At 62.5% G+C, this 57671-nt stretch carries 50 protein-coding genes (1 of these 50 running past the window's edge); 21 read left to right on the top strand and 29 right to left on the bottom strand.

Features of this window, described 5'->3' with window-relative positions; genetic code table 11:
* The 20 genes from ACVOLV_RS06920 to ACVOLV_RS06825 all read right to left on the bottom strand — a co-directional run.
* On the bottom strand, positions 1-16 hold the start of the coding sequence (locus tag ACVOLV_RS06920) for a hypothetical protein (RefSeq protein ID WP_481553748.1). The gene continues 332 nt to the left of window position 1, outside the view; 16 of the gene's 348 nt are visible here — the first part of the coding sequence; it begins with the start codon at positions 14-16; its stop codon lies off the left edge, out of view.
* A gap of 304 nt (positions 17-320) precedes the next feature.
* Complete coding sequence (locus ACVOLV_RS06915; protein WP_481553747.1) at positions 321-713, bottom strand: DUF6334 family protein; 393 nt, start codon at positions 711-713, stop codon at positions 321-323.
* A gap of 55 nt (positions 714-768) precedes the next feature.
* Entirely contained in the window at positions 769-1050 is a 282-nt protein-coding gene (locus tag ACVOLV_RS06910; protein ID WP_481553746.1) for a hypothetical protein, read from the bottom strand.
* A gap of 115 nt (positions 1051-1165) precedes the next feature.
* Positions 1166-1336, bottom strand: coding sequence for a hypothetical protein (locus ACVOLV_RS06905; RefSeq protein WP_481553745.1), 171 nt, complete (start codon positions 1334-1336; stop codon positions 1166-1168).
* A 219-nt stretch (positions 1337-1555) separates the two neighbouring features.
* Entirely contained in the window at positions 1556-2734 is a 1179-nt protein-coding gene (locus ACVOLV_RS06900; RefSeq protein WP_481553744.1) for a serine hydrolase domain-containing protein, read from the bottom strand.
* Positions 2735-3375: 641 nt separating this feature from the next.
* Positions 3376-3858 (bottom strand): hypothetical protein, encoded by a 483-nt coding sequence (locus tag ACVOLV_RS06895; protein WP_481553743.1) that lies wholly within the window; start codon positions 3856-3858, stop codon positions 3376-3378.
* A 77-nt stretch (positions 3859-3935) separates the two neighbouring features.
* Positions 3936-4493 (bottom strand): hypothetical protein, encoded by a 558-nt coding sequence (locus ACVOLV_RS06890; protein WP_481553742.1) that lies wholly within the window; start codon positions 4491-4493, stop codon positions 3936-3938.
* A gap of 350 nt (positions 4494-4843) precedes the next feature.
* Positions 4844-5278: a hypothetical protein gene (locus tag ACVOLV_RS06885; protein ID WP_481553741.1), complete on the bottom strand. Its 435-nt coding sequence runs from the start codon at positions 5276-5278 to the stop codon at positions 4844-4846.
* A 451-nt stretch (positions 5279-5729) separates the two neighbouring features.
* Positions 5730-6095: a hypothetical protein gene (locus tag ACVOLV_RS06880; RefSeq protein WP_481553740.1), complete on the bottom strand. Its 366-nt coding sequence runs from the start codon at positions 6093-6095 to the stop codon at positions 5730-5732.
* 1030 nt (positions 6096-7125) lie between these two features.
* Positions 7126-7377 carry a hypothetical protein gene (locus ACVOLV_RS06875; protein WP_481553739.1) on the bottom strand — a complete coding sequence of 84 codons (252 nt, stop codon included), beginning with the start codon at positions 7375-7377 and terminating at the stop codon, positions 7126-7128.
* A gap of 276 nt (positions 7378-7653) precedes the next feature.
* Entirely contained in the window at positions 7654-8109 is a 456-nt protein-coding gene (locus ACVOLV_RS06870) for a hypothetical protein (protein WP_481553738.1), read from the bottom strand.
* A gap of 462 nt (positions 8110-8571) precedes the next feature.
* Positions 8572-8994, bottom strand: a complete 423-nt coding sequence (locus tag ACVOLV_RS06865; protein ID WP_481553737.1) for a hypothetical protein — start codon at positions 8992-8994, stop codon at positions 8572-8574.
* Between the two features lie 483 nt (positions 8995-9477).
* Positions 9478-9876 (bottom strand): hypothetical protein, encoded by a 399-nt coding sequence (locus tag ACVOLV_RS06860; RefSeq protein ID WP_481553736.1) that lies wholly within the window; start codon positions 9874-9876, stop codon positions 9478-9480.
* 69 nt (positions 9877-9945) lie between these two features.
* Positions 9946-10290: a hypothetical protein gene (locus tag ACVOLV_RS06855; protein WP_481553735.1), complete on the bottom strand. Its 345-nt coding sequence runs from the start codon at positions 10288-10290 to the stop codon at positions 9946-9948.
* A gap of 61 nt (positions 10291-10351) precedes the next feature.
* Positions 10352-10660 (bottom strand): hypothetical protein, encoded by a 309-nt coding sequence (locus tag ACVOLV_RS06850; RefSeq protein ID WP_481553734.1) that lies wholly within the window; start codon positions 10658-10660, stop codon positions 10352-10354.
* Between the two features lie 333 nt (positions 10661-10993).
* On the bottom strand, positions 10994-11440 hold the full coding sequence (locus ACVOLV_RS06845; protein ID WP_481553733.1) for a hypothetical protein: 447 nt from the start codon (positions 11438-11440) through the stop codon (positions 10994-10996).
* Positions 11441-12258: 818 nt separating this feature from the next.
* Positions 12259-12672 carry a hypothetical protein gene (locus ACVOLV_RS06840; protein WP_481553732.1) on the bottom strand — a complete coding sequence of 138 codons (414 nt, stop codon included), beginning with the start codon at positions 12670-12672 and terminating at the stop codon, positions 12259-12261.
* A gap of 57 nt (positions 12673-12729) precedes the next feature.
* The gene (locus ACVOLV_RS06835; protein WP_481553731.1) at positions 12730-13008 is read right to left on the bottom strand and encodes a hypothetical protein; all 279 of its coding nucleotides are present in this window, start codon (positions 13006-13008) and stop codon (positions 12730-12732) included.
* Between the two features lie 65 nt (positions 13009-13073).
* Positions 13074-13412, bottom strand: a complete 339-nt coding sequence (locus tag ACVOLV_RS06830; RefSeq protein ID WP_481553730.1) for a hypothetical protein — start codon at positions 13410-13412, stop codon at positions 13074-13076.
* Positions 13413-14331: 919 nt separating this feature from the next.
* The gene (locus ACVOLV_RS06825) at positions 14332-15255 is read right to left on the bottom strand and encodes a LysR family transcriptional regulator (RefSeq protein ID WP_481553729.1); all 924 of its coding nucleotides are present in this window, start codon (positions 15253-15255) and stop codon (positions 14332-14334) included.
* 108 nt (positions 15256-15363) lie between these two features.
* On the opposite strand from ACVOLV_RS06825, the gene ACVOLV_RS06820 reads away from it, so the two are divergent.
* The gene (locus ACVOLV_RS06820) at positions 15364-16875 is read left to right on the top strand and encodes an FAD-dependent oxidoreductase (RefSeq protein ID WP_481553728.1); all 1512 of its coding nucleotides are present in this window, start codon (positions 15364-15366) and stop codon (positions 16873-16875) included.
* Positions 16876-16877: 2 nt separating this feature from the next.
* Positions 16878-17069, top strand: coding sequence for a hypothetical protein (locus tag ACVOLV_RS06815; protein WP_481553727.1), 192 nt, complete (start codon positions 16878-16880; stop codon positions 17067-17069).
* Between the two features lie 375 nt (positions 17070-17444).
* Here the strand turns inward: ACVOLV_RS06815 and ACVOLV_RS06810 are convergent, their stop codons facing one another.
* The 5 genes from ACVOLV_RS06810 to ACVOLV_RS06790 are packed head-to-tail and all read right to left on the bottom strand — an operon-like array spanning position 17445 to position 21780.
* A complete protein-coding gene (locus ACVOLV_RS06810) occupies positions 17445-18368 on the bottom strand; it encodes a 2-dehydro-3-deoxygalactonokinase (RefSeq protein ID WP_481553726.1) in 924 nt (307 codons plus the stop codon).
* Complete coding sequence (locus ACVOLV_RS06805) at positions 18365-19255, bottom strand: SMP-30/gluconolactonase/LRE family protein (RefSeq protein WP_481553725.1); 891 nt, start codon at positions 19253-19255, stop codon at positions 18365-18367. The genes ACVOLV_RS06810 and ACVOLV_RS06805 overlap by 4 nt, the downstream gene beginning before the upstream one ends.
* Before the next feature lie 23 nt (positions 19256-19278).
* Positions 19279-20430, bottom strand: a complete 1152-nt coding sequence (dgoD, locus tag ACVOLV_RS06800) for a galactonate dehydratase (protein ID WP_481553724.1) — start codon at positions 20428-20430, stop codon at positions 19279-19281.
* On the bottom strand, positions 20427-21044 hold the full coding sequence (locus ACVOLV_RS06795) for a 2-dehydro-3-deoxy-6-phosphogalactonate aldolase (RefSeq protein WP_481553723.1): 618 nt from the start codon (positions 21042-21044) through the stop codon (positions 20427-20429). The genes dgoD and ACVOLV_RS06795 overlap by 4 nt, the downstream gene beginning before the upstream one ends.
* Before the next feature lies 1 nt (position 21045).
* Positions 21046-21780 carry an SDR family oxidoreductase gene (locus tag ACVOLV_RS06790; protein WP_481553722.1) on the bottom strand — a complete coding sequence of 245 codons (735 nt, stop codon included), beginning with the start codon at positions 21778-21780 and terminating at the stop codon, positions 21046-21048.
* Positions 21781-22025: 245 nt separating this feature from the next.
* Between ACVOLV_RS06790 and ACVOLV_RS06785 the strand changes: the two genes are divergently transcribed.
* The 12 genes from ACVOLV_RS06785 to ACVOLV_RS06730 all read left to right on the top strand — a co-directional run bounded on the left by ACVOLV_RS06785 (position 22026) and on the right by ACVOLV_RS06730 (position 46209).
* On the top strand, positions 22026-22979 hold the full coding sequence (locus tag ACVOLV_RS06785) for a LysR substrate-binding domain-containing protein (protein ID WP_481553721.1): 954 nt from the start codon (positions 22026-22028) through the stop codon (positions 22977-22979).
* A gap of 307 nt (positions 22980-23286) precedes the next feature.
* Entirely contained in the window at positions 23287-26223 is a 2937-nt protein-coding gene (locus ACVOLV_RS06780; RefSeq protein WP_481553720.1) for a TonB-dependent receptor, read from the top strand.
* Positions 26224-26251: 28 nt separating this feature from the next.
* On the top strand, positions 26252-28525 hold the full coding sequence (locus tag ACVOLV_RS06775) for a cellulase (protein WP_481553719.1): 2274 nt from the start codon (positions 26252-26254) through the stop codon (positions 28523-28525).
* 17 nt (positions 28526-28542) lie between these two features.
* Positions 28543-30444: a sialate O-acetylesterase gene (locus ACVOLV_RS06770; RefSeq protein WP_481553772.1), complete on the top strand. Its 1902-nt coding sequence runs from the start codon at positions 28543-28545 to the stop codon at positions 30442-30444.
* Positions 30445-30511: 67 nt separating this feature from the next.
* The gene (locus ACVOLV_RS06765; protein ID WP_481553718.1) at positions 30512-32203 is read left to right on the top strand and encodes a DUF5597 domain-containing protein; all 1692 of its coding nucleotides are present in this window, start codon (positions 30512-30514) and stop codon (positions 32201-32203) included.
* A 49-nt stretch (positions 32204-32252) separates the two neighbouring features.
* On the top strand, positions 32253-35123 hold the full coding sequence (locus tag ACVOLV_RS06760) for a TIM-barrel domain-containing protein (protein WP_481553717.1): 2871 nt from the start codon (positions 32253-32255) through the stop codon (positions 35121-35123).
* 97 nt (positions 35124-35220) lie between these two features.
* On the top strand, positions 35221-37602 hold the full coding sequence (locus ACVOLV_RS06755; protein ID WP_481553771.1) for a glycoside hydrolase family 95 protein: 2382 nt from the start codon (positions 35221-35223) through the stop codon (positions 37600-37602).
* A gap of 28 nt (positions 37603-37630) precedes the next feature.
* Positions 37631-39124: a xylulokinase gene (gene xylB / locus ACVOLV_RS06750; protein ID WP_481553716.1), complete on the top strand. Its 1494-nt coding sequence runs from the start codon at positions 37631-37633 to the stop codon at positions 39122-39124.
* Positions 39125-39162: 38 nt separating this feature from the next.
* On the top strand, positions 39163-40497 hold the full coding sequence (xylA, locus tag ACVOLV_RS06745; protein WP_282267440.1) for a xylose isomerase: 1335 nt from the start codon (positions 39163-39165) through the stop codon (positions 40495-40497).
* Between the two features lie 41 nt (positions 40498-40538).
* Positions 40539-41948 carry a sugar porter family MFS transporter gene (locus tag ACVOLV_RS06740; protein ID WP_481553715.1) on the top strand — a complete coding sequence of 470 codons (1410 nt, stop codon included), beginning with the start codon at positions 40539-40541 and terminating at the stop codon, positions 41946-41948.
* A 2-nt stretch (positions 41949-41950) separates the two neighbouring features.
* Entirely contained in the window at positions 41951-44527 is a 2577-nt protein-coding gene (locus ACVOLV_RS06735; RefSeq protein WP_481553714.1) for a glycoside hydrolase family 3 protein, read from the top strand.
* Positions 44528-44646: 119 nt separating this feature from the next.
* Positions 44647-46209 (top strand): sodium/sugar symporter, encoded by a 1563-nt coding sequence (locus ACVOLV_RS06730; RefSeq protein WP_481553713.1) that lies wholly within the window; start codon positions 44647-44649, stop codon positions 46207-46209.
* A 410-nt stretch (positions 46210-46619) separates the two neighbouring features.
* Here ACVOLV_RS06730 and ACVOLV_RS06725 read toward each other — a convergent pair whose 3' ends face one another.
* The 3 genes from ACVOLV_RS06725 to cutA are packed head-to-tail and all read right to left on the bottom strand — an operon-like array spanning position 46620 to position 49894.
* On the bottom strand, positions 46620-47210 hold the full coding sequence (locus ACVOLV_RS06725) for a TlpA family protein disulfide reductase (RefSeq protein WP_481553712.1): 591 nt from the start codon (positions 47208-47210) through the stop codon (positions 46620-46622).
* Positions 47210-49567 carry a protein-disulfide reductase DsbD family protein gene (locus ACVOLV_RS06720; RefSeq protein WP_481553711.1) on the bottom strand — a complete coding sequence of 786 codons (2358 nt, stop codon included), beginning with the start codon at positions 49565-49567 and terminating at the stop codon, positions 47210-47212. The genes ACVOLV_RS06725 and ACVOLV_RS06720 overlap by 1 nt, the downstream gene beginning before the upstream one ends.
* A gap of 3 nt (positions 49568-49570) precedes the next feature.
* Positions 49571-49894 carry a divalent-cation tolerance protein CutA gene (gene cutA, locus ACVOLV_RS06715; protein ID WP_481553710.1) on the bottom strand — a complete coding sequence of 108 codons (324 nt, stop codon included), beginning with the start codon at positions 49892-49894 and terminating at the stop codon, positions 49571-49573.
* A gap of 187 nt (positions 49895-50081) precedes the next feature.
* Here cutA and ACVOLV_RS06710 point away from each other — a divergent pair, with 187 nt between their 5' ends.
* From ACVOLV_RS06710 to ACVOLV_RS06690, 5 genes are read left to right on the top strand one after another with little or no spacing between them, the layout of a single operon-like run.
* Positions 50082-50501: a type IV pilin protein gene (locus ACVOLV_RS06710; protein WP_481553709.1), complete on the top strand. Its 420-nt coding sequence runs from the start codon at positions 50082-50084 to the stop codon at positions 50499-50501.
* On the top strand, positions 50498-50998 hold the full coding sequence (locus tag ACVOLV_RS06705) for a pilus assembly FimT family protein (RefSeq protein ID WP_481553708.1): 501 nt from the start codon (positions 50498-50500) through the stop codon (positions 50996-50998). The genes ACVOLV_RS06710 and ACVOLV_RS06705 overlap by 4 nt, the downstream gene beginning before the upstream one ends.
* Positions 50982-51401: a hypothetical protein gene (locus ACVOLV_RS06700; protein ID WP_481553707.1), complete on the top strand. Its 420-nt coding sequence runs from the start codon at positions 50982-50984 to the stop codon at positions 51399-51401. The genes ACVOLV_RS06705 and ACVOLV_RS06700 overlap by 17 nt, the downstream gene beginning before the upstream one ends.
* Positions 51398-52105, top strand: coding sequence for a hypothetical protein (locus ACVOLV_RS06695; RefSeq protein WP_481553706.1), 708 nt, complete (start codon positions 51398-51400; stop codon positions 52103-52105). Before ACVOLV_RS06700 ends, ACVOLV_RS06695 begins: the two co-directional genes overlap by 4 nt.
* A gap of 20 nt (positions 52106-52125) precedes the next feature.
* The gene (locus ACVOLV_RS06690; protein ID WP_481553705.1) at positions 52126-54384 is read left to right on the top strand and encodes an autotransporter outer membrane beta-barrel domain-containing protein; all 2259 of its coding nucleotides are present in this window, start codon (positions 52126-52128) and stop codon (positions 54382-54384) included.
* Positions 54385-54552: 168 nt separating this feature from the next.
* Here ACVOLV_RS06690 and ACVOLV_RS06685 read toward each other — a convergent pair whose 3' ends face one another.
* Positions 54553-55092 (bottom strand): hypothetical protein, encoded by a 540-nt coding sequence (locus tag ACVOLV_RS06685; protein ID WP_481553704.1) that lies wholly within the window; start codon positions 55090-55092, stop codon positions 54553-54555.
* Between the two features lie 302 nt (positions 55093-55394).
* Here ACVOLV_RS06685 and ACVOLV_RS06680 point away from each other — a divergent pair, with 302 nt between their 5' ends.
* Both ACVOLV_RS06680 and groL read left to right on the top strand, forming a co-directional pair.
* On the top strand, positions 55395-55682 hold the full coding sequence (locus ACVOLV_RS06680) for a co-chaperone GroES (RefSeq protein ID WP_057626824.1): 288 nt from the start codon (positions 55395-55397) through the stop codon (positions 55680-55682).
* 84 nt (positions 55683-55766) lie between these two features.
* The gene (gene groL, locus ACVOLV_RS06675) at positions 55767-57413 is read left to right on the top strand and encodes a chaperonin GroEL (RefSeq protein ID WP_303747597.1); all 1647 of its coding nucleotides are present in this window, start codon (positions 55767-55769) and stop codon (positions 57411-57413) included.
* Positions 57414-57671 lie beyond the last annotated feature (258 nt).

Genomic DNA, 57671 nt, shown 5'->3' with positions numbered 1-57671 from the left:
CATCATCCTGATTCATCTGTGACCAATATCCTTGATTAAGAAGTCATGCGCAGCGTGACGAACTGTAGATTATCGTCAAACGGCGTGACCTAGCCTGGCAACACTCAGTGCGTGTGTGAGATGCATCCTGGAAGTACGGGTGGTCCCAGGCGTTTAGTAGCTGAGGTGGGCGGTAACGGCGCAGTGCAGTGGGGTTGGTTGGGCGATGGTAAATGTCTATAGGATGATCTTAGTCGTTGGCAAGAAGGCCGGTAGATCCATGATGGTGTTGACTCGGGGAATGAGCCGGCCCTACATGCGACTGGAGTGCGCAGGAATGCTCAGAGCTCGATTGCCTCGACCTTGTAAAAATTGAGCATTGATGCAGCAACGATGATATCCAAGATAACCGCCGCCGCTCCACTCTGAACTTGGAACTCCAAGCGAATCCCATCGGTATATCCCTGTTGATTGGTTGTAAGCCATGCCCATTGCAAGGGCTTGCCGAGACACTGGCACAGGAATTGATTGGAAGTTCTGAGTGACGGCCGATCCAATCCGCCAAGTGATAGGGCGATCGTGTCGTCGTCAGCTACCGCGGAGATGCTGAGGGTCAACGTCTCAAACCTCAGCTCCAATCCATCTATCAACCTCGAGCTTGGATGGAACGACGACTCAAGGATTTGCTCAAGTTTTCCACCGTCGTTGCATGCCTGGCGAAGTAACTGGATCACGGAGGTTGATTCCTGTTTTCTTGAGGCCGGCTATTGGGGCAGCTTCTGCTTGAGTTCAACGGTCAGGATTTGGAGATTGAGAAAATTCCTGATCGAATTCCAGTATGGCGGCTTCAACTGTCGGCGAAGGTCCGAACCTTTCGTCTGGGGCCTGCTCTATTAGTAGTTCCAGGAACTGAGCTTCCGTGGAGAACGTGCAGTCTTTCAGTGCATCGCCATGAAAGAAATCCTTGCTCTGAACGCTATATCCAACGCCGATAACCTCGAATACGCGATAGAGGACTGCACCATTCTCGATTCGACGCCAGATCGGGATGTAGCGATAAAGGTGCGTCATGACTGGTTGGTATCAGCGTGTCACTATCTTGCGCGAGCGACTGTACGGTGTTTGATGTCCGGGTCAAGCCGGGTGATCAAGCGCCGGCGTCGATTGGATAGTTGCTTTCCGGTTATCACGCAGACTGGCTGCGCGCCTTGAGGAAGTACACCAGCCCGAGTACGAAAATGATCAGCGGCATTCCGATTGCGACAAATCCATCCTCGTTGAAATGACGGACATTCACTGCGAACCACGCGGCACCAATCACCATGCCGATCAAACCCGAGATCTTCTTGCCCGACATATGACCTACTCCCCTAGGTGGACTTGCCAAGAATCTGGAAAATACGCAGATGTTTCTCCATAAGCAACTGAATCCGTTCGCCGTGATCTGAAGCCGGAATTACATAGAGCCGCGAAGTGCGTTGGCAGGGGGGGGCTGTCAGGCGCCACCATCAGGAACGCCCGCTGCCGGATAACGCCTTTGGTGCGCTTGAGTCCGGGGCAGGTTCACGCGGCAGGACTAAACCTTGCTATCTGCATTCTCCCGCGCTGCGATTCTCTCGACCAAGGTATCGATCGCCGCCTCCATGGCGCGTGCGGTCTGGTCGCCACTCTGGTTGGTGATGACGAAGATGCCAAGCTGGTACTTCGGGATGATGTAGATGTAGCACTGCGAGCGGGGCACGCCACCATGATGGGCGTAGTAAGTGCCTTTCAAACGGTCGCCGCTGACGATGTTCCAGAAATAGCCAATACCGAACTCGGGGTCGAAGTTCACCAGCGTACGATGTGATTCATCAACGACGGGCCCGTTGGCAAGCTGGAACCGTAGGTACTTCGCCATTTCCGGAACCGTTGTTTTCACATTTCCGGATGCGCCCCACGGCAGCTGCGGCATTGCCGTGGTCGGCACCGGGTTGTCACTGTGATAGCCAACCGCAAGCCGGGGCGCGTCAGCATCGCCAAGCCGGATTCGGGCGTCCGTCATCGCCACGGACTCTTGCAGGAACCCACGCAGAAGTGACTCGTAGTCGCTCTTGTAGACCACTTCCAATACGTGTGCCATCAGTTCGGTTCCGGTACTGGAATACGCGTATTCCTTCCCGGGCGCTCGGCCAATCTCGACAGCATGCAGGTCCCTGAAGAACTCAGCCTTTCCGTAACTGGCATAGATGGCATTGAGCTCGGTGGGCGTACGCTGATCGGTGAAGTCGGCGAGTACGGTGTTGGTGCGCTCCGGCAGCATGTTCGGCAGCCCGCTGGTGTGCGACAGCAGGTGGCGTAAACGGATTGGTTCGTTCTTGTACTGCAGGTTCGGATAGTCGCCCTGCAGATACATCCGGATATCGTCATCCAGGCTGATCTTGTGCTCCAGGACGGCATTCGCAGCCAAGGTTCCCGCCAGCGTCTTGCTCAAGGAGCCGATTTCGTAGAGCGTCGCATCATTCGGAGGTCCCGGGGTCCCCGTAAGCATATCGCCGCGATGGCGAATGAAGTCCTTGCCCCGGTACACAACTGCAATTGAGGTCGAGTGGAGTAACGGCTGCTTGGTGAGCGTTGCGGCCACTTCATCGATGTCCGTCCCCAGGTCCTTTGCAGGAGCTGGAGCGCCCTTGCAACCCGCGCCAAGCAGTGCCGCTGACAATAGGCAGAAGTAGAGCCAACGCCTGTTTCGAAAAGCCATCGAAGTCGCTTGCATGCGTCGGCGCTTGTAGTGGGATAGGGACGGGCTCCTAAGGTAGCCGAATACCTACGGCGGCGCCGTAGTGGTTCCAGCACTTGAATTGAGATGGCGTTTATGAGCGTGCGGAGTAGAGGTCGAAGCCATGGATGCGCTAAGCGTGAGTCCCCTCAATCCCAGCTCCGAATCCATCAGATTTTCGGGAGGGAATGTTCTCCAGGTGCGGGGAATGCCTTCAGATACCTATGGACGAAGCCTGGCTGGGGCGTTGGATCTCTGCGGCGGAAGTAGAGCGGCGCATGGATCGCTGGTGAACGGGGCGTGCTGGTTTGAATGGACTATCGTGGCGACGGCCAGCCTCAGGGCAAGCGGGCATTGACCAGCTTTCTGGCCGCTACCAGAGCAGCTGGCACCTTGGGCCTGTTGTGCGCATTATTGATGCGCGCGGGCAACCGATGCACATCGTTGGTAGGGCAACAACAAGCTCAATGCAGCGATGGGGCCAAGGGCAGGCGAACCACCGAAGCCATCGCTTGGCGAGGCAGACGGCCGAGCCAGTCACGACCAGTGGTCCACCTCCATGCCGTGCGATAGTTTTCATGGCGGTTCGAGTGCGGAGTCAAGCCGAGCCGTGTAGCGGCGCCAGCTTGAATGAACTGTCAGGAGTCTTCATCGTAGATTCTTGTGTAGTCGCTAAAACGGGTCGGCGCGAGATCGTCGGTAAGGACGCGCTTGGCGATCTCGAAATCCACAACGTAGCAACAGGCCTCCATGGTGCCTGAGCCGATGCTGTTGCCATCGCAGTGGCCAAGGCCGGTCCAACCCAGGCTCTCGTTGAGCACGTTCTCCAGATCCTGCAGCTTTTGGAGGTCAAATTTTGTTCCCATGCCCTCAATGGCGTATTCCACGAGCAGCACGTTCATTTCGTCTTCGTCAAACGGCAGAAATCCATTCTCCGTGGCGCTGGAAAGTACTGATGAGATAGCCCGATCCGTATCCTCATTGACGGAGTAAGGGTGATTCTTTGTTTCTCCCTTTTCCCCAATGACGCCCCAGTGCTCAACTATCTGCCCATTCTCTGGCTCCGCCCAAGCCTCCCTGTAGCTGAGTTTTCCATCCGTCTTCTTGTACAGCTTTAGCATTGGGTTCTCCGCCGATACCTGACAAAGGAGGCAAGCCCGCTCGCGAAGCGAGTCGGACTCGAATTGATTTCCAGCACTCATCCAAAGCATATCTCAGGCTCTGGAGTAGGGCACTTGTACTGGACGAGGTGTTGGTCTGACAACAGCGCATGACAGGTGTACTGCTGCGGGGTTACCGTTCCGCTGACAGCGTTCCTATGCCAAGACGAGATGCGCATGGTGATCCGATCATCGGTCCGGATGACATCGCAAGGAGCGCCGGGGAGCTGCATCAACTGCCTGGCCGTGACGCGCTTACCGGGCAGCCTGGTGAGCAAATGGATGGCTCCACGATTCGAGCCCAGGTGCGCCAAGCCTGTGAGGGCAACCACCCCGTAAGGCATCTCGAAGATGCCGTGGCTATTGTCAGCCACGACCGTGTATGAGGTTCCATCCTGCTCTTGGAACTTGACCTCTCCGCCCCATTCGCCTTCATCCTTGCCAGTAAGTGTGCCCCCAAAGGCATGAAGGCGCTGAGGGGTTTCGGTTTGGCGCAGAGTCCCCGCTTGGGATCTCTCGGTTTCGGCAAGAGCCGTGTCGTGGGAAGGTTGGCAGCCGGAAAGCGCCACCAGGATAATCGCGAAGATGCGTCTCATGGGTGTTGGCTCTGCAATCGAGCCGATCCGCGTAGCGGCTTCGGCTTGATTGTGCTGTCAGGTGTCATAGTCGATGTTCTCCAAGATGTCTGCTGCTTAATCAAGGCCCCAAAGGGCGTCCCTGAGGGCACTCCAAAGCTTCTTCAGTGTTTCCCTGCTTCCACGCAAGAATGCAACCCGAAAGAGTTGCAGCAGTAACGCAAGGGCAAGCCCGAAAAACACCAGGAGGCCAAGGCTGTCGCGAAATACGAACGCAGCGAGAGCGGAAATGGCCAATAGCCCAAGAACAGTCAAGTCTGTCTTCAGATTGCTCGGCGATGATGGGTGTTCCACGGCACCGGGCTCCCGAATCAAGTCGCGCTGCGGAGCGGCATCGGCTTGAACGAAACGTTCGGCCTGCGGGCGCAGACCTCGACAAGCCGCCTGACAGCAGTAGCCGCGCATCCTGAGCCATCCCCGTTGCAGCTCATGACATCAGCGGATATGAACTTTTGGTCCTGCCGCGTCAGGACATAGAAGACCCGAAATCTATCGTCAGTGGGATAGGCGGTGATGTTGTTGGCCGGGGCGCCCACAAGATAGAACTCCATGTCGAAGGTGCCATTGGCCTTGACGAGGCGGAGAGAGCTTTCACGGCGCAGGTTTTCTTCCAGCGTCACTGCAAAGTGCTGTGCAATGCCGCTATGTTCGCTGCCATTGGCGAATTGAATCACGCAAGCACTGGCTGGCGGACTAGTAGCGCTCCCGAGTACCGCTGTAAGAACGGTCGCAATAAATATGCTCATGAGCAGGCCTGACTCCGGAACTCAAGTCGCAGCGCCTGGCGGCGTTGGCTCGAATGAATTGTTAGCGCGCATCCAGCGGCTCTACTCGGCAAGAAGTGTAGGCGGCTACGCCGGTCTTTGGCTCCATGTACTCAATACATGCTCTGCCATTGACCTCTCGTCGTTTGAGCCAGCCTTGGCATGTGGCGCGTGCCTCCTGTCTACTGATCTGTCGGTCGTTATCCAGGTCTGTCTCTGACAGCGTGACTGGCCACTCGCCGCAGTAGTATGAGAACCAGAAGCCCTCTTGGGCTGTTGCATGGATGGTAGTCCGCCAACCAACATAGCCGAGTGCCAGTAGGCCGATGATTGCTAGGAACACAGTGGCGATAGTTTTAGGCATACGATTTGGTACCTGGATCAAGCCGTGCAGCGAAGCAGCCTCGGCTTGAGTGAATTGTTGGACGCGTACCTAGCGCGAATAGTGGCAGGTGACATTCACTACCCGCTTGGTTGTCCCGAATGCAAAGCTTAACTCCGGGTGGCCCCCGCCAAACTGATGGCGCGGGACCGGACTGCGGAAAAAGTAGGTCCAGCTTTGGTCCGACTCGCTGATGAAGTCGGGCTTGCCTAGTGCGACTTGCAGTTGGTTTTGGCTCAAGCCGATCAGCGGCGCCGTGTCACTTGGACACCTCGCATTGGTTGGTGTGGACATGGGAAGTGCACGCATTGCGCGAAGCTCTGTCGCCAGAGATCTTAGAAGAGGCGAACTCATTGCAGAGTTTGAGTAAGAAGTCAGCGTCGCCAGAAAGAAGATCTGCAAGAAGCGGATATGCATGTTTAGCGCCTGATGTCTGAGTCAGGCCAACCCGCGAGGCGGGTTTGGCTTGAATGAACGATTAGGCGCCACAAGCATCCTGTGGGCCCGGGGACTTTCCTACCCAGCCAGCCTCAATAACCTCGATTGCCGATAGTACTTGCTGGGCAAACGAACGAGCCTGAGTTACGTCGAACTCCACTGCGCCCGCATGAGGCATTGCCACGACCTTGATGAAAATGAGTCCCTCCTCTTGGCGTGGCTCGCACGTCACCGTCTCTTGGTATCTCTGCTCTTGAACATTTGTCATCGCAAGCCTGCGGCTGGTGCCCGATTTATGCCGAGCCGCGAAGCGGGTTCGGCAAGAATGAAATCCTGGCTGCTGACTCGGCCACGTCCATCACCTGCCCCACGCCAGGTGACCGGCGACGAACGTGGATAGAAGCAGCATCAGGCATAGCGTGCAGAGCCAAAAGCCAACGCATTGTGCAGCAGTCCGTAACGCCTTGTTGGTGATCAGGGCGTAGCCTGCGGCTGGAACAACGACAAGCATGGCAACGGAAGACAGGCCCATGACAATAAGTAGGGGGCCAGTGAAGGGGGGGCGGAAGCCGAGCGTGATCAAGCTCGCCAGCGAGACAAGCCAGACTCCAGATAGAGTGAAGAGCAAAGGTGTCGGCATCCCGACCTTGGCGCGTCTTCCCATATCAGCACCTGACCCCTGAATTGACCCGACTCGCGAAGCGAGTTTGGCTCGAATGGACGGTTAGGCCGCGGGTCGGCGAGCGACAAGACCAGACCCACCGCCAATGAACTCTTGCAGCTCGCACTTTACCAGTTCACCTGGTTGGAACTCCCACTCCTCACCCTCGGGAACAGTGCCCTCCAGTTGGTACGTTGAGTCTTGCACATGACGTGCTTGAACAGGGCGCCAAACTGGGACGCCCTCGCTCAGCAATGTGACATGGACTTGGGGCATCAACGGTCTCCCTTCAGTGGCCAACTCTGGAATTGAGCCGACCCGAGCAGTGGGATAGGCTTGAATGAACTGTCAGGTCCGCCGGGACTCATAGCTGGCCACCATATTGTCTAAAGCAATCCGCTCGCTGGATGGTACTTGAGAAGCCGTGTCCGACAGAATGGATGACGCCAGATAGAACTCAGTGTCATTGCGCAGGTGGCCGCGGCGCAAGATGGCCCTGTATTGCCGAGAACGGCCCTGCCAAAGCTGTGTGATCGTGTGCGCGCCACCTTTGGCTAGAGAAGCGTCTGCTGCGGCAATTTGCTGCGGAGAAAAATCCATGCAGGTCTCTAGAACATCATTAGCCGCTTGTTTGAGGCATATCAGGGCCCGTGAGACACCAAACTTGTGCTCAAAGCCAGCCAGTACATTGATTGGGCTGTACGGATGATCGAGCTCGAAGACCCGATTGGGGGTGAGATGCGTCTCCCAAAGGATTAGAAAGCACTTCAGCTGATCGTACTCACGCTGCTTTTCTGGAGATGCTGACCTAGCCATATGCGGGCCAAGCTCTGGAGTTAAAGCGAGCCGCGAAGCGGCGTCGGCTTGGGTGAATTGTCAGGTGCCATGCGAGAAGTCCTCCAGCGTAATGGGGACAACATTACGTTCTCCCTCATCGTAGCGAACAAAGCTTGCCCGAATGGGATGGTTTTCCATCAAATGCATGACTATGCATCGCGCGGCTTGAGCCAGCGGCTCTTGCGGGCAATGGGCGTTGTAGCGACGTAGTACTGACTTGGTGGCGGTAGAGTCTGTATCTGTTTGAAACTGTTTTAGATAGATGTAGGACGAAGCCCCGAGCATATATGCGTATGCAAAGTCCTGGAGCACTTCTGAGCCAGCAGGGTCGTCGATGGTGAACGAGTTGCACGTATTGTCTGGGCAGTACTCAACGGTGATCGAATCCGTCTGTACTATGACTTGCGTGTCACGGGGAAACGAATCGGTAAGCTCATGTGCGGATACGCATGAGGTGCAGGGCAGAAGAGCTACGGTTGCGAAAATGCTTCTCATGGCACCTGACACCTGAATTAAGCCGAGCCGCGTAGCGGGTTCGGCTTGAATGAACGGTTAGGCCGCCGGTCGCGGCCTGCGAAAAGTCAGTGCTTTGGCCAGCGCAGTGTCCGCCAGGAACGCTTCAACTTGTTCACAGGCGGAGGGAAAAAGGGTTGGATGCTCATCAGACAAGTACTCAATGACCTCGCCCCGCTCCCATGGGCCAAGTGAGGTCTTGTAGCTCTCGAACGCATCTTGGATCTCACGCCAAGATGTGTATGGACGTTTCGAGAGCAGCATGTCTGTCTCGGTGTAGATAATGTGAAGCGGCATTGGAATTGACTCCGGCGGGCTAACACCTGCATTTAGCCGCACCATGAAGCGGCGGCGGCTTGAATGAATTGTCAGGCCCTATCGGTGTGAATCTGATTGCAGGCCCATCTTGGGTTGTATCGGCCGATAGAGAAAGGGGCTTGTGAGCTATGAGAACATAAAGTGATCATCCCAATCAAAGTCCTCAGGGCCGTCGAACGAGGGATCGTCGCTCCGTCTCATCGGGAAGCAAAATTCCGGCAGATTGTTGAACACGAACTCGTAGAAGGCCTGGCTTTCCAATTCCTGATGCGGCCAGAATTCTTCAAAATATTCCCGGGCCTCATTGGGTGTGGCAATCCAATATTCTAGACGGTCATCCGTTTGTACATTCCCAATTCTTTTGCTGCCGATGGTTGCAGCAGCCTTGTTTGGGGGCGGCAATAGATAGATCTCATGATCTGCGACCAGCTCAACCAGCGCCTCGATGAATCTGGCACGCATCTCTGTATAGGGAGTGTTGGGGTGGTCGCTTCTGAACCACATCCAGGCAAGGGCTGGGAAGTAATTATTCAGCAGCGAATCTTTCACGGTTGACGACATATCTGGTTGATCTGGGCAGACTTGACTCGGGAACCAAGCCGGCCCGCGTAGCGGGTTCGACTTGAACGGACTGTTAGGGTTCACCACTGGAGCCCGGTGGTTGGCGGGAGCGGCGCGCTAGAAGTGCAACCTTGAGCGATACATCAGGTTGTTTGCGCCAATTGTGTGGTTTGGCCGACGCCACGGCACACTCGACTACTTCTGGGTCAGCTGGCGTGGCTCCTGATAGCGCTGAGAGCTCCTGGTGCACCGCTTTGCGATGTGACTGATTTACCCATTGCTTGCGCTTGGCGATGGCATCACGACCACCCCACTGACTCTCCGCAACAATGTTGCGTCGATCACGCTCAAGACTAAGAGCCTTCTTGTCCTGAGGGGGGAGAGGGTGCTTCATGTGAGTCCTAACTCCGGAATTAAGCCGGCCCGGGAAGCGGTGTCGGCTTGAATGAATTGTTAGGCGGCATGCGCCCGCTAGTCATCGATCATTTGTCCGAACTCTAACGCAAGCTTGTCGCGTCGAAACAGACCGAAAAACGAGTATCCGCCTCGTGCGCCATGAACTCGGTGGCCATTTTGGCAATCAACCAAGCGGAACTGATCATCCGGCTTGATCACCGCAGCAACATTGGCCCACTCGGTGGAGTGCTCCATGTTCTCGATTCCCATGCGTCTGGCGCTAGCGAAAATTTCCTCCTTGCTGAGATGGGCATATACGTCACAAAGAGGATATCCAAGTCGCGCCGCGAGATCCCTTGACTCCATCTCCAGCCCAAGAGGATTGTGTGCGCACCCGGCGAGCGCAGCGACAGCTAGCAGAAGCCCTGCAAGAAAATTACGAGGATTTGTGAAGCTGCTTAGATGCATGATCATGCTGCCAAAGGCCTGAATTTAGCCGCGCCGCGCAGCGGGTTCGGTTTGAATGAACCGTTAGGGCGCTGCCTAGCCATCGCGCCCACGCATGTTTGAGACTTCAACTATCCCCGTCACGTCCAGCATATGCTTGCACCGACCCAGGCCACCGTAGCTGCCCCGGGGGCCAAGCTTGCCCCGAACCACAACGTGGGATGTGCCCCACTGGCCGTTCGCATCTTTGGCAGGGAGCATGGCCTTTGTCATGGAGCCGGCATCAATGCACCACGCCTCATCCTTGCCATCGAGAGTCAGGAAGGAGCTCTCAAAGTTGTAGAAGTACTCGCCGCTGTAGACGGGATACTTGGCTGGTCCAGAAGCACAGGCGGCCAGTGATGCCGCGAGAGCTGTTGCAAGAACTGCGAAGGTCTTCATCTCTGCGCCCTAACTCTGGAATTAAGCCGCGCCGCGAAGCGGCGTCGGCTTGAATGAACTGTTAGGCACCAAGCCCGCCATCTAGATGCGCAGGTATTGGGCCACGATAGAATGTGCCAGGAACAGGCACAGCACGCCACCCAGTAAAAGCGCCGAGCGTAATGTGCTGAAGCAATGCAACACAGCCAAGGATGGTGCCGGACTCGTCGCCACACCAGATAAAGACCGTCGTGCGATCTCTGGCCGGTATTGCAGCAAGCGCATCCTTGTCTAAGGCGTAGATGCTCTCGTCGCCGCCACCGGCCCAGCCGCAGGCATTGAAGTCTGCCCAGACATAGGGCATTGGCTGAGCGGGTAGATGGCCTTCCATTGGTGCCTAACTCCTGAATTAAGCCAACCCGCGAAGCGGGCTCGGCTTGAATGAACTGTTAGGCACCAGCATCGGAGGCCGAAGCCTGCGTGGCAAGTACCCGGTCGCCGCGGCAGAGGCTGCACAGCTCAAAACCGGCCGTGTGTTTTCCGTCCACGACGCGCTCAAGGCAGATCTCTCCGCGGCCACGGCAGGTAGCGCACCATCGGAACCCGAAGCGTGCGCCGGACTCTCCACGTGCTTCAACGGAGAGAAACATGCGTTTGCGGATTGCTGTTTTAGTTGTTTTATCCGAGGTCATGGGTATGTCGGCTCAGGTGCCTAACCCGGGAATTAAGCCGACCCGCGAAGCGGGTTCGGCTTGAATGAATTGCTAGAGGGCAGTCGCGAGTGCCAGCGGTGAACCTCCTGCAGCTCGCTCGTATAGCTGCACTCGTCTGTAGAAATTGCAGAGTGAACTGAAAAATCAAAGGAGACGATGCGCGCACGATTCGTATCCAGGCGATCTGTGCGGATCTCCGCCGTGACCGTTGCGGATGAAATGGAATGAGCCGGTATTCGGTTGATGCTCAGTCGATGGGAGAGCCAAGACTGTAGCTCGCCAGCGATGCGGAGTTGGATGTTGCCCGCGATGACATGAGATGCGGTGCCTGCAAGAGCATCTACAAGAAGGGTGCCGTCAGGTAGCCCTGCAAGTGCCTCAAGATCGTCGCCCATACGCCAGCCGACGAGCATTTGGCAAAGAGTGTTGGCGAAGTCCTGGATGATCTTGCGACGCACTATCTCTGCCCTCTAACTCTGGAATTAAGCCGCGCCGCGTAGCGGCGTCGGCTTGAATGAATTGTTAGGGGCCACGCTAGTCAACGCACAGCCCCCCGGCGACAACTCCATCCTCCACGTGATCGTGGCACCCGAACATTGCAGCCGTGTCCGCTTGGCAGGTGCCGGTAGCTGCCTGACCGATGGGGATACCCTCCGGTGCGAAGCAGACCCCGGAGCACTCTGAGTTGGAGCTGCATGCTTTGCCACCATCCGGTAGCGGCGTGACGCAGGAGAGTGTGCCAAACATGCCGACTTGCTGGATAGCACCGCCTTTAGCCCGACATTCTTCAGGATCGATCTTGGCCAATACTGCCTCGCGCGAGCGAACCAACGACCGTTCCATTTGGTGATCACGCAGGGTCTCGCAACCGACGAGTCCGGCTAGAAGAACGGCAGCTGCGAAAATCTTCCACATGGCCCCTAACTCTGGAATTAAGCCGACTCGCGAAGCGAGTTCGGCTTGAATGAACTGTTAGGCGCTTGCAGCACGCCGTACGAAGTAAGCGGTTGTTGATGCTGCTGCCAGGGCGCAAAACCCGATTGCGCACGCTGCGTCAGCTGAAATTGTCTTGGGTGGGGATAGCTTTGGGTGACTAGTGGATACTTTTCGGCTCTTGAAATCCCAAGGTGCAACAGCGTAGTGGCCAAACGAGAAGATTGGGACTAGGAGCCAACCAATGATGTATCCGAGGCCATACAGAACAACCTCGAAAGCACCGCGGAAGATGATCTCTGTCAGTAGACTTGCAGGCATGTGTTAGCGCCTAACTCCGGAATTAAGCCGACCCGCGAAGCGGGTTCGGCTTGAATGAATTGTTAGGCGCGAACTGCTTGCGGAACTCAAACACGATGACCGCATACACCAGCAAGAACGCAAGCCTGCCCTCAATGTAGCTTGCGTCTCGGATGACCTCCATGACGGTGGCGAACGGCAGGGAGGTAACGAACGGAAGCAGCCAGAGAACCAAGAAGCTGATTGGGCCAGACAACCGGAGTCGCCAAAGTTGAACGGCGGAAGCCACGCAGGCGAGACCCACGAGAAAGCCGAAGGGGACGACCCAAGCCGGGAAATCGTCGATGCCGGTGAAGCCGGATGTGGCTAGGAAGTAGCCCATGATCGCGGCCACGACGAGGCCGAACAGAGCCTGGGAAAGTGAGAGCAGAGCTATGGGAAGTGGGGGAGCTTTCATCGCGCCTAACTCCGGAATTAAGCCGACCCGCGCAGCGGGTTCGGCTTGAATGAACTGTTAGACCTCATTGAGAACGGTCTGTCGAAACTGCTGCACGTAGGTCGTGCCGAGCCTTGGTTCGAGTCGCTCTACTGCTTGTAGTGCTTGGGCTACATCGAATGCTTGCCCGTCAAGCACCGAGAGCGCTTGATTGTGAAGAGAGTAGGCAAGCCATGCGGCATCACTCGCTGGGCTTTGCTCCTCGGGGTCGATGTGACTTGCAAGAAGAACCCGCAGGTTGAACAAGGCAACAGCTAGAAGGCGTTTCTCTAGATCGACTTGCTGGTCATCTGACATGAGGCCTAACCCCGGAATTAAGCCGCGCCGCGTAGCAGCGTCGGCTTGAATGAATTGTTAGGCGCTTACCAAAAACGCCACCAAGGTTTGCGGACTGCGCTGACCTCTAGCCACGAACCGTCCGATTGCCGTACCGACTTGTATGGAGATCCTTTGATGGTGATCTCCGTTCCGGCGCTGTGGTCCACGAACTCCACGAGCGATGGGTCTAACCAAAAGTCTTGCTTCAGCTCTTCAACGAAGACATTGACTGCATAGTCTTCGGCGAGCTCTCCGAGCGCAGATACGCCAGACACGGAAGGTACGGTTTCGCCGTAGATGGTACCGGCCCGGCCGGCAATTCCGGCCGCATCCGTTGCGGGACTGGAGAGAATTTGAACGTTGTCACCAAAAGAAATGGCCATGTGCCTATAGACGCCTAACTCTGGAATTAAGCCGACCCGCGAAGCGGGTTCGGCTTGAATGAATTGTTAGGCATCAGCCGACTCCCACAGGCGACCGGCCCGGGTGACCTTGCAGTGATAGCACCCGCTGCTCTTGTCGTCCATGTTGTACCAAGCATGCGCCCCACCGGCCGCCTCGCAATCCATACCTTTGTCTGCGATGCCAAGGTCGATAAGAAACCAGGGCAAGTGCCGACGTACGGCAGTCCTCCAGCGGTACGGTGATGGTTTTGAGGCGGTGTCCATCTGATGCCTAACTCTGGAATTAAGCCGACCCGCGAAGCGGGTTCGGCTTGAATGAACTGTTAGGCGCCACCCTACGATCCGAAGCCGGTAGGAAGCAACCGGACGTCTGCGGACATGCAGACGCCATTACCGCCGGATAGTGGCCGTACACCCAAGATGGTCCCCTGCTGCGTGAGCTCCGCCTGGACTATGACGATAGGCTGCTCAGAGCCATCCTCCAGTAGCTGAACTGCGCAGCATGGAAGGCTAATTGGAGCTGGAGTGGAACCACCCTGCACATAGAAGACGGCAGAGCCGGCCGCAACATCAGCCTCGGTTGCTGGGCGACCGACTATGCACGGTGTGGCATGCCAATCGGTTGCCGAAACGGGACCCCAAAGATCAGTCATAGCTGTAGTGGCGCCTAACTCTTAGTAGACCGCCTAATAGCGGTATAAAACCGAGTATGCCAACTTTAAAGTCGCTTTTAAACGCAAATAGTTTCCTGTGTAAACAGGGGCTTGCGATCTCTGGCGCGGCTCGCGATCACCTTCTCCCTTCGGGTTCAGTGCTGTTTCTCCACAATTATATCGAATACACCCTTTCCCGATAGGCGTATTGGAGCTTGGACTGCGCTGGTTTCGCTTCGAGGACCTCACTCCATCTCTCGCATCCGCGCCAGTTCCGCAGCATTCCGTAGCGCCTGCAGAAACCTCGCCAGCGGCGCGCTCTGTGGCTCGCCATCGCGGGTGTAGACCATCACTGGCCGTTGCCACGCAAACCCGGGTGCATCCAGCTTCACCCAATGCCCGGCAAGCAGCTCGGCCTGTGCCAGGCGGCTGGGTAGCAAGGTGAGATAGCCACCGTCACGAATCATCGCGCGCATGAATTCTGGTGAGCCGCTTTCCATGGTGTTGAGCGGAGGTTCCAGGCCGGCTTCATGGAAGCGCTGCCGGAATGCGTTTTCCACCGCGCCGAGGCGACGGCCGAATATCCATGCCTGCTCCAGCAGTTGTGCCGCGGTGATGTCGCGTTGCCTTGCCAGTGGGTGACGCACGCTGGCGAGCACGCGGTACTCGTCGTGCATCAGCACTTCGCTATTGATGCGTGGGTCGGGGTCGCCATCGCCAAAGGTGTGCAGGGTGACTACCGCATCCAGCTCGCGTGCGAGCAGGTTGGGCAGCAGTTCGGGCAGGATGCCGCCGCTGACGTGGATGCCGATCTTCGGCCAGTGGCGGCGCAGGGCAAGTACTGCAGGGGCGACCAGCGAGCCGGCGGTGCTGGGGCCGGTGCCGATGCGAACCTGCCCTTCGGCGCCGGTCTGCAGCTCCTGCAGGCGGTCCTCGAAGCGGCGCACGGCGTCGTGGGCGGGCTGGGCGTGTTCCATCAGCAGGCGGCCGACGTCGGTGAGTCGGGCCTCGCGGCTGCCGCGTTCGAACAAGCGGGCGCCCAGTTGTTGCTCCAGCGCCTGGATGCCCTTGCTCAGGGCCTGCTGGGTGCGCCCGGTAGCCGTGGCGGCGCGGGTGAAGCTGCCGTGTTCGACCACGGACAGGAAGTAGCGGAGCTGGCGGAGATCCATGGCGATGCTTTGTTACAACCGATGGTTGTGGATCGTACGCGAATTGGTTGGCGGTTGGCTGGGCAGTCCATCGATAGTCGGGTCATCGTAATTTCCCGGAGGGGAACCATGGCCAGTCGCAACGCCGTCAATCAGTGGGACCAGCAGTACGATCTCGTCATCGCCGGCTTCGGCCTGGCGGCCATGTGTGCCGCCATCGAGGCGCACGATCTGGACCCCAATCTGTCCATCCTCATTCTGGAAAAGGCCAATGAGGCGGAGACCGGCGGCAACAGCCGCGTGGCCGGGCAGTCGCTGCTGATCAGCAGGAACGCCAAGGTGCTGGCCGAATACCAGCGCAAGATGAGCGTGGCCAACCCGATCCCGGAAGACATGCTGGTGCCATGGTCCGAGGCGATGGAAGCGCTGGAACCATGGATCCAGGAGCGTGCGGCCCAGGCCGGTGCGCAGTTCATCCACGGCACCGGTTTCTCCGAGCGCGATGCGGTGCTGGAATTCCCTGAGTTCGGCGCGCGTGAAGCTGTGCATTGCACCGCCACCATCCTGCCGATCCCGTCCGGCGTGTACCTCGCTTTCCGCGAGAACATCCGCCTGCGCCCGCGTATCCAGATCGCATACGAATCGCCGCTCAAGGATCTGGTGCAGGACCCGGATACGCTGGAAGTATTCGGCATCATCGCCGAGCAGAACGGTCAGCGGGTGGCCATCCGTGCCAACAAGGGTGTGGTGATGGCGACCGGTGGTTTTGAAGCCAACCTGGACATGCAGCGCAACTACTTCGGCCTTGCCAACCCAGCACCGCTGGGCACGCCGCACAACACCGGCGACGGCATCAAGATCCTGCAGAAAGCTGGCGCCGATCTATGGCATATGCGCAACCAGGGACAGTCCGGCGGTATCTGGCCGGGCTTCAAGCCGGAAGGATTCGTCAATGGCTTCCTGCGCAACTTCTTCTGGCAGAGCTTCAGCTGGATCGAGGTGGATGCGAACACCGAACGCTTCTACAACGAAACCGCCGAACTGCAGCTCACCCATTACAAGGAAAAGAAGCACGGCCACTGGGTGGACACCCCGCATTACCGCGCGCAGCCCGTGCACATGATCTTTGACGCCATCACCTGCCAGTACAACAAGCTGGTGGTTGAAGTGATGAGCTGGAACCCGGTGGTTCGTGGCTACAAGTGGTCCGAAGACAATTCGGTGGAAGTGGAGAAGGGGTGGATCCAGAAGGCCGATACGCTGGAAGAATTGGCGGTGAAGATCAACCGCGATCCGGCCAAGCTGCGCGCGGAAGTCGAGCGCTACAACGCGGTCTGTGCTGCGAAGAATGATGCCGATTTCGGGCGTAACCCGGAGACCTTGTTCCCGATCGCGCAGGCGCCGTTCTATGGCATGCGGATTGATCCGGTGATCGTGTGCACGGGTGGTGGCGCGCGACGCAACATCAAGTCCGAGGTGCTGGATCACGATGGCAAGCGCATTCCGCGTTTGTATGAAGCCGGTGAGATGGGGTCGATGTTCTCCGATCTGTACCAGAACGGTTCGTACCTGACCGAAGCGATGATCTCGGGGCGTGCTGCGGGTCGTGAGATCGTCAGTCTTGGCAACTGGGAGGGTTGAGCGTGAAGGTTGCAACCCCTGCGATGAAGCTGGATGTGCGCATCAATGACGTGAAGGCCGAGGATGGTCTGCTGGTGATGAATGGTGTGGCCGGCATGTTGCCGTGCAAGACAAGTCTGACGCCGGCAGAGTTTCGGCAGATGATGAAGTTGGCGCTGCGGCCGAGTGTGTTGGCGCTGTTGTTCAAGAAGTAAGCCAAAGCAAGGTTGCTTGGGGCTCTTGCTTGCTTTTTGCTTGAAGCCCCTCTCCCGCAGGCGGGAGAGGGGTTGGGGTGAGGGGGCGGTGCGAAGCACCGTGCAGTTATGCTTTGCTTTTCGCTGCTTCGGATATTGCACAAGCAAAGAGCCAAGAGCCAAGAGCCCCCCTCATCCGCCCCTTCGGGGCACCTTCTCCCGCAGGCGGGAGAAGGAACTGCCAAACACAGCCAAGCAAAGCAGGAGCAAAGCAGAGCAGAGCAAAGCAAAGCAGAGCAGAGCAGGAGCACAGCAGAGCAGAGCAGGAGCACAGCAGAGCAAAGCACAGCACAGCACAGCAAAGCACAGCCAACGTCGAACGTCGTGCTTGCTGATTCAGCCCTGCACGTTGCCGCTGGTGCCCAAAGCCAATCGCCGCTGCCACAGCGCATGCATGCCGCGCGCAGCCAGGTCTTCCGGATGGCGTTGCACGCCGATGCCCCAGGAAATCAATGCCTGCGCATACAGAGCCAGCAAGCGGTCACTGCCAATCAGGTGTACCTGCGACAAGCGCGGGCTGTGTTCGAGTACGCCTGAAGACAGTATCTCGTGACCTATCAGCAGACCGGACAGGTACGAAGGCAAGGCGCTGGCTTCCAGCTGGTTGAACAGGCCCAGCGTGCGCACACCGAACAGGTGATGCAGAAGTCCGCCCTTGTGGCGGCTGCGCTTGAGGCCGCTTTCAAACGCCCAGGCATCAAAGCGGCTGTCGTCTTCGGGCATCAGCTTGCCCAGCAGGCTGTGGTTGCGCAGCACCGCGTACAACTCGCCCGTCATCGCCGTGGTCAGGCGACGTATCTGGCCATCGGCAATCGAAACCCATTTGCTATGCGTGCCGGGCAGGCAGACAACATGATTGCCACGCGGCAGCACTGCCAACAACGCGGCCAACTGGGTTTCTTCGCCGCGCATGACATCGGGTACGGCGTCGCTGTTGGTGTCACTTATACCTGGCACGATCCATAGCGCGCGCCCAGCCAAGACGGGTGCCTGCAGTGGCACCAGGGCTGTGGCGAGGTCGTCGATGCCGGCAGGGCAGGGCAGATAGGGTACCTCCTGCCAACCGCTGCGGCTGCCGACCATGCCGGACAGGATCAACAACGGCTCATTCCAGCCGGCAATCTCTTCTGCCAGCACCGTTTCAAACTGTCCGGCACTGGCTTGCAGGCCGCGTTCGCTGCGGCGGCGCTCGCAGACATGGCCGTTCTCATCCAGGCGGTACAGGCGCAGGCTGCTGGTGCCCCAGTCGACGGCGATCATGACAACTCCACGCGGTCCACGCATGCCTTCAATTGCGGTTGCTCCCAGACAAAAATACCGCCCGCGCTGGGCTGCGCGCTCAATGCAGCGGCATCCAGGCCGATGCGGGCACTGCTGATGTACAGCGCGCCCGGCGCAAGCACGCAGCAGGAAGCGTGCTGGGTGGGAATCCGGATCTCCTGCTCGATGCGGCCATCAGCGGAATAGCAGCTGACCCGGCCCGCGCCCCACTGTGCGTTCCAGACACGGCCGTGGGGGTCGACCACTGCGCCGTCAGGCTCGATGCCAGGTTCACTCACGCTGGCAAATGCCCTCAGTTCTTCAACCTGCGCGCTGTGCGGGTCATAGCGCCCAGTGATGATGTTGGCTTGTGGCGAGTCGCAGAAATAGATGCGCGCACCGTCCGGACTGAAGCAGATCGCGTTTGGAATCGTCGCAGGTGGCAGCGGCAGAAGACGCAAGCCCTTACCGGCGCTCCATTGGTAGAAGCTGCCGCCGCGGCGTCCGTCGGCGTAGTCGCTCTTGGTGCCGAACACGAAGTTGCCGTGGCGGTCGGCGCGACCATCATTGATGCGGGTATTGGGATTGTCTGCTTCCACCGGGCTCAGTAGCTGCAGCTTGAGCTCGCTGTCCTGCAACTGTGCTTCCGGGTCGGCAACATACAAGCCGTTGGCCAGGCCCAACAGCAGGCGGCCGTCACTTGCCAATGCGAGGCAGCCCAGCGGTTCATGCAGCTGCCACTGGTGGCTGCGCTTGCTGGCCGGATCGTAGCGCCACAGCCGCCCGGCGAGAATATCGGTCCAATACAGCACATTACGGCGGTCACACCAGAGGATGCCTTCGCCCAGTTCGCAACGGCTGTCCACCAGCAGCCGTGCGTCTGCCACGGCCGGCTCCAAGGTCTGTGCACTCACCACTCGGCCACGCTGCCGTCGCTGTGGCGCCACAGCGGATTACGCCAGCGCGGCGGATGCTTGCTGGCTTCGATCAGGCGCGCTTCGTCGATCTCCACGCCCAGGCCCGGCTTCGGCAGGGCTGCGATGCAACCGTCCGCATCACAGGCGAAGTCGTCCTTGTTGATGACGTAGTCCAGCAGGTCTGCACCTTCGTTGTAGTGGATGCCGATGCTCTGTTCCTGCAGCACCGCGTTGTGGGCAACGAAGTCCAGCTGCAGGCAGGCAGCCAGCGCCACTGGGCCGAGCGGGCAATGCGGTGCCAAGGCGACGTCGTGCGCTTCGGCCATGGCGGCGATCTTGTGGCATTCGCTGATGCCGCCAGCATGCGACAGGTCAGGCTGCAGGATGGCCAGGCCGCCGGCTGCCAGCACCGGCTTGAATTCGGTGCGCGAGTACATACGCTCGCCAGCGGCCAGCGGAATGCTGCTGATCTCCGACAATGGGCGGTAGTACTCCCATTGCTCCGGCAGCACCGGTTCTTCGACGAACAACGGACGGTATGGTGCCAGTTCCTTCAGCAGCACCCGCGCCATCGGTGCACTCACCCGGCCATGGAAGTCGATGCCGAAATCCACGCTGTTGCCGAGGGCGTCGCGGATGGTGGCGACTTTCTCGATGGCGGTGTCGACGGCGCGCGGGCTGTCGATCAGCTTCAGTTCTTCGGTGCCGTTGAATTTGAAGGTGTCATAGCCCAGTGACTTGTAGTGCCGCATCTGGTGGACGATATCGGCCGGGCGGTCACCGCCAACCCAGCGATAGGTTTTCATGCGGTCACGTACCAGGCCGCCGAGCAGCTGGTAGACCGGCACGCCAAGTGCCTTGCCCTTGATGTCCCACAGCGCCTGGTCGATGCCGGCGATGGCACTCATCAGGATCGCGCCGCCGCGGTAGAAGCCACCGCGGTACAGCACCTGCCACAGGTCGTTGATGCGGGCCGGGTCCTTGCCGATCAGGTAGTCGCCGAGTTCATGTACGGCGGCCTCCACGGTGGCGGCGCGGCCTTCGATCACCGGTTCGCCCCAGCCGCTGATGCCTTCGTCAGTCTCGATCTTGAGGAACAACCAGCGCGGCGCAGCCTGGTAGGTGGTCAGACGCACGATCTTCATGCCGAGTAGTCCAGGTAGGCCTGGCGGAACGCACGCGCGTTGTCGCGGGTGGTCTGCACCGATTGGCCGGGTTGATAAAGGTCACCGCCGGTGCCCGCACCCTGACAACCAGCGGAAAGATAGCTGGCCAGGGTTGCGGGGGAGACGCCACCGACGGCGAAAAGAGGTACCGGCGGCAGCACGCTGCGCAGGGCGCGTATCAGTGCTGGGCCGTGAATGGATGCGGGGAACAGCTTGAGCATCTGCGCACCCGCGCGCAGTGCCTGGAACGCCTCGCTGGCGGTGGCGAATCCTGCCGCCACCAGCAGCCCTTCGGCAACCGCGCGCTGGATCAGCTGCGGGTCGGTATTGGGGGTGACCATCAAGCGGCCGCCGGCACGCAACAGCGCGTCGATATGCTCAGGCAGGACCACCGTGCCGGCGCCGATGCAGGCGTGCTGGCCGTGGCGCTGCACGCTGCGCTGCACACTCTGCTCCCAGCCCGGCGAGTTGCTGGGAATCTCGATCGCGTCGAAACCTTCCTCGACCAGTGCATCGACATGCGCATCCACCTCGCTGGGGGTGATGCCGCGCAGGATGGCGATCAGGGGCAACTGGAAGGGCAGGCTGGTCATGTCAGTCGTGGTAGACCTGTGAGCGGCCGCCATCGATCAGGATGTCGGTGGCGTTGATGAAGCGGGCTTCGTCGCTGGCCAGGAACAGCGCGGTATACGCCACTTCTTCCGGGCTGCCGATGCGGCGCGGTGGCAGCAGCGCGGTCTGGCGTTCGCGCGCACCGGGCTCGCGCTCGAACCAGGCTTCGATGCGCGGCACCAGGATCAAACCCGGCGATATCGAGTTCACGCGGATGCCTTGCGCGGCGTACTCGATGCCGAGCGAGCGGGTCATGCCGATCAAGGCGTGCTTGGCCACGGGATACGGGAACGCGCCAGGAATGATCTTGTGCCCATGCACCGAGGCGATGTTGACGATGGCACCGGCCTGTTGCGTGACCATGCCGGGCAGCACGGCCTTGCAAAGCTGCCAGGCGCCTTCCAGGTTCAGTGCAAAGCAGCGTTGCCACTGCGCGTCATCCAATGCCAGTGGATCGGAGAACACATCGGCGCCGGCATTGTTGACCAGCACATCGATGCGGCCGTGGCGGGCGAGGGTGGCTTCGACCAGGGCGCGCATCGCGGCGGCATCGGTGATGTCGCCCTGCAGCAGCTCGAAACCGTCGGCGTAGGAGGGCGTCAGGTCGATGCCGATCACCTGCGCGCCTTCGTTGACGAACAGGCGGGCGATGGCCGCGCCGATGCCACTGGCGGCACCGGTGACCACCGCCACCTTGCCGGTCAGGCGCCCACTCATCGCTGGCCTCCTGCTTGGCAAACGCAGTACCTGCCCGCGCTGCTGGCGCTGGCTGATCGTGAAACCTTCATCCCTTTCTCCCTGAAGCCTGCTGTCGGTACTGGCCGCGCCGGCCCGACGGGGCGGCAGCGTTGCTGACGGAAGCGTGGCATAGCCTTGCCTGAGAACCTATGTGCGACAAATGAAATTTTTGTCGTAATGTATTCGCTGGGCGAATAGCTACTCAGTCGAGGGGATCGGCACGCATGGTTCAACCCACCACCGGCTGGTTCAATGCCACCCGTTTGAAGACCCGGCATCTATTGCTGTTGCTGCATCTCTACGAGCAGCGTTCGGTGCTGCGCGCGGCCGAGGCGGCCAATATGACCCAACCGGCGGCGTCCAAGCTGCTGGCCGAAATGGAAGACCTGTTGGGCGTGCCGCTGTTCGAGCGGCATGCGCGCGGGGTCGAGCCGACCTGGTATGGGCAGGTGCTGATCCGCCGCGCGCGCTCGGCACTGTCGGAGATTGGCCGGGCCCAGGACGAGATCGCCGCGCTGCGCAGTGGACGCACCGGCCAGGCGGCGATCGGCACCGTGGTCAACCCCGGCACCAACCTGGTGCCGCAGGCGGTGGCCGCGCTCAAGCGCGACTTCCCCGACATCCTGATCCGGATCGAAATGGACTACAGCCGGCCGCTGGTGGCCAAGCTGCTCGACGGCCAGCTCGACATCGTGGTCGGCCGCATCATGGGTGCCGAGGGCAGCAGCGAGTTGGAGTTCGAACCGTTGGCGGACGAGCCGCACTCGGTGATCGTCCGTGCCGGCCACCCCTTGGCCGGGCGCAAGCGCGTCAGCTACGGCGATCTGGTCGAGTACGGCTGGATCATGCCGCCCGATGGCAGCGTGCTGCGCTCACGGCTGGACGCGGTGTTCCTGGAACATGGGCTGGTGCCGCCGCAGAACATCGTCGAGACCACCTCGCTGCCAGTCACCATCCATCTGCTGCGGCACAGCGACATGTTGACCGCGCTGCCGGCCGAGTCGGTCGCGCCCTACCTGCAGACCGGGCAGATGCTGGTCCTGCCGATCGCGCTGGACGTGCGCATGGAGTTCTTCGGCATCATCCGCCGCCGTGACCAGTTGCTGTCTCCCGGCGCCGAGCGCGTACTTGAGGCCTTGCGGCTGACCGCGCGGCGCTTGTATCCACCGGTCGCCTGAATCGGGGTATTCACTTCCGATATACATCCTGCGCATTTTTTCATTGGTCGGGAATGTATGCCCGCGCCTATGCTCGCCGCCGTGGTGGTCAATGACCATCGGTATCAGGGTCGGTGGTCGCAGGCACAGGGGATGCAGGCGAAGCCACCGGCAACGAAGGATGTGAAGAGCGGTTAGTCGAGTGCCTTGCCATTGCGGGGTGCATTAGTACGCGGTTTTCAATCTGCTTCACCTGGTGCCAAAGGCGCAATGACGTCGGTGCTGGGAAAAACCAAATCGTCGCCATGTGTCCTGGGAGGGAACACTCATGTCAACGTTCCAGCGCCGCCTTACGGTGGCCAATAGTGCGCGCCGTCGTGCGTGTACCGGTCTGCAACCCACTGTGCTTGCCCTGAGTGTCGCGCTGCTGTTGTCCGCAGCTGCACAGGCGCAGGACGCCGTGCCCGCCAAGGCCACCGAGCTCGACAAGGTCCAGGTCACCGGCACCCGTGGCAGCCTGACCAAGGCGCAGGTGATCAAGGAAACCAGCGACCAGATCGTTGATTCGATCGTGGCCGAGGACATCGGCAAGCTGCCTGACAACAACGTCGCCGAAGCCCTGCAGCGCATCACCGGCGTGCAGATCACCCGCAACAAGGGCGAGGGCAGCGACATCATGGTGCGCGGCCTCACCCAGGTGCGCAGCGAGCTCAATGGCCGTGACATCTTCACCGCAAACAGTGGTCGCGCGCTGAGCTGGGAAGACGTGCCGGCCGAACTGCTGGGCGGCGTGGATGTCTACAAGAACCCCAGCGCCGAGCTGATCGAAGGCGGCCTCGGTGGCCTGGTCAACCTGCGTACGCGCATGCCGTTCGACCAGGAAGGCATGAAGCTGTCCGGCAGCTTCACCGTCAACAAGTGGGACCTGCGCGATTCGGTGCAGCCGTCGGCCTCGTTCCTGTTCTCCAACCGCTGGAACACCAATGCCGGCGAGTTCGGCCTGCTGTTCAACGTTGCCCATCAGGAAGGCCAGTACCGCGAAGACCGCATCAACATGGGCAGCTACCTGGCCTATGACGATGTGCCCGGCTACGAAGGCAAGGAAGTGGTGGTGCCAAGCGAAGTGGGCATGTACAGCCACTTCGGTGACCGCGAGCGCGACGGCCAGTACATCGCCCTGCAATGGAAGCCCAACGACGACATCGAGTTGTACGCCACCGGCCTGCGCTCGGACTACAAGTTCCGCAACCGCGAATACAGCGTGCGCGTGGGCAACCTCAACAACAACACCCAGGATCTGGTGAACTGGTCCGGCAACGGCTGGGGCTTCGTCTCGCCGAGCATTCCCGGCTATGAGAACTTCAACGACCCCTTCGGCTTCGATGGCAACGGCGAGTTCCAGTACGGCACCTTCAATAATGCGCTGGTAACCACCACTTCGCGCATGGATTGGCGCAACTCGGTCACCACCGATCTTGCATTGGGCGGCAAGTGGCAGGTCAATGACAACTTGCACCTATCCACCGATTTCCAGTACATCGATGCCACCACCGAGAGCGTCAACTATTGGGTTGACCTGCTGGCCGGCCAGGTGGATTCGGATGACTGGCGCGGCTGGTCCGGGCTGTACGGCGTGCCGCCGGTACGCGTGGACATGACCGGCAAGTACCCGACCGTGACCGTGCTGGACCGTGACACCGGCAAGCCGATCGACGGCTACATGAGCGACATCAGCAACTACGGTGGTTGGTACTCGCATCTGGACAAGCGCGACAACAACGACGCCGATCAGTTCTCCTGGCGCGCCGACCTGCGCTGGGATTTCCTCGACAGCGACCTGCTCAACGACCTGCGCATGGGCGTGCGTTACACCGACCGTTCGGCCATCACCCGCAGCTCGGGCTGGAACTGGCAGAAGATCGCTCCGGCCGGCACTGACAATGCCTGGGGCAGCTTCTCGGCAGCACCGTTCAAGGACTACCCGGACGCCTGCTACCGGCTGTTCCCGTTCACCGACCATTTCCGTGGTGCCAGCGGCCTGCCGACCGGCTACGTCGCCTGCGACCAGATGGTTGCTGATTACGAGAACACCGTGCGCATGTTCGGCCACGATCCGGTTGCCTACAACCCGACCACCGACATCCGCGACTACACCGAGAACACCTATGCCGCATACGCGATGCTGCGCATGGGCCAGGACGACGCGCGCTTCCCGTGGGATGCCAACGTTGGCGTACGCGTGGTGCGTACCGAAACCTCGGTCAAGGGTTACGAGCTGGCACAGAACTCGCCATCGAACGAGGTGGCGAAGATCGACGTCACCAACTCCTATACCGATGTCCTGCCGAGCCTGAACTTCCGCATGTTCCTGACCGACAGCCTGCAGTGGCGCATTGCCGCCTCGCGTGCGATGTCGCGCCCGGACTTCGATCTGCTCGACCCCTACGTCTACCTCAACGACACCTTCTTCGACTTCAACACCGGCGGTGTGTCCTATGCCAGCCGTGGCAATCCTTACCTGAAGCCGATGTATTCCAACCAGTTCGATACCTCGCTGGAATGGTACTTCGGTCAGGGCTCGATGCTGTACGGCACCGCGTTCTACAAGAAGGTGAAGGGCTTCTACTACTACGACACCATCGCGGCCAACTACTACGACGCCAACTTCGACGTGCCGCTGGAGGGCTCGACCACCGGCGAGACCCGTGCCTGCGTCAGCGCCGAGTGCGTGCGTGAGTTCCAGTTGCAGACGCGTTCCAATGGCAAGGACGGCAAGATCAAGGGCCTGGAGCTTGGCTACCGCCAGTTCTTCACCTTCCTGCCAGGCGCGCTTGATGGCCTGGGGTTCGAAGCCAACTACACCTACGTGGACAGCAAGGCGCCAGCACCCGATGCCGCCGGCACCGATGGCGTGGAGATCTCCTACCTGCCGTTGGAAGGCCTGTCCAAGAACAGCTACAACGTGGTGCTGATGTACGAAAAGTCCCGCGTCTCGTTCCGCGCTGCCTACAACTGGCGTGATACCTGGCTGGTCACCACGCGTCCGCCGAATGCCGGCCACGTGCCGCAGTACCACGACGCCACCGGCCAGTTGGATGCATCGCTGCGCATCAACCTCAACGAGATCTGGTCGCTGACGATTGACGGCACCAACCTGCTCGACGAGGTGCGCTCGGACTACTACGGCAGCAGCAGTCGTCCGAATGGCTGGTACATCAATGATCGCCGTTACGGCATGAGCATCCGGGCCAACCTGGATCTGTAAACGCGGCTTGGGTAGACGGAGGTGCGGTATGGCAGCTATCAGGCGCTTCAACACAGGTAGCACGCAGCGGCAGGCGGCTACCAGCAGCGCAGGATATCTGCGGCGATGGTTGGCGGCAGCGGCACTGCTGCTGCCAACCGTGGTCTGCATCCCGGCGGCACAGGCTGCTGCGGAGCCTGAGTACCAATGGCACAACGTCGCCATCGGCGGCGGTGGCTTCGTCACCGGGCTGGTCTTCCACCCGCAGCAACAGGGGCTGCAGTACGCGCGCACCGATATCGGTGGCGCCTACCGCTGGGAGCCGGCGCAGCAGCGCTGGCAACCCCTGCTGGACTGGATGGACGCCAGCGACCAGGGCCGTTTCGGCGTGGAAAGCATGGCCGTCGATCCGGCCGACCCCGAGCGCCTGTACATGGCGGTGGGCACTTATCTGCACGCGCGTGGCAGCAACGGCGTGATCCTGCGTTCGAACGACCGCGGGCAGAGTTTCCAGCGCACCGAACTGCCGTTCAAGATGGGCGGCAATGAACTTGGCCGCGCCAACGGCGAGCGCCTGGCGGTGGACCCGAACGACGGCAAGGTGCTGCTGTTCGGTACCCGCGCCAACGGCGTATGGCGCAGTGCCGACGGTGGTATCAGCTGGAGCGAGTTGACGTCGTTCCCGGCAATCGCCAAGTCCACTGCCGCCACCGCGCAGAGTTGGGGCGGTGCGCAGGCCATCGGCGTGGCCTTCATCAATTTCGAACCAGACAGCAAGGGTGGCGACGGCGCATCGCGCACGGTGTACGCCGGCGTCTCGACCCAGCAGACCGCGCTGTACCGCTCCGACGATGCCGGCAACAGCTGGCAGGCAGTGCCGGGCCAGCCGACCGGCTTGCGTCCCAACCACATGGTGCGCGACAGCCTGGGCCGCTGGTTGCTGAGCTACGGCGACCAGCCCGGCCCCAACACCATGAACAACGGTGCGCTGTGGCGCTTTGATCCGCGCGACGGTGCATGGACCGACATCACCCCGGTACCGCAGTCCACCGACCTGCAGGGCGATGGCTTCGGCTGGGGCGCGGTGGCGGTGGACCCGCAGGACCCGCAGCGTATCGTCGCCAGCACCTTCAACCGCTTCGCGCCGCACGACGACATCTTCCGCAGCGTCGATGGCGGCCGCAGCTGGACCGCGCTGTCCACGCGCGCCGACTTCGACCACTCCTATGCACCGTGGACCGGGGAAGCGCGGCCGCATTGGATCGGCGTGCTGGCGATCGATCCGCATGATCCTGGCCACCTGCAGTTCGTCACCGGCTACGGCATCTGGGATACGCATGACCTGTTGCGCTTCGACGAAGGCAAGCGACTGACCTGGCGTTTCCCGCTGGCCGGCTTCGAGGAGACCGTTCCGCTGGCGCTGGTCAGCCCGCCGCAGGGCGCGCATCTGGTCAGTGGCCTGGGCGACATCGACGGCTTCGTGCATGACGATCTGGATACGCCACAGCAGCGGTTTGCCGGCGTGCGCTTCTCCAATACCGAGAGTCTTGCCTATGCCGGGCAGGCACCGCAGCTGATGGTGCGCACCGGCTACTTCCATGACCGCCCTGAAGGCACGGTGCGCGCGGCCTGGTCGAAGGATGGCGGGCGCAGCTGGACGGCATTCGCGCACGAGCCGCCCGATGGCGAAGGTGCGGGCCGCATCACCCTGGCCGCCGATGGCAAGCGGGTGATCTGGCAGACCCGCAATGGCGGCCATTGGCTCAGTGCCGATTTCGGCGGCCGTTGGCAGGCGGTGAAAGGCCTGCCGAAGAATGCGGTGGTGGAAGCGGACAAGCTGGAGGCCGGCGTGTACTACGGCTTCGATCCGGTCAGTGGCGCGCTGTATGTCAGTGGCGACGGCGGCGTGGAATTCCGTCAGGCCGAGGCCGGCGTCGGCGCGGTGGGTGATTGGTTCCGTGCCGAGATCCGGCCCAATCCCTGGCAGGCCGGAGAGGCCTGGGTCGCCGCCGGTTGGCGTGGCCTGTTGCACTGGTCGCCGGGCAAGCTGCGCCGAGTGGAAGGCCTGGACAACGTGTTCTCGGTCGGCTTGGGCAAGCCGCTCAAGGACGGTGACGCACCGGTGCTGTTCGTGTTCGGCGAGATGGCCGGCAAGCGCGGCCTGTACCGTTCCGACAACGGTGGCCGCCGCTGGACCCGCATCGACAACGACGCGCAGCGCTTTGGCGGCGTGATCCGTCACGTCACCGGTGATACGCGTATTCCCGGCCGCGTCTATTTCGGCACCGAAGGCCGTGGCATCTGGTACGGAGAATCGAATTGAAACCGTTGTTCGCAGTGATGGGCCTGGCAGCGTTTGCCAGCAGTGCACAGGCAGTGGAGCTGCCGCGGGTGTTCGCCGACGGCATGGTGCTGCAGCGTGACCAGCCGCTGCCGGTATGGGGCAAGGCTGCACCGGGAGCACAGGTACGCATCGATTTCGCTGGCAGGCAGGTGACGGTGAAGGCCGCCGCTGACGGCAACTGGCGCGCGCAGTTGGCCGCGTTGCCGGCTGGCGGTCCGTATGTGCTGAGCATCGACGACAAGGCTGCGCCCAAGCAGCTGCGTGACGTCTACGTCGGTGAAGTGTGGCTGGCCTCGGGCCAATCCAACATGGAATGGCCACTGGCGCAGACCGATGGCGCCGAGGCGGCGATCGCCGCTGCCAATGATCCGCTGATCCGCCATTTCAAGATTCCCAAGTCGTGGGCCGGCGCACCGCAGTGGCAGCTCAATGGCGGCGACTGGCGGCAGGCAACCCCGCGCACTGCCGGCGACTTCTCGGCAGTGGCGTATTACTTCGCACAGCAGCTGCGTGCCCGCACCGGTGTTGCGGTCGGCATCATCGACAGCACCTGGGGTGGCAGTCCCATCGAAGCCTGGACCGACGCAGCAACGCAGGGCCTGGACAGCGCTGCGCTGGCCGCGCAGGCGGCTGCACTGCGCGAGGCCGACACCAAGGCATTGCAGGTAACCCACGCCAACCTCGCGCGCTGGCCGCAGCTGCCGGCCGATGCCAGCCACTGGCATGAGGCCGAGGTCGATGCGACACAGTGGACCACCATCACTGTCCCCGGCCTGTGGGAAGGCCAGGGCTGGAATGGCATGGACGGCGTTGCCTGGTGCCGCGCCAGCTTCCGCCTCAGTGCCGATGAAGCCGCCAGCGGCGTGACCCTGGGCGTTGGCCGCATCGACGACAGCGATACCACCTGGGTCAACGGCCAGCAGGTCGGCGAAACCAAGTTGCAGTACAACCTGGCGCGTCGCTACAGCGTGCCCGCGTCCGCATTGCATGCCGGGCTCAACCATGTCGCCGTACGCGTGCAGGATTTCGGCGGCGGTGGTGGCATCCATGGCGAAGCCAGCGAAGTATTCGTGCAGCCACAGGGTGCCGCCGCGCGTGCACTGGATGGCTGGAGCTTCCGCGTCGAGAGCGCACAGGTCGCGCTGGTCGATGACAAGAACCAGCATCCAAGCCTGCTCTATAACGCGATGATCCATCCGCTGCAGGATTACGGCGTACGCGGCGTGCTCTGGTACCAGGGCGAAGCCAATGCCAACACCTTGCTGCAGGCGCAGAACTACCGGCAGCAGTTCCCGGCGTTGATCACGCAATGGCGCACACAGTGGAAGGCACCTGCGCTGCCGTTCCTGTGGGTGCAGCTGGCGCCGTTCTCGTCCGGTGCGGACCAACGCGATGCGGACGATGTGGCGCTGGAAAGCCCGTGGGCGCTGCTGCGTGAATCGCAGGGCGCGACATTGTCATTGCCGGCCACCGCGCAGGTGGTGATCACCGACGTTGGTGATGTGCACGACATCCACCCGCGCAACAAGCGCACCGTTGGCGATCGTCTGGCGCTCGCCGCAGGGAAGCTGGTTTATGGCGACAGCACGGTGATTGCGTCCGGCCCGGGCTACGTCGGCCATGACCTGCAGGGCAGCAGCGTGGTGCTGCGTTTCGACGCGGGCGCTGCGCCATTGCAGGTAGGCGGTGGCGGTGAACTGAAGGGCTTTGAGGTTGCCGGCAGTGATGGGCATTTCCATCGCGCGCAGGCACGCATCGATGGCAACCGGGTGATCCTGCAGAGCAGCGCAGTGAAGGCGCCAGTGGCCGCACGTTACGGCTGGAGTGATACCGCGCAGGGCGCCAACCTGACAGGTGCCACCGGCTTGCCGGCGTCGCCTTTCCGCACCGGGCCATGACGGCATCGCTCTTCTGTACCGGGCCATGACGGCCCGGGTTCCCTGCAAGAAGCAAGAGGAAACGACCATGAAGCTGACTTCCCAACGTTCCGCGCCGGTCACCGGCGGCCTGCTCGCAACCGCGATGGCATTGCTGTTGGCTGCCTGTGGCAGCGCCAACCCGGACGCACCGGCAGCGCAAGGCGGCGAAACCAAGCCTGCAGCCGCGACCTCGGCCACTGCAGCGGAACTGCCGCGCGTGGTCACCGAGAATGGTCGCCATGCCTTGTTCGTCGATGGCAGGCCGTTCCTGATCCTCGGCGCGCAGGTCAACAACTCCAGCAATTACCCGCAGGCGCTGGACGATGTATGGCCGGCCATCGAGCTGGTCAAGCCGAATACGGTGATGGTGCCGGTGGCCTGGGAACAGGTGGAAGCCAAGGAGGGCAGCTTCGACTTCTCCTTCGTCGACACTCTGCTGGAGCAGGCCCGCGACAAGAAAGTGCGGTTGATACTGCTGTGGTTTGCCACCTGGAAGAACAACGGGCCGAACTACGCGCCGGAGTGGGTGAAGCTGGACAACCAGCGCTTCCCACGCGTGATCACCGCCGACGGCCGCACCCTCAACTCCTTGTCGCCGCATGCACCGGCAACCCTGGAGGCCGACCGCAAGGCCTTCGTGCAGCTGATGCGTCACCTCAAGGCCAAGGACCCGCAGCACACCGTGATCATGGTGCAGCCGCAGAACGAGCCGGGCACCTATGGCAGCGTGCGTGACTTCTCGCCGCTTGCGCAGAAGGATTTCGATGCGGCCGTGCCCGAGGCCTTGCTGAACAAGCTGGGCAAGCAGCCGGGGACGTGGCGCGACGTGTTTGGTGCCGATGCCGACGAATTCTTCCATGCCTGGCATATCGCCCACTACATCGACCAGGTCGCCGCCGCCGGCAAGGCCGAGTACAAGCTGCCGATGTTGGTCAATGCAGCATTGCGCGGCCCGTTCAACCCGGGCCAGCCCGGCCAGTACGCCAGCGGTGGCCCAACCGACAACGTGCTGGACGTGTACAAGGCAGCAGCGCCGAACATCGACCTGCTGGCGCCGGACATCTACATGCCCGAGTACACGATGTACACCACGGTGCTGGAGCGCTATTCGCGTGCCGACAATCCGCTGTTCGTCGCCGAGACCGGCAACCGCGCCGAGTACGCCCGCTACCTCTTCTCGACGCTGGGCCATCAGGGCATAGGCTGGTCGCCGTTCGGGATCGATTACTCCAAGTACAGCAACTACCCGCTCGGTGCCAAGGACATCAATCCGGCCGCATTCGAGCCGTTCGCTCTGAACTACCGGCTGCTGACGCCGGCGGCCGAGGTGATCGCCAGGGCCAGCTTCGAGGGCAAGGTGCACGGCACCGCCGAGGAGCCGGGGCAGGGCACGCAGACGCTGAAGATCGACGACAAGTGGAATGCGGTCATCACCTACGGCGTGCCGCAGTTCTGGTTCCAGGGTGTGCCGCCGGGCAATCCGGAGCCGATTGGGCGCGCCTTGGTGGTGCAGCTGGGGCCGGATGAGTTCCTGCTGACCGGCGCGCATGCCCGCATCAGCCTGGTGGCCGCCGACCCGGCAGTCGCCGCACGGCAGATCTATCACTCGGTCGACGAAGGCACCTACGTCGATGGGCAATGGCAGTTCCGCCGTCGTTGGAACGGCGATCAAACCGATTACGGGCTCAACTTCTCCGATGCCACCCAGCTGTTGCGGGTGAAGTTGGCGACGTACTGAGCACTTGACCATAAGGCGCCGCCGCAGGGCGGCGCAGCGGAGGGGAATGATGATGTCGAAGAACAAATCTGCGTGTCTGCGCAGCAGCGTATTGGCACTGGCCGTGGCCGCCGCGATGGCGCCACTGGCGGTGTCCGCACAGACCGTGGACCGGCAAGCCGATGGCGTGGTGGTTGCACCGGCCAATGCCAAGGCGGCCAAGGTCCGCTTGCAGCTGGTGGACCAGAACATCATCCGCGTCAGCGCGGACGTGGATGGTAATTTCCAGCGCAGCCCCAGCCTGATGCGCGTGGCCAACAGTGCGCCGGTGCCGGCATTTGAGCTCAGCCAGGACGCCAGCGCAGTGACCCTGAAGGCCGCGGGAATTTCCGCGCAGGTTGCACTGGCCGATGGCCGCGTCAGCTTCTTCGACGCTGCCGGCAAGCCGCTGCTGGCTGAGTCGGCCGCAACGCGTGATTTCAGCGCCGAGCAGGTTGAAGGCAAGCCGATGTACAGCGTGCGCCAGCGCTTCGATTCGGTAGCAGGCGAAGCGCTGTACGGCACCGGCCTGCACCAGCAGGGCTGGATGAACCTCAAGGGCCGCGATGTCGAACTGCTCCAGCACAATATCGACAACGCCATTCCCTACCTGATCTCCAGCCGCAACTACGGCATCCTCTGGGACAACAACTCGATCACCCGTTACGGCGATCCCAAGGGCCTGCGACCGCTGCAGGAAGACCTGGTGGTCTATGACGCGCAGGGCAAGCCGGGTGCATTCACCGCGACCTATTCGTTCGATGGCCAGCAGCGTGTGGTGCGTCGCGAGAACGAGATCAACTACCAGTACATCAAGGACCTGAAGGCGCTGCCCGCCGACGGCTGGAACAAGGCCCAGGGCGGCCGTACCCAGGTGGTCTGGGAAGGCGCCATCGAAGCCAAGCAGGGCGGGCGCCACACGTTCTCGATGTACAACAGCGAGTACGCCAAGGTCTACATCGACGGCAAGCTGGTGATCGACCGCTGGCGCCAGAACTGGAACCCGTGGCACCACGAGTTCGCGCTGGACCTGCAGCCGGGCCAGAAGCACCAGGTGAAGGTGGAATGGGACGCGATCGATCCGGCCTATATCGCGCTGTTGCATCGCGACCCGCTGCCCGCCGCCGAGGCCAATGATCTTTCGATCTGGTCCGAAGCCGGGCAGATGATCGACTACTACGTGGTTGCCGGCAGCAATGCCGACGAACTGATCGCCGGCTACCGCGAACTGACCGGCAAGGCCGTGCTGCTGCCGAAGTGGTCGTATGGCTTCTGGCAGAGCCGAGAGCGCTACAAGACCCAGGACGAGCTGACCGGTGCGCTGGACGAGTACCGCCGCCGCAAGCTGCCGATCGACGCCATCGTGCTCGACTGGTCGTACTGGCCGGAAGACGCCTGGGGCTCGCACGACTTCGACAGCAAGAACTTCCCGGACCCGACCGGCATGATCAAGCATGTGCACGAGCAGAACGCGCAGATCATGATTTCGGTGTGGCCGAAGTTCTATCCGACCACCGCCAACTACAAGGAACTGGACGCCGCCGGTGCCATGTACCACCGCAACGTCGAAGTCGGCGAGCTGGACTGGATCGGCAAGGGCTACCTGAATTCCTTCTACGACCCGTACTCGCAGAAGGGCCGCGACATCTTCTGGCGGCAGGTCAACGAGAAGCTCAACAGCCGTGGCATCGACGCCTGGTGGCTGGACGCCTCCGAGCCGGACCTGCACAGCAACATCGACATCGATGAGCGCAAGGCACGCACCACGCCGACCGCGATCGGTTCCTCGGTGGAGTACTTCAACTCGTATCCGCTGGTGCATTCCGAAGGCGTGTACCAAGGCTCGCGCGAGGTCGATCCGGACAAGCGTGTATTCATCCTCTCGCGTGCTTACTTCGCCGGCCAGCAGCGCGCCGGTGCGGCGTTCTGGAGCGGTGACATCGTGCCGCGCTGGGACGACATGCGTGAGCAGATCTCCGGCCTGGTCAATGCCTCGATGGCCGGTGCGCCGAACGTCAGCTTCGACATCGGTGGCTTCTCGCCGGAGCAGCGCTTCATCGACAAGGACCCGGCGCACCTGCCGGAGTGGCGCGAGATGAGCCTGCGCTGGTTCCAGTACGGCGCCTTCGTGCCGGTGTTCCGCCTGCACGGCCAGTTCCCGTACCGCGAGATCTGGGAAATCGCCCCGGAAGGCTCGGCGCACTACAACAGCTTCGTCCACTACCTGAAGCTGCGTTACACGCTGCTGCCCTACATCTACACCCTGGCCGGTGATACCTGGCAGAAGGACGGCACCATCCTGCGCGCGATGGCGATGGACTTCCCGGCCGACCCCAAGGTGCGTGACATCGCCGACCAGTACCTGTTCGGCCCGGCCTTCCTGGTTGCGCCGGTGACCGAGTTCAAGGCCACCAGCCGCCAGGTCTACCTGCCGGCCGGCACCAGCTGGATCGACTTCAACACCGGCGAGCGTCATGCCGGTGGCCAGACCATCACCGCTGCCGCACCGCTGGAGCGCAGCCCGCTGTTCGTGCCTGCCGGCTCCATCGTGCCGCGCACCGTGGTCCAGCAGTACGTCGACGAGCAGCCCAACGCAGCGGTCACCATCGAGGTCTATACCGGCGCCGACGGCAGCTTCTCGCTGTACGAGGACAACGGCCGCAACTACGGCTACGAGCGTGGCCAGTCCAGCCGCATCGCGCTGCAGTGGGACCAGGCCAAGGGCGTGCTGAACATCGGCGCGCGCGAAGGCAGCTACCCGGGCATGCAGGACAAGCGCGAGCTGCGCGTGCGTTGGGTCGATGGCCCGCGCGACGGCATCGGCGCGCTGGAACCCAAGGCCGACGTGGTGGTGCGTTACGACGGCAAGGCGCAGGCCATCACCCGTCCGGCTGCCCGCTGACAGCGGCAGCCGAGTTCGGCATTATGGAAACCGGTGGACATTTGAGTCTGGGAGGGCCGGAATGAACGCTGCAAACGGTCCTGCCCCGGTCGTCGGGATGACCACTGAAAGCGCCGGGCTGGCACAGCCCGGCCGCCGTGCGCTGTTCAAGGGCGCGGCGGCCGCGCTGGCCGTCGGCAACCTGCCGCTGGCCGGCGTGTTGCAGGCTGCGACGCCGGAAGCCGCGGCATCGGCCGCCGACCTGCTGTGGTACCGGCAGCCGGCGCGCAGCTGGGTGGAGGCCTTGCCGCTGGGCAATGGCCGGCTTGGCGCAATGGTGTTCGGTGGCGTCGCCAACGAGCGCCTGCAACTCAATGAAGACACGCTCTACGCCGGTGGCCCGTACAGCGCGGTCAACCCGCGTGCGCGCGGCAGTGTGCAACGCGTGCGTGAGCTGGTCTTCGCCGGTGACTATGCCGCCGCCGAAGCACTGGCCAACGAGACGCTGATCTCGCGGCCGGTCAAACAGATGCCGTACCAGCCGCTGGGCAACCTGTGGCTGGAGTTCCATCGCCTGGAAGGCATCAGCGATTACCGCCGCGAGCTGGATCTGGATGCGGCCATTGCCCGCACCACGTTCCGCGCCGGTGCCGGCCTGCATCGCCGCGAGGTGTTCATCTCGCCGGTCGATCAATGCCTGGTGTTGCGCTACACCGTGGAAGACGGTGAGCCGATGGGCGGTTTCATCCGCACCGCCAACGAGCACGCAACCAGTACGACGGCCACCGACGATGGTTGGCTGGTCAGCGGCCACAACCTGTCGCGCGACGGTGTGCCCGGCAAGCTGCGTTTTGCGTTCCGTGTGCAGGTGCGCCAGGTTGGCGGCAAGCTGCGCATCAACACCGATCACATCGCCTTCGACGGCGTGCGTGAGCTGGAACTGCGCTTGGTCGCCGCCACCAGCTACCGCGCCTTCGATGACGTCGGCGGCGACCCGGAAGCGATCACCGCCGCACAGTTGTCCAAGGCCGCAGGCAGAAGCGTCGCGCAGCTGCGCGCCGATCACCTGGCCGAACACCAGCGCCTGTACCGGCGCATGCGCCTGGACCTGGGCCGCACTGTTGCCGCCGACAAGCCTACCGACGAACGCATCGCCGCCTTTGCCAGCGGTGATGATCCGGCACTGGTCGCGCTGTACCACGCCTATGCCCGTTACCTGCTGATCTGCAGCTCGCGTCCCGGCACCCAGCCGGCCAACCTGCAGGGCATCTGGAACGATCTGATGGACCCGCCGTGGGAGAGCAAGTACACGCTCAACATCAACACGCAGATGAACTACTGGCCGGCTGAAGCGGCGGCCTTGCCCGAATGCGTGGAGCCCTTGCAGCGGATGATCGGCGAACTGGCCCGCAGCGGCGCGCTCACCGCGCGGCAGATGTACGGCGTCGATGGCTGGGTGGTGCACAACAACACCGACCTGTGGCGCGTCAGCACGCCGCCCGATGGCGCGCAGTGGGCACTGTGGCCGACCGGCGGCGCATGGCTGCTGCAGCAGCTGTGGGACCGCTGGGACTATGGTCGCGACCCGGCTTACCTGCGCCAGGTCTGGCCGCTGTTCAAGGGCGCGGCACTGTTCTTCGTCAACAGCCTGCAGCGCGATCCGAACACCGGCCATCAGGTCACGGTGCCGTCGATCTCGCCGGAGAACCAGCATCCGCACGGCGCGGCGATCTGCGCCGGGCCGACCATGGATGCGCAGCTGCTGCGCGACCTGTTCGGCCAATGCATCGAAGCCGCGCGCCTGCTTGATACCGATCACGCCTTCGCCGCGCAACTGGACACGCTGCGTGCGCAGCTGCCGCCGAACCGGGCCGGGCGCGCCGGCCAGCTGATGGAATGGCAGCAGGATTGGGACATGCAGGCGCCGGAGCTGCACCATCGCCACGTCTCGCATCTGTACGGCCTGCACCCGTCCAGCCAGATCAACCGCCGCGACACCCCCGAGCTCAGCGCCGCCGCACGCCGCACCCTGGAACTGCGCGGTGACGAAGCGACCGGCTGGGGCATCGCCTGGCGCCTGAACCTGTGGGCGCGGCTGGGCGAAGGCCAGCGTTGCCTGCAGATCCTGCGCCTGCTGCTGGCACCGCAGCGCAGCTATCCAAACCTGTTCGACGCACATCCGCCGTTCCAGATCGACGGCAATTTCGGTGGCGCCGCCGGCATCGTCGAGATGCTGGTGCAGAGCTGGGGCGGGGCGGTGTTCCTGCTGCCTGCGCTGCCGGCCGAACTGGCACAGGGAAGCGTGCAGGGCGTGCGTGTGCGCAATGCCGGCGTGCTCGACCTGCAGTGGAGCGCAGGCCGCCTGCAGCAGGTCAGTCTGCTGGCCGAACGCGGCGGCGCCTTCAACCTCGTTTACCAAACCCACGAACTGAAACTGGACCTGCGTGCCGGCCAGCGCATCACCGCGCAGCTGCACGACGGTCAATGGAGTCTTGCATGAGTCACCTCGCTTCCCGTTGGTGCGCGGCATGAGCATCGTCGCCGGTATCGACGCGGGCACGCAGAGCCTGAAAGTCGTGGTCTATGACGCCGCGCAACGGCAGTTGCTGGCCACGGCCAGCGCGCCGCTGCAGCTGCACAGTGCCGATGACGGCAGCCGCGAGCAGGATCCGGCAGCGTGGGTCGCGGCGATGGAGGATTGCTTCGCCCGCATCGACCCGCAGCTGCGCCAGCAGGTGCAGGCGCTGGCGGTGTCGGGCCAGCAGCATGGCTTCGTCGCCTTGGATGCGGACGGCAAGGTGCTGGCGCCGGCCAAGCTGTGGTGCGACACCAGCAGCAGCGCCGAATGCGCACAGATCATGCACGCGGCCGGCGGCGCGCAGCGCTGCATCGAACTGGCCGGCAATCCCATCCTTGCCGGCTACACCGCCTCCAAGCTGCCATGGACGGCCAAACACCGGCCGGAGGCCTACGCAAAGCTGGCGCATATCCTGCTACCGCACGACTACCTGAACTTCGTGCTGACCGGCCAGTACTACTGCGAGCACGGCGATGCCTCGGGCACCGGCTGGCTGGATGTGCGCACGCGCCAGTGGTCGCAGGACCTGCTGAAGGCGACCGATGCCAACCGCGATCTCGCTGCCTGCCTGCCGCCACTGGTGGACGCCGATGCGCTGTTCGATATCGCGCCCGGGGCTGCAGCACGCCTGGGTTTGCCGGCCACCGCAAAGGTCGGCGCAGGCGGCGGTGACAACATGATGGCCGCGATCGGCACCGGCTGCGTTGCGCCGGGCAAGCTGGCGATGAGTTTGGGTACTTCGGGCACCTTGTTCGCCAGTTCCGATGTGCCGGTGGTGGATGCCGGTGGCGCATGGGCGGCGTTCTGTTCGTCCAGCGGCGGTTGGTTGCCGCTGATCTGCACGATGAACTGCACCGTGGTTACCGAGCAGGTGGCGCGCATGTTCGGCTTCAGCAGCCGCGACGGCGATGCGCATATCAATGCGACCACGCCGGGCGCCGATGGGCTGGTGATGCTGCCCTTCCTCAATGGCGAGCGCACCCCCGACCTGCCGCTGGGCAAGGGTGTGCTGGCTGGCCTGGATGCCACCACCATGAACCCCTCGCACTTCTACCGCGCGGCGATGGAGGGGGCGACCTATGCACTGAAGTACGGCTTTGACGCCTTCGTCGGCGCCGGCATGCGTTTCGATCGTATCGTGCTGACCGGTGGCGGCAGCAATAGCGCTGCCTGGCGGCAGATGGTCGCCGATGTGTTCGGCCTGCCAGTGGAAGTACCGCAGCAGTCCGAAGGCGCCGCATTCGGTGCCGCCCTGCAGGCGCTGTGGGCATTGCAGCGCAGCGCCGGCAACGACGCATCCCTGGCCACACTCGCGGCCACCCATGTAACCCCCGATGCCGCAGCCACCGCCACGCCTGACGGCGCGCGCAGCGCGGCCTATGCGCTGGCCTACCAGCGCTACCTGCAGCACCTGCACGCCGTCATGCCGCTGTACCGCGGTTGATTCTTTCCCCGTAGTTTGTCGACACAGGAATTCGCACCATGAGCAAGCAGCCCTTCATCGGCGCCACCGAGTATTTCCCCGGCATCGGCCAGATCCCGTTCGAGGGTCGCGACTCGGACAACCCCTTGGCGTTCAAGGTCTATGACGCGGACAAGCTGGTTGGTGGCAAGAGCATGCGCGAGCACCTGCGCTTCGCTGCCTGCTACTGGCACACCTTCTGCAACGCCGGTGCCGATCCGTTCGGCCCGGGCACGCGCCGCTTCCCGTGGGAGAAGGGCGATGCCATGGCCACCGCCGAGGCCAAGGTCGATGCGGCGTTCGAGTTCTTCACCAAGCTCGGTGTGCCGTACTACTGCTTCCACGACGTCGACATGGCGCCGGACGCCGATGACATCGGTACCTACGAAAAGAATCTCAAGCACGTGGTGGCGCTGGCCAAGCAACGCCAGCAGGCCACCGGCACCAAGCTGCTGTGGGGCACCGCCAACCTGTTCTCGCACCCGCGTTACATGAACGGCGCGGCGACCAACCCGGATTTCAACGTGGTCAGCCGCGCCGCGGTGCAGGTCAAGGCCGCGCTGGAAGCCACGGTTGAACTGGGCGGCGAGCACTTCGTGTTCTGGGGTGGTCGCGAAGGCTATGCCAGCCTGCACAACACCAACATGAAGCGCGAGCTTGAGCACTTCGCACGCTTCCTCAGCGCCGCACGCGACTACGGTCGCAGCATCGGCTTCACCGGCAAGTTCTTCATCGAGCCCAAGCCAATGGAGCCGATGAAGCACCAGTACGATTTCGACTCGGCAACCGTCGCCGGCTTCCTCAAGGCCAATGGGCTGCAGGACGACTTCATGCTCAACATCGAGGCCAACCACGCCACGCTGTCCGGCCACACCTTCGAGCACGACCTGCAGGTCGCCTCCGATCACGGCCTGCTCGGCAGCATCGATGCCAACCGTGGCAACGCGCAGAACGGCTGGGACACCGACCAGTTCCCGACCGACCTGTACGACACCGTCGGCGCGATGCTGGTGGTGCTGCGCCAGGGCGGCCTGGTCGGCGGCCTGAACTTCGACGCCAAGCCGCGCCGTGAATCCACCGACATGGAAGACCTGTTCATTGCCCACATCGGTGGCATGGATGCGTTCGCACGCGGTCTGGAAGTGGCCCACGGCCTGCTCAATGATTCGCCGTGGGAACAGTGGCGCGCACAGCGTTACGCCAGCTTCGATGCCGGCGCCGGCAAGGACTTCGCCAGCGGCAAGCTGGGCCTGGCCGACCTGGCCAAGCTCGCGGCCGGCAACGGCGAACCGGTGCAGGCCAGCGGCAAGCAGGAGCGCTACGAGAACCTGCTCAATCAATACCTGCTGCGCTGAGCACCAGGCCGACGACATAACCAGACAAAGAGGGTGAGGGGATGGGGCAGTCAGCAGCAAACAAGGAAAACACCGCGCTGATCGTATTGATCAGCGTGGTGGCGACGATAGGCGGGTTCCTGTTCGGCTTCGACAGTGGCGTGATCAACGGCACCGTCGATGGCCTGAAGCAGGCCTTTGGTTCCACCGAGGCACAGCTGGGTTTTGAAGTGGCCTCGATGCTGCTGGGCTGTGCGATCGGCGCGTTCTTCGCCGGTCGCCTGGCTGACCGGCTGGGCCGACGCTCGGTGTTGATCATTTCGGCAGTGCTGTTCCTGCTGTCGGCACTCGGTGCCGGCGCGGCGCACAGCTCGCTGGTGTTCATCGCCGCGCGCGTGGTCGGTGGCTTCGCGGTGGGTGCGGCCAGCGTGATGTCGCCGGCCTATATCGCCGAGGTTGCACCGGCGCGTTACCGCGGTCGGCTGGCCACGGTGCAGCAGATCGCGATCATCTCCGGCCTGTTCATCGCCTTCCTCAGCAACTACCTGCTGGCCAAGGCCGCTGGCGCCTCGACCGAGCCGCTGTGGGCCGGCCAGGCCGCATGGCGCTGGATGTTCTGGATGCAGGCGATCCCGTCGCTGCTGTTCCTGCTGTTGTTGTTGTTCATCCCGGAAAGCCCGCGCTTCCTGGTGGTCAAGCGCCGCAAGGACGAAGCATTGGCCGTGCTGACCCGTCTGTTCGGTGCCGAGCAGGCGCAGGCCACGCTGGGCGAGATCGACGCGTCGTTGTCGCAGGACCACCACCGCCCGCAGCTGTCGGATCTGGTCGACAAAGCCACCCGCAAGATCCGCCCGATCGTCTGGGTGGGCATTGGCCTTGCGGTGTTCCAGCAGCTGGTAGGCATCAACGTGGTGTTCTATTACGGCGCGGTGCTGTGGCAGGCGGTGGGCTTCTCCGAGAGTGATGCGCTGCTGATCAATGTGTTGTCCGGCGCGCTCAGCATCGGTGCCTGCATCGTCACCGTGTTGTTGATCGACAAGATCGGTCGCAAGCCGCTGCTGTGGATCGGTTCCAGTGGCATGGCGGTATCGCTGGGACTGGTGGTCTACGCCTTCGCCAGCGGTTCGATGGTGGACGGCCACCTGCAGCTGCCCGGCCACATGGGCACGCTGGCGCTGGTCGCGGCCAATGCCTACGTGGTGTTTTTCAACGTGTCCTGGGGCCCGGTGATGTGGGTGATGCTGGGCGAGATGTTCCCCAACCAGATCCGTGGTTCGGCGCTGGCGGTTGCCGGTGCGGCGCAATGGACGGCGAACTTCATCGTCACGGTGACCTTCCCGATGCTGCTGGCCGGCATTGGTCTGGCATCGACGTACAGCATCTACCTGGTGTCGGCGGTGATCTCGGTGTTCTTTGTTATCAAGTTCGTGCGTGAGACCAAGGGTCGTTCGCTCGAGCAGATGGAGGGTTGAGGATGATGAAGTTTTCGACACGCCGCGCGGCCCTGGTTGGCGCGCTGGCAGTGGGTATCGCGGTGCTGGCCGGCTGCAACAGCGGCGACAAGGCTGCACCGCAGGCGGCCACGGCCGATGCCGCGTATGACGGCACGATCCATCCGGAACAGTGGCCGGTGGTGGAATGGCCGCTGACGGAAGATCCGGCGCTGGAAAAGCGCGTCAACGATCTGCTGGCGACGATGACGCTGGAGGAGAAGGTCGGCCAGCTGGTGCAGGGCGACCTGGCCAGCATCACCCCGGACGACGTACGCAAGTATCGGCTGGGCTCGATCCTGGCCGGTGGCAGCTCCGACCCGGGTGGCAAGTACAACGCACCGGCCAAGGACTGGCTGCAGGTTGCCGATGATTTCTGGGCCGCGTCGATGGATACCTCGACCGGCGGCAAGGCGATCCCGCTCCTGTTCGGTATCGATGCCATGCACGGCCAGAGCAACGTGGTGGGCGCGACGCTGTTCCCGCACAACGTTGGTCTGGGCGCAACCCGCAACGTTGAACTGCAGCGCCGCATCGGCCAGATCACCGCCGCCGAAACCCGCGCCACCGGCATGGAGTGGGCGTTCGCGCCGACCGTGGCGGTGCCGCAGGACGTGCGCTGGGGCCGCGCCTATGAAGGCTATTCTGAGAACCCGCAGCTGGTGGCCGAGTTCGCCGCGGCGATGGTCGAAGGCCTGCAGGGCAAGGTCGGTGCGCCGGACTTCCTCGACGACAAGCACGTGATGGTGTCGGTCAAGCATTTCGTCGGCGACGGCGGCACCACCGACGGCAAGGACCAGGGCGATACCGCGGTCAGCGAGGCCGAGCTGCGCGATGTCCACAGCGCCGGTTACGTCACCGCCATCAAGGCCGGTGCACAGTCGGTGATGGCTTCGTTCAACAGCTTCCACGGGGTCAAGATGCACGGCCACAAGCCGCTGCTGACCGACGTGCTGAAGGGCCGCATGAACTACGGCGGTTTCGTGGTCGGCGACTGGAATGGCCACGGCCAGATTCCCGGTTGCAGCACCACCGATTGCCCGGCCACCTATGACGCTGGCCTGGACATGGCGATGGCCACCGACAGCTGGAAGGGCATGTACGAGTCCACCGTTGCCGCGGTGAAGTCGGGCAAGCTCTCGACCGAGCGCCTGGATGACGCCGTGCGTCGCGTGCTGCGGGTGAAGTTCCGCATGAACCTGTTCGATGCACCCAAGCCTTCGGCGCGTGCGTTGGGCGGCAAGTTTGAATTGCTGGGTGCAGCCGAGCACCGTGCGGTGGCTCGTCAGGCCGTGCGCGAATCGCTGGTGCTGCTGAAGAACAACAACGGCATCCTGCCGCTGCGCGCCGACCAGAAGGTGCTGGTGGCCGGTGATGGCGCCGACAACATCGGCAAGCAGGCCGGTGGCTGGACCTTGAACTGGCAGGGCACCGGCACCAACCGTGCCGATTTCCCCAATGCGGACACCATCTGGGAAGGCCTACAGCGTGAAGTCAGTGCTGCTGGTGGCAGCGCCGAACTGGCGGTCGATGGCAAGTACAAGGCCAAGCCGGATGTCGCGGTGGTGGTGTTCGGCGAAGAGCCTTATGCCGAATTCCAGGGTGACATCCCCAACCTGCTGTACAAGCCGGGCAACGATGCCGACCTGGAACTGCTCAAGCGGCTGAAGAGCGAAGGCATTCCGGTGGTGGCGGTATTCATCAGCGGCCGTCCGCTGTGGATGAACCGCGAGATCAATGCCTCCGACGCCTTCGTCGCTGCATGGTTGCCGGGCTCGGAAGGTGCGGGCATCGCCGATGTGCTGCTGCGCAAGGCCGATGGCAGCGTCAACCACGACTTCAAGGGCAAGCTCAGCTTCTCCTGGCCGCGCACCGCGATCGACTCGGCGGTGAACAAGCCGGGCCATAACCCGCTGTACAAGTTCGGCCATGGCCTGAGCTATGCCGACAAGGGCGATGTGGCAGCGTTGCCGGAAGACTCCGGCGTGAGCGGTGAGCAGGCCGGCAGCGGCGTGTACTTCGCCAAGGGCCGCCCGTCGCTGGGCCTGTCGCTGCAGCTGTCCAGTGCATCGCAGCCGGACATGCCGGCCACCACCGTGCCGACCGTGCTGGCCGACGGCAGCTTGAAGATGACCGCGGTTGATCACAAGGCGCAGGAGGACGCACGTCGCCTGCAATGGTCGGGCACGGCGCTGGCAAAGTTCGCGCTGATTGCAGCGACACCGATCGATGTCACCCGCGAGAGCAACGGCGACGTGCAGTTGCAGTTGACGCTGCGCCGCGACAGTGCGGTATCGGCACCGTTGACGGTGGGCGTGGGCTGCGGTGCGGGTTGCGCGGCCAAGGTCGATCTGCAATCCAGCTTGTCGGCCATTCCGGCTGGCAAGTGGGTAAGCGTTGGCGTGCCACTCAAATGTTTCGCCGCTGCGGGTGCGGATCTGTCAAAAATCCAACGTACAACCGAGCTGGAAACCGCTGCCGTTGCGGATATCTCGGTATCACGGATCGCCCTTGGCGCGGCCGGTGAGGCCGAGGTAAACGTAGACTGCGCAACACGCTGAAACAGCGAAAGCGCCGGTACGGGAGGGTGCCGGCGCACCTGATGATTTGGCCCGTTGGGGTCGGTAGCGAAAGGGCGCAGGGATGACGGCCCGGTCGGTGCACAACAGGGAGTGATGAGATGGGTTTGGGCACGTTGGATATCGCGATCGTACTGGTCTACCTGGCCGGTATCTTCATCCTTGCGCAATGGGTGTCGCGGGAGAAAGCCGGGCACAGCAAGGACGCCAAGGATTACTTCCTGGCCAGCAAGTCATTGCCATGGTGGGCGATCGGCGCATCGTTGATCGCGGCGAATATTTCCGCCGAGCAGATCATCGGCATGTCTGGTTCGGGCTATGCGATCGGTCTGGCGGTGGCGTCGTATGAGTGGATGGCGGCGCTCACCTTGTTGATCGTCGGCAAGTGGTTCCTGCCGGTGTTCCTGCGCAACGGCATCTACACCATGCCGCAGTTCCTGGAGCAGCGTTACGGCGCACGCATCCGCACGGTGATGGCGGTGTTCTGGCTGGGCCTGTACGTGTTCGTCAACGTCACTTCGATCCTGTGGTTGGGCGCGGTAGCGGTGAACCAGGTCACCGGCATGGAGCAGATGACCGCGGTGGTGCTGATCGGCGTGTTCGCGCTGCTGTACCAGCTGTACGGCGGGCTAAAGGCCGTCGCGCTCACCGATATCGTGCAGGTCACCCTGCTGGTGCTTGGCGGCCTGTTCGTTGCCGGGCTGACCTTGAACCAGCTCGGCGATGGCGCCGGCATCGTCGCCGGTTTCAACAAACTGTGGCAGGCACAGCCGGGTCACTTCGAGATGATCCTCAGCAAGGACAATCCTTTCTACAAGGACCTGCCCGGCTTGAGCGTGCTGCTCGGCGGCCTGTGGATCATGAACATCAGCTACTGGGGCTTCAACCAGTACATCATCCAGCGTGCGCTGGCGGCAAAGAGCATCGGCGAGGCACAGAAAGGCGTGTTGTTTGCTGCTTTTCTCAAGCTGCTGATGCCGGTGATCGTGGTGTTGCCGGGTATCGCGGCAGTGATGCTGGCGCCGAATCTGGACAAGCCCGACCAGGCCTACCCGACGATGATGCGGATGCTGCCGACCGGTGTGCTGGGCCTGGTGTTTGCCGCGCTGGTGGCGGCCATCGTTGCCTCGCTGGCATCGAAGATCAATTCGGTGGCGACGATTTTCACCTTGGATTTCTACGCCAAGCGCAATCCCGAAGCGGAGCAGACCAAGCTGGTGCGCGTCGGCCGCATCGCGGCGGTGGTGGCGGTGGTGCTGGGTATTCTCACCGCCAAGCCGTTGCTGGGCAGCTTCGACCAGGCCTTCCAGTACATCCAGGAATACACCGGCTTCTTCACTCCCGGCATCGTGGTGATCTTCATGCTGGGCCTGTTCTGGAAGCGTGCCAATGAGGCGGGTGCACTGTCGGCGGCGATTGGTTCGTTCGTGTTGTCGATCGTGTTGAAGCTGGCCTGGCCGGCATTGCCCTTCATCGATCGCGTCGGCCTGGTGTTCCTGCTGGCCTTGGCCTTGGCGGTGGGTGTTTCACTGTTGACGCCGGCGGCGCCGGAGAAGGACATCATCGACACACGTGACGTGGACTACCGCACGGGTGGTGTGTTCAACATCGGCGCGGTGGCGGTGATCGCGATTCTGATTGCGCTGTACGCGGTGTTCTGGTGATGTGAGCTTGAGCCTCTCTCCCTTCAGGAGAGGGTAAGGTGCGAAGCACCTTGTAGAAGCCAGAAGCAGAAGCTCAAAGGCAAAAGCTCAAAGCAAAGCTTCCCCTCATCCGCCCCTTCGGGGCACCTTCTCCCGCAGGCGGGAGAAGGGACGTAAAGCAAAGCAAAGCAAAGCAGAGCAGAGCAGAGCAAAGCAAAGCAAAGCAAAGCAGAGCCTGGCCGGGCTGCGAAATGCGTCAGTTGCAGCAGAACACGAGCGGAGTGCATTCCCTTCTCCCGCCAGCGGGAGAAGGTGCCCCAAAGGGGCGGATGAGGGGGGCTCTTGGCTTTTGGCGCAGACTAAACTCCGAGGGCGCTGCACTTCCCCGCACTGCCAATCCAAGCGCAACCATCAATTCAAGGCTTGCAGATTCACTGCGTAGCAGAAGGCTCCACACCCGCAACCCACGCATCAATCTCACCCGCCTTGAACGGCCCAAGCTTCTGCTTGAGCACACGCCCCTGCGCATCGATCAACACGCTGTAAGGCAGTAGCCCCTGCGCGTTCCCAAGCTTGACGCTGGCATCATTCGGCCCCGGCGTCTCGATAACGATCGGGTAGTACACCGGCACGTTGCCGAGAAAATCCAGCACCGCTTCCGGCGTATCCAGGGCCAACCCCACCACCTGCGGTCCAGCATCGGCATGACGGGCGGCAAACCGCGCCAGCTCCGGCATCTCTTCAATGCAGGGCGCGCACCAGCTGGCCCATACATTGATCAACAGCGGCTTGCCCCTGAACTTGTCCGGGAACTGCACCGGCATGCCGTCCAGATCAGGCAGGGTGAACGACGGCATCAACTCACCAATGCGTACGCCCTGTACCGGTGTCGCCGATTTCAGCGGTGCTGAAGGCGTACTCATCGACGGCAACGGCGGTGTGGCGGGACGGCTCAACCACGCACCTGCCGACAATCCAGCCGCCGCGGCAATGCCCACCACCCACCACCCGACACGACGCATCAGCGCGCCGCGCGCAACAGCGCTTCTTCTGCCACCGACTGGGTCAGCACGGTGGGCAGCACGCGTGGCGGTGCGCCGGGGCCGTAGACCACGTACAGCGGCACGCCGACCGCCTTGTGCTGGTCGAGGAAGGCGCTGATCTGCGGATCCACATTGGTCCAGTCACCGCGCATGTACACCGCGTTGACCCGCTTGAGCGTGTCGCGGAACTTGTCGCGGTCCAGCACATTGCGTTCGTTGGCCTTGCAGGTGACGCACCAGTCGGCAGTCATGTTGACGAACACCACGCGGTTGTCGGCGCGCAGGCGGTCGAGCATCTGCGGCGAGTAGGCCACTGTGCCTTCGCTGGCGGCAGCAGCACCCGGTGGCGGCAGGCGGGTCACGCCCCATACCGGCGCCAAGGCCAGCAGTGCGATCACCGCGCCCAGCACCATGCCGATCCGGCGGCTATGCCAGCGGCTGCGCTCAAACCACCACAGGCCCAATGCCAGCAGGGTCATGCCGATCAGCATCAGGCCCATGGCATCGATGCCACGCTGCTTGCCCAGCACCCACAACAGCCAGATGGCGGTGAGGTACATCGGGAAAGCCATGACGTGCTTGAAGGTTTCCATCCATGCGCCGGGTTTGGGCAGGCGCTTGGCCAGCGCCGGCACAAAGCCGATCAACAGGAACGGCAGTGCCAAGCCCAGGCCCAATGCCAGGAATACCAGCAGCGCCAGCGCGGGCGGCGCGGTGAAGGCGTAGGCCAGTGCCGGGCCCATGAACGGCGCGATGCAGGGGCTGGCAACCACGCAGGCGAGCACGCCGGTGAAGAAGTCACCGGTTGGGCCGCTGCGTCCGGCAAGGTTCTGACCCAGCTGGCCGGCGTTGCCGCCAAGGGTGAACAAGCCTGACAGGCTCAGGCCCACCGCGAACATCAGGTACACCAGCGCAGCGATGAACCACGGATGCTGCAGCTGGAAGCCCCAACCGGCGGCCTGCCCGGCTGCGCGCAGCGCAAGCACCAAGCCACCGACCGCGGTAAACGCGACCAGTACGCCGGCCGTATACCAGAGCGCGTGGTTGCGGGCGCGCTGGCGGCTCTCACCGCTCTGCGCCACGCCCAGCACCTTCAACGACAGGATCGGCAGGACGCAGGGCATCAGATTCAGGATCAGGCCACCGGCCAGCGCCAGCAGCAGAATCCACAACAAGGAGCTGTTGCCTGCGGTCTCTGCTGGCGGTTGGCTGCGGCTGGTGTTGTCGGCTGATGCATCCGGCGCGGCTTCGGCAAGGCTGGCGGCTTCGGCGGCCGGGCGCACGACCAGCGGCTGTGGGGCCGGCGGGTTGGCCGGATCGATCAGCGGCAGCGGAGTGACTTCGCCCTTCTTGCCAGCCGGCAACGGCGGAATCACCAGCGGCGCGACCGCCAGTTCTTCCTTTTCTTTCGACGAAATCTTGCCCACCGGCAACGACAGTCGCACCCGGCGGGTCATTGGCGGATAGCAGATGCCGTCGGTCTGGCAGCCCTGGAAGGTGACAACAAGGGTGGCCGGGGTTGCGTCGGGTTTGTCACGGCGCAGGGGTAGCGGTACGTCAACCTGGTCGAAGTAGACCACCACGTTGCCGAAGTGCTCGTCGCGGTAGGGCTTGCCCGCTGGCCACTGTGGGCGGCCGGCGCGCACGCCGTCGGCGCCTTCCAGCGCCAGCGAGGTGCGGTCGCGGTACAGGTAATAGCCAGGCGCCGGCGAGAAGCGCAGCAGCAGGCGGTTGCCATTGTCGACGATGGCTTCGAAGCCGAAGGCCTTCTCCGACGGCAGCGGCAGGCCCTGCACGGCGGGGGCACCAGGCAGGTTGAGGCCACCACCGGCGTTGCCGGCCAGCGGGTTGAAGATCGGTGCAGCGGGCGCTGCGGCTGCCGCTGCGGATGCAGCGCCAGCTGCGCCAGGCAGCCTTACTTCGACCATGCGTTTCTGCGGCGGATAGCACACGCCGGCATCGGCACAGCCCTGGTAGCGGACTTCGAGGGTGACGCTGGTGGCGCCCGGGTCGGCGTTGCCGGGTAGCACCGCGCGCAATTGGCGGTGGTAGGTCTCAACATCGCCGAAGAATTCGTCGTGCTTCTTCTCGCCCTGCGGCATCTGCAGTGCGCTGGCTGTGAAGCCGGGGCCGGCTTTGACGCTGGTGCGGTGGTGGTACAGGTAATAGCCCGGGGCGATGTCCCAGCGCAGCTCGATGCGGTCGCGGCTGGGCGCTTCGGCGCGCAGGGCAAAGGCCTGATCGACCGGAAGCAGGTCTTTTTCGCTGATGGCCAGCGCCGGCAGGGCGGCCAGGGAGAGCAGGCAGAAAGCGGCAAATTGTCGCAACAGCATCATCAATTATGTTTCCTCCCGGGTCTGCGCCCGGATCCAGTCCAGATACGCCGGCAAGCCGGCGCTGGGGGAGATCGCCACGATCTCCGGCAATTCATACGGGTGGTGCTGCCTGATGGCGGCGCTCAAGGCATCCAGCCGATCAGCACAGGTTTTGATAATTAGCTGAATTTCTTCAGCTTGTTCAATCTGCTCCTGCCAGCGGTACACAGACCGCATTGCGGGCAACAAGTTCACACAGGCAGCCAAACGCTGTTCGACCAGGTGCTGAGCCAGAGCCTGTGCGGTTTGATCGTCGGGGCAGGTGCAGAAGACCAGTCTTACGTCCATCCAGCCATTGTCGCAGAAGCCGTTCGGACACTTTTGAATGGAACAGTTGACATCGATGTCACGAATTGTATATTGCGCTGCGTCACAATTTCACGCGACCTTCATCCGACTAGAGGCGAAGGCCAAATCTTACAAGGCGCCATTCGACGACAGGTGCAGGTGTTCGCAGGGCTCTTCAGGGGGGCGTATGGAACAACGCAACAACCGGGTTTCCAGTCAGGGCTTCACGTTGATCGAGCTGATGATCGTCGTGGCGATCATCGCGATCCTGGCCATGATCGCATTGCCGTTGTATTCGGACTACGTCCTGCGCAGCAAGATCCGCACGGCGCAAAGTGATTTGATGGCGCTGTCCAGCACGGTCGAGAATCACCGCCAGCGCACACTGGGCTATCCGGCCACCGACGCGGCGGCCAAGAAAGGATGGAGCGCGGCCACCAAGGCTGGTCAGTTCACCTATACCTATGCCGCCAGCAGCGGTGGTTACGAGCTCAAGGCGGTTGCCGGCGCTGCCTTGGGCAAGGCCAGTGGCTGTACCTTGAAGCTGGATGCGGGCAATAACCGAACCATCTCCGGCAACTGCGCCGGCCTGAGCGACTGGCCATGAGCCGGCGCGCCACGGGTTTTTCACTGGTCGAATTGATGGTGACCCTGGCGGTAATGGCAGTGCTGGCTTTGGCAGGGGTGCCGTTCACGCTGCAATGGATCGACAGCAACCGGCAGATGCAGGCCCGCAACCTGCTGTGGGAGGCGGTATCGCAGACCCGTTCGCTGGCCCTGCGCAATCCCGAGCATGTCACCGGCACCGCCGTCTCGGCGCGGCTGCAGCAGAGTGATCGCAGCCTGCAGATCCTGCGCGGTGATGGCACCGAAGTGCTGTGGCAGGGCGAGCTGCCGCGCGGCGGTGAGTACCGCCTGATCGGCGTTGAGGATTATGCGGATGCCGATGCGCTGCAGAGTTCGGCCGACCGGCTCTCCTGCGTCGCATTCGACAACCGTGGCCGGCGCCTGCCGGCTGCCACCAGTTGCAGCAGCGGTATCACTCACTCGCGTATTGCCATTGGCATGAACAGCCAGGACCCGCTCTATGTCGATCTGCTTTGATCCGCCGCGCCGCCAGCGCGGCGACATGATGCTTGAAGCGCTGTTCGGTGTGCTGATCACCAGCATCATCGGTGCCGGACTTGCCCATGTTGCTGCCGGGGTAATGAACAGCCAACGCGATGCCAAGGTGGAAAACCTGGTGGTAGAGCGCCTGCGCGACAGTCTGCAGACCCAGGGCGTGGGCCTGTGTGGCAGCGGTACGCTGGCGATCAGCATGCCCAACGGTGAGTCCAAGAGCGCAGCGGTCAGCTGTGAGGCAGCTACTGCAACGGTCGCAATGGCAGGTGTTGCGCGCACCGTGGATGCACCGCAGCGGGTGGACCTGACCGTCGCCGCGACCGATCTCGGCAGCAAGGGGGCCAACGAAAACGATCCCGATCTGCTGGTGTCAACGAAGCAATGAACATGCACGCACACACCGCCGCCCGGATTGGCCGCCAGCAGCAAGGCGGGCAGAGCCTGATCAGCATGCTGGTAGGACTGGTGATCTCGCTGATCACCATTGCCGCGATGATGACGCTGTACAAAACCATGGTTGAGGTCTCCGCCAATGCATCACGTTCGGCGTTGCGCGATGGCCAGGTGTCGGCGGCGCTGTTGTCGGCGCAGATCGAGCTGCAGGGCGCTGGCTTCGGTGTGCCGGCGGCCGACAGCTTGAACAGCAAGCTCTACGTGCGTGACGCTGGCAAGGAGTTGGTCTGGCGTTACAAGGCCGAGCTCACTGCCGCCGGCTACGTCTGCTCGGGCCTGCGTCTGGTGGATGGCGAAGGCCTGTATCGCTTCACACCCAAGGCCTGCAGCGATGCCGAAGTGGCCACATGGAACAGCAACGAACGGCATCTGCTTGCCGGCAGCGCGGCCTTTTTCACACCGGCACAGAAGGACGGTAGCGCGTTCGCGGCGGGTGAAGAGGAAGTCGGCGCGATGACCCTGGCCCCTGGCTATGTGTTCTCGCTGAAAGGGCAGCGGCAATGCCTGCCTTACATGCAACAGGACTTCAGTACCACGCCTACCGCGGCCGTCGGGCAGCAGTTGGCGTTGGAGCGCAGTGATGCCAGCAGCCACCTGTTCCTGGCGTGCCTGCCAAATCTTGCAGTGACCATCTGATGCATAAGGAGCGTGTACGCATGGACAGGAACCGGTTTTCCGCACCGAAGCGACAGCGCGGTGTGGCCACGTTGTTGATCGTCCTGATGGTGGGGCTGGCGGTATCGGTCACGGTCGCGGCAACGATCTATTCGCTGCGTGGCACCCAGTCGCAGCAGCTCACCACGCATTCGGCCACCGCCGCACAGGCTGCAGCGTGGCGCGGTGTGGAAGCGCTGCGGCTGTATCTGCTGCAGGTGGAAACCACGGTGTGGCCGGGCTGGGTAGGTAACGATGCCAAGCAGGTCAGCGGCCTTGAAGCGCTGGGTGTGCGCGCTGCCACGGTGACCTCGATCGAAGCTGCCGGCAGCAACCACTACCGGGTCAGTGCCCAGGTCATCGGCACCGCGGGCGTCGGCAGTGCCTTGACCACCGCAACCGTCGAAGTGATCTATGACGTGGTGCCGGGCAGTGGCGGGCCGGGCATTCCGCCGGTGTGCGCATCCATGCCCAAGGCGCCGATGGTATTCAACGGCAACCTGGATTACAGCGGCGGCAAGCTCGACGTCACCAACGCGGTGGACTACGAGAACATCGTGGTGGCCGGCAACCTGACGATTGGTGGCGGCTCTACCGCGCGCATCTCCGGTTGCGTCAAGGGCGATGTGTCATTGAGCGGTGGTGGCATCACCGATAACGGTCACCTGTATTCGGAAGGCACCATCCGCATCAACGGCATGGGCAATCCCAACGGAACCACGCTGTGGGCACGCAATGTCGAGATCGGCAGTGGTGTTGGTGGCGGTAGTTACGCGGCGATCAAGGCCGGTGCTTATGCGGTCGGCGTTTACTCCGGCACCGCGTTGATCGGCACGGCCGAAGTCGGTGGCCACTTGATTGCGTCCACCGTGACCGGCGGCACGCCGTGGGTGACGGGTACCGTTGCGCCGCTCAACAGTGGTCACGTGGTTGTCACCCTGGCTGATCAAAGCCAGTTCCTGCTGGATTTCAGTGCGCAGGACAGCACCGGCGCAGCGCTGTTGAAGATTGATGCCAGCACTGGCCTGGTCACCGGCGCGGCAGCTGCCGAGCGTTTGAAGGGCGCGGACACTGTCAGCCTGCCGGATGCGCTCAGCTTCCGTTCCACCCGTATTGCCGGTGGCACGGTTGGCCTGGCAACGCTCACGGTGGGCCAGTTGTGGGGCTACAACGTCACCGTGTCGGGGTGGAGCGGCAAGTACGAGACGCTCTGGGCCAGCGGCACCATCGCCATGACATCGGGTACGGTGAAAAACCTGCTCGGTGGCGGTGACATGACGGTCAACCAGGTCTCGGTGAGCGGCTCGGGCCGGCTTGCCGGCAACCTCAACATGCCGGTGAACAACGTGCAGACCAAGCAGGCCGGCACCAGTCCGGGCCTGCCCGGCATCCCGTACTGCGAAGCGCGGGTCAAGCCGGTGGATGCCGACAACTTCCTGGCCATGGCCAACTACGCCTTCAGTACGGTTGATGGTGCCGCACAGCTGACCATCCGCAATGTGAAGCGTGCAAATGGTGATTCCATCGACGGTGTCTACCCGTTGAGCAACCCAACCCCGGCGCAGCTGGCGATCCTGCAGGAGTTGATGACCTGCAACTACACCAATGAGAAAGGCTGCCTGAAGGCCCGGCAGAGCGATGGCAGCTGGCTGCTGCACGGCGTCACCAAGATGCCGGTTGGCGTGCTGTGGTTCGACCAGTCGGTGAAGATCGACGGTACCAGTACCGACTTCCTCAACACCGTGGTGGTGCGCGGCTGTGACGACCCGAGCCAGGCCACCTGTGGCGGCAACGTCACCCTCACCACCGCCGGCCATCGCGATCTGATCGCGCCGAACTTCGCCGGTGCGGCCAAGGTCTGTGGTGGCGACTTCTACCCGACCAATCTGTGTGCCAGCCGCACGCAGTTGGTGGAATGGGAAGGGCAGGGTGCCGATGGCAAGCCGCAGACCTACCAGGGCCTGCCGATTGCCAACACCAGCATCATCGCCGAGGGTGCTGCGGACATCGCGGGCTGGGAATTGCGTGGCAGCGTGATGCTGGGCAAGCAGTTGTCGACCAGCGGCGCCACGGTAACCATCCACGGCAGCTTGACGGTGGGCAGCAACCAGACCGCCGACACCAAGATCTCGGCCGGCGGCATCTCGGTTGATGTGCCCAGCGGTGGTGGTTTGAACCTGCTGCCGGTGTGCAGCACCGGCAGCGGCGGCCTGCCGGCAAGTGCCGCCAGCGCCTCGGTGCAATGGTCGCGTTACCTCTGATATTCCTAAAAAGGTAGTTCAGCCTGCAGTCTGGGCGGTTCTCTATTGCCATGGCGTGCTCCGTTATCCCCGGGGCGCGCCATTTTTTTCGAGCACCACCAGTGGCGGCGCAGGCGCTGCATCACCGCTGAGCAGCATCCCGCGCGCCATTGGTACCTGCCGTGACGATCAGCCCTCGCTTGCCGCCGGTAATTCGGTGCGGGTCAGGTTGATGCGGTGCTTCCTGGCATAGGCATCCTGCATCTGGTCCAGCTCATCGGTGAGCTTGTCGAACCTGGTGCCGGTCTCGTCGATTGCTTCGAGCAAGGGCGCTGCCTGTTCGTTGCTGAAACCATCGGGCAGGTCGGTCAGCTTGAGCATGGCGTCGTACCAGATCACCGCCTCTTCCAGCGACAACACCAGCTTGGCATGCAGCTCGGTGGCATCGTCCGGTGTCTTGAGCAGCTTCATCTGCTCACGCATGTTCACCGCTTCCTGGCGCGCATTGCCAAGCCGGAACTTGAAGCTGGCCAGATCTTTGCGCTCGGCCATGGCCTGGGTCAGACGCTCGGCATCGTTGCCGCCGCTCCAATCGTTGACCTTGGCAATCAGGCCGTTCCAGTTGCTGATATTGGCGTCCATGTACTCGCTGGCAGACGGGCCGGTCAGCTGGCTACAGGCGGCGAGAAAGACGAGCAACAACGGGGCAAATCGATACAGCACTTTCATTCGCTTCTCCTTTGACATTGAAACTGGCATCCATACGCAGCCCTTGGATCATAGCGTCATGGACCTGGTCGGCAGGGACGGCGTCCTCCATGCAAGCCCCGCAGGGCGCGGCGGGGACGGGGATTGGCCCGGCAGGGCTGCGTCAATCAATTTGCCGGCCTGCCCTTGAAAGGCCCCCAGCCAGCCCCATCTCCCAACCAAGCCCGCACGACGGGCCTTTTTACGCGTGATGCCGGCGTCCCCCTGTTTCCCAGCCGGTGTCGCCGAAATTTCAGGCCAATCAATTACTTAAGAGGTCCTTCATGAGCATCAAGCCGCTTCACGACCGCGTTGTGGTCAAGCCGATCGAAGCCGACGAAATCTCCGCCGGCGGCATCCTGATCCCGGATTCGGCCAAGGAAAAGTCCACCAAGGGTGAAGTCGTGGCCGTGGGCCCGGGCAAGCCGCTGGACAACGGTTCGGTGCGCGCCCCGTCGCTGAAGGTTGGCGACAAGGTCATTTACGGCCAGTACGCCGGTTCGTCCTACAAGGCCGAAGGCGTCGAGTACAAGGTGCTGCGCGAAGACGACGTGCTTGCCGTCATCGGCTGAGCTGCCGCGCCACCTGTTCCTGTAAACCCCCTTTCCCGATAAAAGCAGCCGAGCTCGGCTCGGCTCTACTCAGAGGTAATCGCAATGGCTGCCAAGGATATTCGTTTCGGTGAAGACGCCCGTTCGCGCATGGTGCGCGGCGTCAACGTTCTCGCCAATGCCGTCAAGGCAACCCTGGGCCCGAAGGGCCGCAACGTCGTGCTCGAGAAGAGCTTCGGCGCCCCGACCATCACCAAGGACGGCGTGTCCGTTGCCAAGGAAATCGAACTGGCTGACAAGTTCGAGAACATGGGTGCGCAGATGGTGAAGGAAGTTGCTTCGCGCACCAATGACGACGCTGGCGACGGCACCACCACCGCCACCGTGCTGGCCCAGGCCCTGATCCGCGAAGGCGCCAAGGCTGTTGCTGCCGGCATGAACCCGATGGACCTCAAGCGCGGTATCGACAAGGCCGTGATCGCCGCCGTCGCCGAGCTGAAGAACATCTCCAAGCCCACCGCTGACGACAAGGCCATCGCCCAGGTCGGCACCATCTCGGCCAACTCGGACGAGTCGATCGGCAACATCATTGCCGAAGCGATGAAGAAGGTTGGCAAGGAAGGCGTGATCACCGTTGAAGAAGGCTCGGGCCTGGAAAACGAGCTGGACGTCGTCGAGGGCATGCAGTTCGACCGCGGCTACCTGTCCCCGTACTTCATCAACAACCAGCAGTCGCAGACCGCTGACCTGGATGACCCGTACATCCTGCTGCACGACAAGAAGATCTCCAACGTGCGTGACCTGCTGCCGGTGCTGGAAGGCGTCGCCAAGGCAGGCAAGCCGCTGCTGATCATCGCTGAAGACATCGAAGGCGAAGCGCTGGCTACCCTGGTGGTCAACACCATCCGTGGCATCGTCAAGGTCGTGGCCGTCAAGGCACCGGGCTTCGGCGACCGTCGCAAGGCGATGCTGGAAGACATGGCCGTGCTGACCGGCGGCACCGTGATCTCCGAAGAAGTTGGCCTGTCGCTGGAAAAGGCCACCATCAAGGACCTGGGCCGCGCCAAGAAGGTGCAGGTTTCCAAGGAAAACACCACCGTCATCGACGGCGCCGGCGATACCGCTGCCATCGAATCGCGCGTCAAGCAGATCAAGACCCAGATCGAAGAAACCTCTTCGGACTACGATCGCGAGAAGCTGCAGGAACGCGTTGCCAAGCTGGCCGGCGGCGTTGCCGTGATCAAGGTCGGTGCATCGACCGAAATCGAAATGAAGGAAAAGAAGGACCGCGTTGACGACGCCCTGCACGCTACCCGCGCAGCCGTCGAAGAAGGCGTGGTCCCGGGCGGCGGCGTCGCCCTGGTGCGCGCTGTTTCCGCACTGGCTGGCCTGAAGGGCAACAACGAAGACCAGAACCACGGCATCCAGATCGCCCTGCGCGCGATGGAAGCCCCGCTGCGCGAAATCGTTGCCAACGCCGGTGAAGAGCCGTCGGTCATCGTCAACAAGGTCAAGGAAGGCACCGGCAGCTTCGGCTACAACGCCGCTTCCGGCGAGTTCGGCGACATGCTGGAATTCGGCATCCTGGACCCGACCAAGGTGACCCGTTCGGCACTGCAGAACGCAGCCTCGATCGCTGGCCTGATGATCACCACCGAAGCCATGGTTGCCGAAGCTCCGAAGAAGGACGAGCCGGCCATGGGCGGCGGCGGTATGGGTGGCATGGGTGGCATGGGCGGTATGGACTTCTAAGTCCACCGCAGCCTCACCGCTGCTTGTAGTACACAAAACCCCGCCGCAAGGCGGGGTTTTGTTTTCTGCCCCACCCTTTGCCGGCTGTGCCCCCTCCCTTTGCCGCAGGCAAGGGGAGGGTTGGGGTGGGGTAGCTCTGCGGACCTTTCAAGCAGCACCAGTCTCGCGGCTCACGCCGCTCCCACAGCGCCAGCGCGCAGCCGGTAGTGCCGAGCCATGCTCGGCAGGGGCTTTACCGGCAATGCTTCTGCCGAGCAT

Source organism: Stenotrophomonas sp. STEN023 (assembly GCF_056760135.1).
The sequence above is the reverse complement of the archived record's forward strand: the minus strand, read 5'-3'. Positions and strand labels throughout refer to the sequence as shown.

Bases quoted from the DNA above. Each gene is read 5' to 3' on its own strand.
- ACVOLV_RS06910 (WP_481553746.1), bottom strand. From the start codon at position 1,050: ATGACGCACCTTTATCGCTACATCCCGATCTGGCGTCGAATCGAGAAT.
- ACVOLV_RS06905 (WP_481553745.1), bottom strand. From the start codon at position 1,336: ATGTCGGGCAAGAAGATCTCGGGTTTGATCGGCATGGTGATTGGTGCC.
- ACVOLV_RS06900 (WP_481553744.1), bottom strand. From the start codon at position 2,734: ATGCAAGCGACTTCGATGGCTTTTCGAAACAGGCGTTGGCTCTACTTC.
- ACVOLV_RS06895 (WP_481553743.1), bottom strand. From the start codon at position 3,858: ATGCTAAAGCTGTACAAGAAGACGGATGGAAAACTCAGCTACAGGGAG.
- ACVOLV_RS06890 (WP_481553742.1), bottom strand. From the start codon at position 4,493: ATGAGACGCATCTTCGCGATTATCCTGGTGGCGCTTTCCGGCTGCCAA.
- ACVOLV_RS06885 (WP_481553741.1), bottom strand. From the start codon at position 5,278: ATGAGCATATTTATTGCGACCGTTCTTACAGCGGTACTCGGGAGCGCT.
- ACVOLV_RS06880 (WP_481553740.1), bottom strand. From the start codon at position 6,095: ATGCATATCCGCTTCTTGCAGATCTTCTTTCTGGCGACGCTGACTTCT.
- ACVOLV_RS06875 (WP_481553739.1), bottom strand. From the start codon at position 7,377: ATGGATTTTTCTCCGCAGCAAATTGCCGCAGCAGACGCTTCTCTAGCC.
- ACVOLV_RS06870 (WP_481553738.1), bottom strand. From the start codon at position 8,109: ATGAGAAGCATTTTCGCAACCGTAGCTCTTCTGCCCTGCACCTCATGC.
- ACVOLV_RS06860 (WP_481553736.1), bottom strand. From the start codon at position 9,876: ATGATCATGCATCTAAGCAGCTTCACAAATCCTCGTAATTTTCTTGCA.
- ACVOLV_RS06855 (WP_481553735.1), bottom strand. From the start codon at position 10,290: ATGAAGACCTTCGCAGTTCTTGCAACAGCTCTCGCGGCATCACTGGCC.
- ACVOLV_RS06850 (WP_481553734.1), bottom strand. From the start codon at position 10,660: ATGGAAGGCCATCTACCCGCTCAGCCAATGCCCTATGTCTGGGCAGAC.
- ACVOLV_RS06840 (WP_481553732.1), bottom strand. From the start codon at position 12,672: ATGAAAGCTCCCCCACTTCCCATAGCTCTGCTCTCACTTTCCCAGGCT.
- ACVOLV_RS06835 (WP_481553731.1), bottom strand. From the start codon at position 13,008: ATGTCAGATGACCAGCAAGTCGATCTAGAGAAACGCCTTCTAGCTGTT.
- ACVOLV_RS06830 (WP_481553730.1), bottom strand. From the start codon at position 13,412: ATGGCCATTTCTTTTGGTGACAACGTTCAAATTCTCTCCAGTCCCGCA.
- ACVOLV_RS06825 (WP_481553729.1), bottom strand. From the start codon at position 15,255: ATGGATCTCCGCCAGCTCCGCTACTTCCTGTCCGTGGTCGAACACGGC.
- ACVOLV_RS06820 (WP_481553728.1), top strand. From the start codon at position 15,364: ATGGCCAGTCGCAACGCCGTCAATCAGTGGGACCAGCAGTACGATCTC.
- ACVOLV_RS06810 (WP_481553726.1), bottom strand. From the start codon at position 18,368: ATGATCGCCGTCGACTGGGGCACCAGCAGCCTGCGCCTGTACCGCCTG.
- dgoD (WP_481553724.1), bottom strand. From the start codon at position 20,430: ATGAAGATCGTGCGTCTGACCACCTACCAGGCTGCGCCGCGCTGGTTG.
- ACVOLV_RS06795 (WP_481553723.1), bottom strand. From the start codon at position 21,044: ATGACCAGCCTGCCCTTCCAGTTGCCCCTGATCGCCATCCTGCGCGGC.
- ACVOLV_RS06790 (WP_481553722.1), bottom strand. From the start codon at position 21,780: ATGAGTGGGCGCCTGACCGGCAAGGTGGCGGTGGTCACCGGTGCCGCC.
- ACVOLV_RS06785 (WP_481553721.1), top strand. From the start codon at position 22,026: ATGGTTCAACCCACCACCGGCTGGTTCAATGCCACCCGTTTGAAGACC.
- ACVOLV_RS06780 (WP_481553720.1), top strand. From the start codon at position 23,287: ATGTCAACGTTCCAGCGCCGCCTTACGGTGGCCAATAGTGCGCGCCGT.
- ACVOLV_RS06775 (WP_481553719.1), top strand. From the start codon at position 26,252: ATGGCAGCTATCAGGCGCTTCAACACAGGTAGCACGCAGCGGCAGGCG.
- ACVOLV_RS06770 (WP_481553772.1), top strand. From the start codon at position 28,543: ATGGGCCTGGCAGCGTTTGCCAGCAGTGCACAGGCAGTGGAGCTGCCG.
- ACVOLV_RS06765 (WP_481553718.1), top strand. From the start codon at position 30,512: ATGAAGCTGACTTCCCAACGTTCCGCGCCGGTCACCGGCGGCCTGCTC.
- ACVOLV_RS06760 (WP_481553717.1), top strand. From the start codon at position 32,253: ATGATGTCGAAGAACAAATCTGCGTGTCTGCGCAGCAGCGTATTGGCA.
- ACVOLV_RS06755 (WP_481553771.1), top strand. From the start codon at position 35,221: ATGACCACTGAAAGCGCCGGGCTGGCACAGCCCGGCCGCCGTGCGCTG.
- xylB (WP_481553716.1), top strand. From the start codon at position 37,631: ATGAGCATCGTCGCCGGTATCGACGCGGGCACGCAGAGCCTGAAAGTC.
- xylA (WP_282267440.1), top strand. From the start codon at position 39,163: ATGAGCAAGCAGCCCTTCATCGGCGCCACCGAGTATTTCCCCGGCATC.
- ACVOLV_RS06740 (WP_481553715.1), top strand. From the start codon at position 40,539: ATGGGGCAGTCAGCAGCAAACAAGGAAAACACCGCGCTGATCGTATTG.
- ACVOLV_RS06735 (WP_481553714.1), top strand. From the start codon at position 41,951: ATGATGAAGTTTTCGACACGCCGCGCGGCCCTGGTTGGCGCGCTGGCA.
- ACVOLV_RS06730 (WP_481553713.1), top strand. From the start codon at position 44,647: ATGGGTTTGGGCACGTTGGATATCGCGATCGTACTGGTCTACCTGGCC.
- ACVOLV_RS06725 (WP_481553712.1), bottom strand. From the start codon at position 47,210: ATGCGTCGTGTCGGGTGGTGGGTGGTGGGCATTGCCGCGGCGGCTGGA.
- ACVOLV_RS06720 (WP_481553711.1), bottom strand. From the start codon at position 49,567: ATGATGCTGTTGCGACAATTTGCCGCTTTCTGCCTGCTCTCCCTGGCC.
- cutA (WP_481553710.1), bottom strand. From the start codon at position 49,894: ATGGACGTAAGACTGGTCTTCTGCACCTGCCCCGACGATCAAACCGCA.
- ACVOLV_RS06710 (WP_481553709.1), top strand. From the start codon at position 50,082: ATGGAACAACGCAACAACCGGGTTTCCAGTCAGGGCTTCACGTTGATC.
- ACVOLV_RS06705 (WP_481553708.1), top strand. From the start codon at position 50,498: ATGAGCCGGCGCGCCACGGGTTTTTCACTGGTCGAATTGATGGTGACC.
- ACVOLV_RS06700 (WP_481553707.1), top strand. From the start codon at position 50,982: ATGTCGATCTGCTTTGATCCGCCGCGCCGCCAGCGCGGCGACATGATG.
- ACVOLV_RS06695 (WP_481553706.1), top strand. From the start codon at position 51,398: ATGAACATGCACGCACACACCGCCGCCCGGATTGGCCGCCAGCAGCAA.
- ACVOLV_RS06690 (WP_481553705.1), top strand. From the start codon at position 52,126: ATGGACAGGAACCGGTTTTCCGCACCGAAGCGACAGCGCGGTGTGGCC.
- ACVOLV_RS06685 (WP_481553704.1), bottom strand. From the start codon at position 55,092: ATGAAAGTGCTGTATCGATTTGCCCCGTTGTTGCTCGTCTTTCTCGCC.
- ACVOLV_RS06680 (WP_057626824.1), top strand. From the start codon at position 55,395: ATGAGCATCAAGCCGCTTCACGACCGCGTTGTGGTCAAGCCGATCGAA.
- groL (WP_303747597.1), top strand. From the start codon at position 55,767: ATGGCTGCCAAGGATATTCGTTTCGGTGAAGACGCCCGTTCGCGCATG.